This window comes from Bacillus sp. DC4300-2b2 (assembly GCF_049895685.1).
Lineage (GTDB): Bacteria > Bacillota > Bacilli > Bacillales > Bacillaceae > Bacillus > Bacillus safensis.
This window is the reverse complement of sequence record NZ_JAFCSW010000002.1, coordinates 807131-864801: the sequence shown is the minus strand read 5'-3', so window position 1 is coordinate 864801 and position 57671 is coordinate 807131. Positions and strand designations below refer to the sequence as shown.

The 57671-nt window shown below is 40.7% G+C and carries 58 protein-coding genes and 1 pseudogene (2 of these 59 running past the window's edge); 30 read left to right on the top strand and 29 right to left on the bottom strand.

Annotation, left to right across the window (positions count from 1 at the left end; genetic code table 11):
• Positions 1–1604 carry the 3' portion of an ABC transporter ATP-binding protein gene (locus tag ACP69X_RS09380; protein ID WP_073979241.1) on the top strand. The gene continues 412 nt to the left of window position 1, outside the view, so 1604 of the gene's 2016 nt are visible here — the last part of the coding sequence; the start codon falls outside the window, past its left edge; it ends in the stop codon at positions 1602–1604.
• A 117-nt stretch (positions 1605–1721) separates the two neighbouring features.
• Here the strand turns inward: ACP69X_RS09380 and ACP69X_RS09375 are convergent, their stop codons facing one another.
• The 7 genes from ACP69X_RS09375 to ACP69X_RS09345 all read right to left on the bottom strand — a co-directional run bounded on the left by ACP69X_RS09375 (position 1722) and on the right by ACP69X_RS09345 (position 7999).
• Positions 1722–2339, bottom strand: coding sequence for an NAD(P)-dependent oxidoreductase (locus ACP69X_RS09375; RefSeq protein ID WP_269104025.1), 618 nt, complete (start codon positions 2337–2339; stop codon positions 1722–1724).
• Positions 2340–2624: 285 nt separating this feature from the next.
• Positions 2625–2828 (bottom strand): alpha/beta-type small acid-soluble spore protein, encoded by a 204-nt coding sequence (locus ACP69X_RS09370; RefSeq protein WP_024425744.1) that lies wholly within the window; start codon positions 2826–2828, stop codon positions 2625–2627.
• Positions 2829–3063: 235 nt separating this feature from the next.
• Positions 3064–4170, bottom strand: a complete 1107-nt coding sequence (locus tag ACP69X_RS09365; protein WP_073979240.1) for an ABC transporter ATP-binding protein — start codon at positions 4168–4170, stop codon at positions 3064–3066.
• Positions 4171–4313: 143 nt separating this feature from the next.
• On the bottom strand, positions 4314–5189 hold the full coding sequence (locus ACP69X_RS09360) for a helix-turn-helix domain-containing protein (protein ID WP_426052627.1): 876 nt from the start codon (positions 5187–5189) through the stop codon (positions 4314–4316).
• A 20-nt stretch (positions 5190–5209) separates the two neighbouring features.
• On the bottom strand, positions 5210–5419 hold the full coding sequence (locus tag ACP69X_RS09355) for a YheE family protein (RefSeq protein WP_003211787.1): 210 nt from the start codon (positions 5417–5419) through the stop codon (positions 5210–5212).
• 152 nt (positions 5420–5571) lie between these two features.
• The gene (locus ACP69X_RS09350) at positions 5572–6930 is read right to left on the bottom strand and encodes a YheC/YheD family protein (protein ID WP_073979238.1); all 1359 of its coding nucleotides are present in this window, start codon (positions 6928–6930) and stop codon (positions 5572–5574) included.
• On the bottom strand, positions 6887–7999 hold the full coding sequence (locus ACP69X_RS09345) for a YheC/YheD family protein (protein ID WP_426052626.1): 1113 nt from the start codon (positions 7997–7999) through the stop codon (positions 6887–6889). Before ACP69X_RS09345 ends, ACP69X_RS09350 begins: the two co-directional genes overlap by 44 nt.
• Before the next feature lie 214 nt (positions 8000–8213).
• On the opposite strand from ACP69X_RS09345, the gene ACP69X_RS09340 reads away from it, so the two are divergent.
• The 5 genes from ACP69X_RS09340 (at position 8214) to ACP69X_RS09320 (ending at position 14106) form a co-directional block, all read left to right on the top strand.
• Entirely contained in the window at positions 8214–9347 is a 1134-nt protein-coding gene (locus ACP69X_RS09340) for a DUF445 domain-containing protein (RefSeq protein ID WP_426052625.1), read from the top strand.
• A gap of 121 nt (positions 9348–9468) precedes the next feature.
• Positions 9469–9825, top strand: a complete 357-nt coding sequence (locus ACP69X_RS09335; protein WP_024425750.1) for a YlbF family regulator — start codon at positions 9469–9471, stop codon at positions 9823–9825.
• Between the two features lie 451 nt (positions 9826–10276).
• Entirely contained in the window at positions 10277–11143 is an 867-nt protein-coding gene (locus ACP69X_RS09330) for a Cof-type HAD-IIB family hydrolase (RefSeq protein ID WP_426052624.1), read from the top strand.
• Between the two features lie 113 nt (positions 11144–11256).
• Positions 11257–12756, top strand: a complete 1500-nt coding sequence (locus ACP69X_RS09325; RefSeq protein ID WP_426052645.1) for a coproporphyrinogen III oxidase — start codon at positions 11257–11259, stop codon at positions 12754–12756.
• Between the two features lie 75 nt (positions 12757–12831).
• Entirely contained in the window at positions 12832–14106 is a 1275-nt protein-coding gene (locus ACP69X_RS09320) for a lysine N(6)-hydroxylase/L-ornithine N(5)-oxygenase family protein (RefSeq protein ID WP_073979234.1), read from the top strand.
• Between the two features lie 37 nt (positions 14107–14143).
• On the opposite strand, the gene ACP69X_RS09315 is transcribed toward ACP69X_RS09320, so the two are convergent.
• From ACP69X_RS09315 to ACP69X_RS09305, 3 genes are all read right to left on the bottom strand, one after another.
• Positions 14144–15367 carry a cation:proton antiporter gene (locus tag ACP69X_RS09315; RefSeq protein ID WP_073979233.1) on the bottom strand — a complete coding sequence of 408 codons (1224 nt, stop codon included), beginning with the start codon at positions 15365–15367 and terminating at the stop codon, positions 14144–14146.
• A 3-nt stretch (positions 15368–15370) separates the two neighbouring features.
• Positions 15371–15868 carry a cation:proton antiporter regulatory subunit gene (locus ACP69X_RS09310; RefSeq protein ID WP_024425442.1) on the bottom strand — a complete coding sequence of 166 codons (498 nt, stop codon included), beginning with the start codon at positions 15866–15868 and terminating at the stop codon, positions 15371–15373.
• Positions 15869–15931: 63 nt separating this feature from the next.
• The gene (locus ACP69X_RS09305) at positions 15932–16258 is read right to left on the bottom strand and encodes a potassium:proton antiporter (protein WP_231120144.1); all 327 of its coding nucleotides are present in this window, start codon (positions 16256–16258) and stop codon (positions 15932–15934) included.
• 181 nt (positions 16259–16439) lie between these two features.
• Between ACP69X_RS09305 and ACP69X_RS09300 the strand changes: the two genes are divergently transcribed.
• Positions 16440–17213 carry an enoyl-CoA hydratase gene (locus tag ACP69X_RS09300; protein WP_081378179.1) on the top strand — a complete coding sequence of 258 codons (774 nt, stop codon included), beginning with the start codon at positions 16440–16442 and terminating at the stop codon, positions 17211–17213.
• A gap of 31 nt (positions 17214–17244) precedes the next feature.
• On the opposite strand, the gene ACP69X_RS09295 is transcribed toward ACP69X_RS09300, so the two are convergent.
• Positions 17245–17433: a YhzD family protein gene (locus ACP69X_RS09295; RefSeq protein WP_047202901.1), complete on the bottom strand. Its 189-nt coding sequence runs from the start codon at positions 17431–17433 to the stop codon at positions 17245–17247.
• A 171-nt stretch (positions 17434–17604) separates the two neighbouring features.
• Here ACP69X_RS09295 and ACP69X_RS09290 point away from each other — a divergent pair, with 171 nt between their 5' ends.
• From ACP69X_RS09290 to ACP69X_RS09275, 4 genes are all read left to right on the top strand, one after another.
• Positions 17605–18819, top strand: a complete 1215-nt coding sequence (locus tag ACP69X_RS09290) for a metallophosphoesterase family protein (RefSeq protein WP_073979230.1) — start codon at positions 17605–17607, stop codon at positions 18817–18819.
• Positions 18820–18835: 16 nt separating this feature from the next.
• Entirely contained in the window at positions 18836–21622 is a 2787-nt protein-coding gene (locus ACP69X_RS09285) for an AAA family ATPase (protein WP_426052623.1), read from the top strand.
• A gap of 62 nt (positions 21623–21684) precedes the next feature.
• Entirely contained in the window at positions 21685–22632 is a 948-nt protein-coding gene (yhaM, locus tag ACP69X_RS09280) for a 3'-5' exoribonuclease YhaM (protein WP_024425447.1), read from the top strand.
• Positions 22633–22748: 116 nt separating this feature from the next.
• The gene (locus ACP69X_RS09275) at positions 22749–22979 is read left to right on the top strand and encodes a sporulation YhaL family protein (RefSeq protein ID WP_041089925.1); all 231 of its coding nucleotides are present in this window, start codon (positions 22749–22751) and stop codon (positions 22977–22979) included.
• 53 nt (positions 22980–23032) lie between these two features.
• Here ACP69X_RS09275 and ACP69X_RS09270 read toward each other — a convergent pair whose 3' ends face one another.
• Positions 23033–23911, bottom strand: coding sequence for a peptidylprolyl isomerase (locus tag ACP69X_RS09270; protein ID WP_041089657.1), 879 nt, complete (start codon positions 23909–23911; stop codon positions 23033–23035).
• Positions 23912–24072: 161 nt separating this feature from the next.
• Here ACP69X_RS09270 and ACP69X_RS09265 point away from each other — a divergent pair, with 161 nt between their 5' ends.
• Positions 24073–24159 carry a YjcZ family sporulation protein gene (locus ACP69X_RS09265; protein ID WP_008361129.1) on the top strand — a complete coding sequence of 29 codons (87 nt, stop codon included), beginning with the start codon at positions 24073–24075 and terminating at the stop codon, positions 24157–24159.
• A 145-nt stretch (positions 24160–24304) separates the two neighbouring features.
• Positions 24305–24394 carry a YjcZ family sporulation protein gene (locus ACP69X_RS09260; protein ID WP_017360317.1) on the top strand — a complete coding sequence of 30 codons (90 nt, stop codon included), beginning with the start codon at positions 24305–24307 and terminating at the stop codon, positions 24392–24394.
• Between the two features lie 51 nt (positions 24395–24445).
• Here ACP69X_RS09260 and ACP69X_RS09255 read toward each other — a convergent pair whose 3' ends face one another.
• On the bottom strand, positions 24446–24631 hold the full coding sequence (locus ACP69X_RS09255) for a hypothetical protein (RefSeq protein WP_072368131.1): 186 nt from the start codon (positions 24629–24631) through the stop codon (positions 24446–24448).
• 82 nt (positions 24632–24713) lie between these two features.
• Positions 24714–25235, bottom strand: a complete 522-nt coding sequence (locus ACP69X_RS09250) for a DUF3267 domain-containing protein (RefSeq protein WP_039177576.1) — start codon at positions 25233–25235, stop codon at positions 24714–24716.
• Positions 25236–25468: 233 nt separating this feature from the next.
• Between ACP69X_RS09250 and ACP69X_RS09245 the strand changes: the two genes are divergently transcribed.
• Positions 25469–25813 (top strand): YhaI family protein, encoded by a 345-nt coding sequence (locus tag ACP69X_RS09245; protein ID WP_041089661.1) that lies wholly within the window; start codon positions 25469–25471, stop codon positions 25811–25813.
• On the opposite strand, the gene ACP69X_RS09240 is transcribed toward ACP69X_RS09245, so the two are convergent.
• Together ACP69X_RS09240 and ACP69X_RS09235 are read right to left on the bottom strand one after the other, a co-directional pair.
• Positions 25791–26402 (bottom strand): HTH-type transcriptional regulator Hpr, encoded by a 612-nt coding sequence (locus ACP69X_RS09240; RefSeq protein ID WP_041089663.1) that lies wholly within the window; start codon positions 26400–26402, stop codon positions 25791–25793. The two genes, ACP69X_RS09245 and ACP69X_RS09240, sit on opposite strands and share 23 nt — an antisense overlap.
• Before the next feature lie 187 nt (positions 26403–26589).
• Entirely contained in the window at positions 26590–26946 is a 357-nt protein-coding gene (locus ACP69X_RS09235; RefSeq protein ID WP_024425453.1) for a YtxH domain-containing protein, read from the bottom strand.
• 128 nt (positions 26947–27074) lie between these two features.
• Here ACP69X_RS09235 and ACP69X_RS09230 point away from each other — a divergent pair, with 128 nt between their 5' ends.
• A complete protein-coding gene (locus ACP69X_RS09230; RefSeq protein ID WP_024425454.1) occupies positions 27075–27266 on the top strand; it encodes a hypothetical protein in 192 nt (63 codons plus the stop codon).
• Between the two features lie 48 nt (positions 27267–27314).
• Here the strand turns inward: ACP69X_RS09230 and ACP69X_RS09225 are convergent, their stop codons facing one another.
• The 3 genes from ACP69X_RS09225 to ACP69X_RS09215 form a co-directional block, all read right to left on the bottom strand.
• Positions 27315–27833, bottom strand: coding sequence for a tryptophan transporter (locus ACP69X_RS09225; RefSeq protein WP_366206561.1), 519 nt, complete (start codon positions 27831–27833; stop codon positions 27315–27317).
• Positions 27834–27960: 127 nt separating this feature from the next.
• Entirely contained in the window at positions 27961–29040 is a 1080-nt protein-coding gene (gene serC / locus ACP69X_RS09220; RefSeq protein WP_426052622.1) for a 3-phosphoserine/phosphohydroxythreonine transaminase, read from the bottom strand.
• Positions 29041–29378: 338 nt separating this feature from the next.
• Positions 29379–29807: an HIT family protein gene (locus tag ACP69X_RS09215; RefSeq protein WP_024425457.1), complete on the bottom strand. Its 429-nt coding sequence runs from the start codon at positions 29805–29807 to the stop codon at positions 29379–29381.
• Positions 29808–30294: 487 nt separating this feature from the next.
• On the opposite strand from ACP69X_RS09215, the gene ACP69X_RS09210 reads away from it, so the two are divergent.
• From ACP69X_RS09210 to ACP69X_RS09200, 3 genes are read left to right on the top strand one after another with little or no spacing between them, the layout of a single operon-like run.
• A complete protein-coding gene (locus tag ACP69X_RS09210; protein ID WP_426052621.1) occupies positions 30295–31035 on the top strand; it encodes an ABC transporter ATP-binding protein in 741 nt (246 codons plus the stop codon).
• On the top strand, positions 31028–32248 hold the full coding sequence (locus ACP69X_RS09205; RefSeq protein ID WP_075611113.1) for an ABC transporter permease: 1221 nt from the start codon (positions 31028–31030) through the stop codon (positions 32246–32248). The genes ACP69X_RS09210 and ACP69X_RS09205 overlap by 8 nt, the downstream gene beginning before the upstream one ends.
• Before the next feature lie 52 nt (positions 32249–32300).
• Complete coding sequence (locus ACP69X_RS09200) at positions 32301–33020, top strand: EcsC family protein (RefSeq protein WP_426052620.1); 720 nt, start codon at positions 32301–32303, stop codon at positions 33018–33020.
• 15 nt (positions 33021–33035) lie between these two features.
• On the opposite strand, the gene ACP69X_RS09195 is transcribed toward ACP69X_RS09200, so the two are convergent.
• Positions 33036–34223: a M20 family metallopeptidase gene (locus ACP69X_RS09195; RefSeq protein ID WP_041089677.1), complete on the bottom strand. Its 1188-nt coding sequence runs from the start codon at positions 34221–34223 to the stop codon at positions 33036–33038.
• A 283-nt stretch (positions 34224–34506) separates the two neighbouring features.
• Between ACP69X_RS09195 and ACP69X_RS09190 the strand changes: the two genes are divergently transcribed.
• The gene (locus tag ACP69X_RS09190; protein WP_241770537.1) at positions 34507–34659 is read left to right on the top strand and encodes a hypothetical protein; all 153 of its coding nucleotides are present in this window, start codon (positions 34507–34509) and stop codon (positions 34657–34659) included.
• Between the two features lie 64 nt (positions 34660–34723).
• Here ACP69X_RS09190 and ACP69X_RS09185 read toward each other — a convergent pair whose 3' ends face one another.
• Entirely contained in the window at positions 34724–35209 is a 486-nt protein-coding gene (locus tag ACP69X_RS09185) for an antibiotic biosynthesis monooxygenase family protein (RefSeq protein ID WP_041089679.1), read from the bottom strand.
• A 127-nt stretch (positions 35210–35336) separates the two neighbouring features.
• Here ACP69X_RS09185 and ACP69X_RS09180 point away from each other — a divergent pair, with 127 nt between their 5' ends.
• The 7 genes from ACP69X_RS09180 to ACP69X_RS09150 all read left to right on the top strand — a co-directional run bounded on the left by ACP69X_RS09180 (position 35337) and on the right by ACP69X_RS09150 (position 45382).
• Entirely contained in the window at positions 35337–37472 is a 2136-nt protein-coding gene (locus tag ACP69X_RS09180) for a transglycosylase domain-containing protein (RefSeq protein ID WP_411264444.1), read from the top strand.
• 125 nt (positions 37473–37597) lie between these two features.
• A complete protein-coding gene (gene hemE, locus ACP69X_RS09175; protein ID WP_075611115.1) occupies positions 37598–38656 on the top strand; it encodes a uroporphyrinogen decarboxylase in 1059 nt (352 codons plus the stop codon).
• A gap of 32 nt (positions 38657–38688) precedes the next feature.
• Positions 38689–39627 carry a ferrochelatase gene (gene hemH, locus ACP69X_RS09170; RefSeq protein ID WP_073979225.1) on the top strand — a complete coding sequence of 313 codons (939 nt, stop codon included), beginning with the start codon at positions 38689–38691 and terminating at the stop codon, positions 39625–39627.
• 22 nt (positions 39628–39649) lie between these two features.
• Positions 39650–41062, top strand: a complete 1413-nt coding sequence (gene hemY / locus ACP69X_RS09165) for a protoporphyrinogen oxidase (protein WP_041089685.1) — start codon at positions 39650–39652, stop codon at positions 41060–41062.
• 173 nt (positions 41063–41235) lie between these two features.
• Positions 41236–41814 carry a TetR/AcrR family transcriptional regulator gene (locus ACP69X_RS09160; protein WP_024425467.1) on the top strand — a complete coding sequence of 193 codons (579 nt, stop codon included), beginning with the start codon at positions 41236–41238 and terminating at the stop codon, positions 41812–41814.
• A gap of 64 nt (positions 41815–41878) precedes the next feature.
• On the top strand, positions 41879–44188 hold the full coding sequence (locus tag ACP69X_RS09155; protein ID WP_041089687.1) for a YhgE/Pip domain-containing protein: 2310 nt from the start codon (positions 41879–41881) through the stop codon (positions 44186–44188).
• Between the two features lie 144 nt (positions 44189–44332).
• Positions 44333–45382, top strand: a complete 1050-nt coding sequence (locus tag ACP69X_RS09150) for a M42 family metallopeptidase (protein ID WP_073979222.1) — start codon at positions 44333–44335, stop codon at positions 45380–45382.
• Between the two features lie 33 nt (positions 45383–45415).
• Here the strand turns inward: ACP69X_RS09150 and ACP69X_RS09145 are convergent, their stop codons facing one another.
• Together ACP69X_RS09145 and yhfH are read right to left on the bottom strand one after the other, a co-directional pair.
• Positions 45416–46705: a cation:dicarboxylate symporter family transporter gene (locus tag ACP69X_RS09145; protein WP_041089691.1), complete on the bottom strand. Its 1290-nt coding sequence runs from the start codon at positions 46703–46705 to the stop codon at positions 45416–45418.
• A gap of 339 nt (positions 46706–47044) precedes the next feature.
• Positions 47045–47182, bottom strand: a complete 138-nt coding sequence (gene yhfH / locus ACP69X_RS09140; protein WP_008359029.1) for a protein YhfH — start codon at positions 47180–47182, stop codon at positions 47045–47047.
• A gap of 156 nt (positions 47183–47338) precedes the next feature.
• Between yhfH and ACP69X_RS09135 the strand changes: the two genes are divergently transcribed.
• From ACP69X_RS09135 to ACP69X_RS09125, 3 genes are all read left to right on the top strand, one after another.
• Positions 47339–48082: an MBL fold metallo-hydrolase gene (locus ACP69X_RS09135; RefSeq protein ID WP_041089927.1), complete on the top strand. Its 744-nt coding sequence runs from the start codon at positions 47339–47341 to the stop codon at positions 48080–48082.
• Positions 48083–48084: 2 nt separating this feature from the next.
• A complete protein-coding gene (locus ACP69X_RS09130; protein WP_024425472.1) occupies positions 48085–49074 on the top strand; it encodes a lipoate--protein ligase in 990 nt (329 codons plus the stop codon).
• A gap of 172 nt (positions 49075–49246) precedes the next feature.
• A complete protein-coding gene (locus ACP69X_RS09125) occupies positions 49247–50800 on the top strand; it encodes a fatty acid--CoA ligase family protein (protein ID WP_041089693.1) in 1554 nt (517 codons plus the stop codon).
• Positions 50801–50880: 80 nt separating this feature from the next.
• Here the strand turns inward: ACP69X_RS09125 and ACP69X_RS09120 are convergent, their stop codons facing one another.
• Positions 50881–51288, bottom strand: a complete 408-nt coding sequence (locus ACP69X_RS09120) for a sporulation protein (protein WP_426052619.1) — start codon at positions 51286–51288, stop codon at positions 50881–50883.
• 177 nt (positions 51289–51465) lie between these two features.
• On the opposite strand from ACP69X_RS09120, the gene ACP69X_RS09115 reads away from it, so the two are divergent.
• Positions 51466–52749, top strand: a complete 1284-nt coding sequence (locus ACP69X_RS09115) for a M48 family metallopeptidase (RefSeq protein WP_073979220.1) — start codon at positions 51466–51468, stop codon at positions 52747–52749.
• A gap of 46 nt (positions 52750–52795) precedes the next feature.
• On the opposite strand, the gene ACP69X_RS09110 is transcribed toward ACP69X_RS09115, so the two are convergent.
• From ACP69X_RS09110 to ACP69X_RS09090, 5 genes and pseudogenes are all read right to left on the bottom strand, one after another.
• Entirely contained in the window at positions 52796–53941 is a 1146-nt protein-coding gene (locus ACP69X_RS09110) for a serine alkaline protease SapB (RefSeq protein ID WP_041089929.1), read from the bottom strand.
• A gap of 387 nt (positions 53942–54328) precedes the next feature.
• On the bottom strand, positions 54329–54913 hold the full coding sequence (locus ACP69X_RS09105) for a histidine phosphatase family protein (protein WP_041089698.1): 585 nt from the start codon (positions 54911–54913) through the stop codon (positions 54329–54331).
• 61 nt (positions 54914–54974) lie between these two features.
• A complete protein-coding gene (locus ACP69X_RS09100) occupies positions 54975–55490 on the bottom strand; it encodes a methyl-accepting chemotaxis protein (protein WP_394336034.1) in 516 nt (171 codons plus the stop codon).
• A gap of 240 nt (positions 55491–55730) precedes the next feature.
• A pseudogene (locus tag ACP69X_RS09095) lies at positions 55731–56270 on the bottom strand (protoglobin family protein); the annotation flags it as partial.
• A gap of 91 nt (positions 56271–56361) precedes the next feature.
• A protein-coding gene (locus tag ACP69X_RS09090) for an FAD-dependent oxidoreductase (protein WP_041089702.1) crosses the window boundary here: on the bottom strand, positions 56362–57671 show its 3' portion. 223 nt of this gene lie beyond the right edge of the window; the window shows 1310 of its 1533 coding nt (coding positions 224–1533); the start codon falls outside the window, past its right edge — the gene reads right to left on this strand; it ends in the stop codon at positions 56362–56364.

The following is a 57671-nucleotide window of genomic DNA, read 5'->3' as shown; positions in this document are numbered from 1 at the left end:
TTTTTGCTTTTTATCAGCCAGAAATCAGTGGTTTGGTGCAGCTTGTTCTATTTTATCTAGGGCTGCTCATCGTTGCGATTTTCTTTCAGTATGGGCAGCATTACTTGCTCCAGAGGATTGCAAATCGAATTATTCAAAAAATGAGGGTAGACGTCTTTGAGCACATCCAAACGCTGCCGATCCGATATTTTGATAATTTACCGGCTGGAAAGGTTGTCGCGAGAATCACCAATGACACGGAAACCATTCGTGACCTATATGTCACAGTCCTTGCTAATTTTGTGACGAGTGCCATTTACATGATTGGGATTTACATTGCCATGTTTTTATTAAATGTGAAGCTGGCACTCATTTGTTTGGTCGCAGTCCCGATTATTTTCCTATGGTCGATGACTTACAGAAAGTTTGCATCCGTGTACAATCACCGAATTCGTTCGATCATCAGTGAAATCAATGCCAAGCTAAATGAAGCTATTCAAGGGATGACCATTATTCAAGCGTTTCGTCATGAAAAAGCGACGAAAGAGGAATTTGATGAGCTGAACAACAATCACTTTCGTTATCAGCGAAAGATGCTACATTTAAATTCACTTCTTTCACATAACTTGGTTAACCTGCTGCGAAATTTAGCCTATGTGGCGCTCATTTGGTATTTTGGCGGTGCATCGTTAAGTGCGACAGGCATTGTGTCCATTGGTGTGCTCTATGCGTTTGTCGATTATTTAAATCGATTGTTTCAGCCGATTACAGGTATTGTGAATCAATTCTCCAGATTGGAATTAGCAAGGGTTTCATCGGAAAGGGTGTTCCGATTATTAGATGAACCAGGAACAGAAGTGGAAGAACCAGTTCAGAAGAAGCTGGAGGGACACGTTCAGTTCAAAGATGTCACCTTTGCTTATAATGAAGGAAAAAATGTCTTAAAGAACATTACGTTTGAAGCAAAGAAAGGTCAAACGGTTGCACTTGTGGGGCATACTGGTTCTGGGAAAAGCTCGATCATGAACTTGCTGCTGCGCTTTTATGACATTCAGCAAGGAGACATTCTCATAGATGGCGAAAGCATTTATGATCAGTCGCGTCAAACGCTGCGTAAACAAATGGGCATTGTGCTGCAAGACCCGTATTTATTTTCGGGAACGATTGCCTCCAATGTCAGCTTAGGAAATGAAGAGATCAAAAGAGAAACCATTGAATCCTCATTAAAGCAAGTAGGCGCAGCAGAGTTGTTGAAGCACCTGCCGCAAGGCTTTGATGAACCAGTCGTTGAAAAGGGAAGCACCCTTTCCTCAGGGGAACGTCAGTTGATTTCATTTGCACGCGCATTAGCGTACGATCCAGCGATTTTAATTTTAGATGAAGCCACCGCCAACATTGATACAGAAACAGAAGCGATCATTCAGCGGGCGCTTGATGTAGTTAAAGAAGGACGAACGACTTTTGTGATTGCTCACCGATTATCCACGATTAAGAAAGCCGATATGATCTTGGTGTTAGAAAAAGGTGAGATCGTCGAGCGTGGCAGTCATGAACAACTCATGCAGCAAGAAGGACTGTATGCGCAAATGTATGAACTGCAAAAGGGTGCTGTTGCAAACAGTTGATGAATAGTAGAAAAAAGAGCCTCTTCAAATTGAATGAGGCTCTTTTCATTTGCATGAAAAAGTCGAGGATTCTGTCCTCGACTTTTACTGATTATATTGTTTGGACAGGCTGCACCATTAATAAGCGATGCCGACGCGTTGATGTACAAACTCCTTCGAATTTAACTGCTGATATAAAAAGTGTGCGGTATCTTCAACTGAAATTTTCTTTCCATCTATAGGGAGAAAATCTTTCTCATAGCGATATGACCGTGTCACTTCTCCATCTGGTAAATAGGTTGGACAAATAATGGTCCAATCTAGATCAGTCGATTGAAGGATTTCAAACGCTTTCGCATGCTCTTTAGCCGCTCGGGAAGTGGTCCGCCTTGATTCATTTGTTTCAAAACGGAAAAGCTCCGGCTGCTGCCTTGCTTTTAAAATACCTGCTGTACCAATTGTAATAATTCTTGATGTATTTGTTTGCTTCATGGCTTGTACGATATGCTCCATTGAAACAGATAATGTATCATCACCATCTGTTGATAGACAGCTCACAACAATATCTGCTCCTTTGATTGTCTCAAGCACATCTTCTCGATTTCTTGAATTGCCGGTGACTTGAAACATACCCGCAAGCATTTCTTCTCGGTTTGTCCGAATCAATGAACGAACCATGTAACGATCATCTACTTGAACGAAACGAAGAAATGCTTGTCCTACACGTCCATGAGCACCGAAAAGAGCTATTTTCATCTGTTCGATCCCTCCACTACATACTATAAGTGAAAAGAACCCAAAATGGTACAACTTTTATGTGATGCTTTTTTTATAAAGATGAAAGGACCGAATACTATGAGCATATTCACATAATAGAGAGATCCCTACAAATTGTAAAAGTTCAAAGTTCATACCGGAAATAATGTCCATGAAGATCCGCTCCTTTCTATTACATGATATGAGCTGAAAGGAGTTTGGTGAGGGATAAAAACAAAAAAAGAAGACACCATAAGAGGTGCCTTCTATGATCCAAATATGAAATTAAGCTTTTGTTCCGCCAAGGTTTTGTTGAGCGAAAGACACAAGACGTTTTGTAATTTCTCCACCAACTGAACCGTTAGCACGAGATGTTGTTTCTGCTCCAAGGTTTACACCAAATTCAGAAGCGATTTCGTATTTCATTTGATCGATCGCTTGCTCTGCTCCAGGAACTAGTAATTGGTTTGAACTATTAGAATTTGCCATGATGTGATTCTCCTTTTTGTATATGATTTATTTTTTTGGTTGGGTTTGCTGGAATCGCACCAGCGAAATGATCAAGTCATTTGCCACTTGGCGAAACCCAATGCAGTAACTGCTTTGTACTAAGTATTATGGTTGTTTCCGAAAAAAACATACGAGAAAAGAACATGGTAAATGTTGTGTGAACATACAAAAACCATCACCCAATTATGAGTGATGGCGCTGCTTTTATATCTGTTTATTCTGCTGATCGAATGCGCAGCTCCGTATCCGAATCAAAGAAATGGGCTTTGTTCATATTAATCGCAAGAGGGATAGACTGTCCGGCCTGTACATCGGTACGAGAATCAACACGTGCAATAAACGATTGATCATCGATAGAAGAATAAAGCATCGTTTCTGCTCCCATCAATTCAGCTACTTCTACGTCAGCATTAATTTTTGTGCCTTCAGACGCCTCTATAAATACTGGTTCATCGTGAAAATCTTCTGGTCTGATGCCTAGTATGACATCCTTTCCAATATAGCCTTGACTGCGTAATACTTTCATTTTTCCTTCTGGTACACGAATATGTGTTTTTCCAACCGCGATGGCGCCGTCAGAGAGCTTTCCTGTAAAAAAGTTCATCGCTGGTGAGCCAATAAATCCACCTACAAACACATTCTCTGGGTTTTCATATACATCTTTCGGCGCTCCAACCTGCTGAATAAAACCATCTTTCATCACAACAAGGCGGGTTGCCATTGTCATGGCTTCAGTCTGATCATGTGTCACATAGATAAATGTCGTTTGCAGACGCTGATGAAGTTTAGAAATTTCAGCACGCATCTGAACACGGAGTTTTGCATCTAAATTAGAAAGCGGCTCATCCAAAAGAAAAACCTTTGCATCACGTACAATCGCTCTGCCAAGGGCGACACGCTGTCTTTGGCCGCCAGACAGTGCTTTTGGTTTTCTGTCTAAATATTGCTCAAGCCCCAATATTTTAGCGGCATTTCGAACCCGCTCATCAATCTCTGCTTTCGGAAACTTCCGAAGCTTTAATCCAAAAGCCATATTATCGTACACATTCATATGAGGGTATAATGCATAGTTTTGGAAAACCATTGCGATATCCCGGTCTTTCGGTGCTACATCATTCATCCGTTTTCCATCTAACAGAAAGTCTCCTTGTGAAATTTCTTCTAGACCTGCAATCATGCGAAGGGTTGTTGACTTTCCGCAGCCAGATGGACCAACAAACACAATAAATTCTTTATCTTCTATATGTAGATTAAAGTTGTCTACTGCTGTTACCTTGTTATCGTACACTTTATAAATTTGATTCAGCATCATTTCAGCCATTTGATGTCAGCCTCCCCAGCCCTCTTTTTTTGAAAGCGCTTTACTAGTAAATAAAGTGTATAAAATGAGGAAGAGTCTGTAAATGGACAACGTGCACAACATCCTATTTTCATTTTTGGGCAGGATGCTCATGCTTTCGTTCTTTATGAAAGATCAAGTAGAGTCATCATCAAATAAGCAGCTGATGCTTCTGGAAAATGTCGTATATCTAGCCCAGTGCGCTCAATAAATTTATCAATTCGATATTGAAGACTGTTTCTGTGAACATATAACGCCTTTGCTGCCTTGGATGCGTTTAAATTACATTGCATATAGGTCATGAGAGTGCGGTAAACATCCCGGTCAAAGACCGCTTCTTTAAAAGCATCTGATATAGCATGAGAGAGGGCGGATGTATCATAACAAATGAACGATGGCAGGCATTGATAAAATGTTGCTACCCCTGATCTAAGCTTTTCTCGCTGCATGTGGCATACAAAGAGCTGTTGTTCATTTAATAATCTTATCTGTAAATGGTCATTTGGCAAATGCAGCTGCCCTTGTATAAAGACTGAGTCTGTTAAAAAATCACTTGTAATAGCCAAAGACAAATCATTTAACTGATCTAATTGACTGTTTTCTGATGTGGCATTTGGTTGAATCAGCATAGCTGTTTTAGGGCCTGTCCATAAGAAATGAGTATGTTCGAGGCTGTTATTCACAGCCTCTTTTATTTGCTGTCTTTGTTCTTCTTGATGGATCATTTGAAAATAATAAACACGGACGGGATGTTGGATAGTTAGTGGTTTGTTTTCAAAAAGATAGCTGAACCATCTTTGTTCACCCTCGGTCTGCGCTTTTTGAAATAGATCAATTGGTGTAAGAAAAGAGTTGAGAAGAAGTGTTTCTCTTGCTGTAAGCTCCGATTTGTCTACTCCAAATATTTCGCCTTCGTCTGTTTGATACCAAAGAATTTGTTTGTCATGAGTAGGTGTGCTGATGATATGGTCTCCGTAAACAAGTTTTAATTTTTCTAACATGGCGGGGCTCCTTAAACAGTTTAATCATAGACATGGAATAGCATTAATTCGTGGATTTCTTCTTTTAAGGTTGGTTCAACTTCATGGGGCGGAAGCTGAGAGCCCCATTCAATGTCACCTGTTTTGTGGTAGATGCCTTCATAATGCGCACCATTGTGGAAAAAGGATATTTTCCAGCCTGGCAATTGTGCTTTCTTAAAAAGGGGTTTCCATTGGAAATGAGAAATCATATCATCATTGCCTCCTTGCTTTTATTGATGAAACAATAAACAAACACGACAACACGGAAACAACCTTGAACTTGATTTAATTGTATCTCATCTTATGAAAAGAGCATAGAAAAAGCATAAAATTAAGAGAACGACATGTGGCAAAAATGCAGTCAGTAGACGTTCGCGTGATCTGAAGTGGTGAGGGCCGTTTTTGAAAGGTAAGATGCGTATTCCATGATTCTTTTCCCAATCAGCCATTCTGATTTTTTCAAAGAGACATGCTGGAAAATCTCTCGGCCAGGGCGAGAATTCGCTTCGAACATCCAAATTGCACCTGTTTGATCAATGCCTAAGTCAAAACCAATTTCACCAATATGCCCGGACATTTTTTTATCTATCACCTGGCTAAGCATGATGGCAGTATGAGAAAGCTGCTGTAAAATCTGCAAACACTTCTTTTCTTCTGGAAAGACAGCATAAAGTGTTTTCACCGTTCCCCCGTGTAACTGGTGAGTCGTGATGGTATGATCTCCAGAAACCTTTGCTGCTGCTGCTGTGACTGTCCAATCACCTTCTTTATTTTTATTCGTATGAACTCTGAAATCCATCGGTTGATTGTCTATTTGAAGAAGCTCAATGCCTTGTTGTGCAATAAAATCATGAATTGCATGATCTTTTCGCAGCCTTTGAACAAACTGATCTATTGAATCATATGGAATAGCCCTGCCAAAATTTGAGCATACAGTGATTCCGTGATCTTCCTTTTTTAACCGATAAATACCGTCTCCATGACTTCCGTTCGTCGGTTTTAAGTATATAACTTGATGCAGGTGGAGAAATGTTTCAATTTTACTTAGAGCGTCCACGGGATCTAATTGTACAGAATGTGGGAGAAAGGACCATGTTTTTTCATCTGTTAATAGTTGTTCATGAATCTCCCATTTATTAAAAAAGTAAGGGTTGAACCAAGGGATATCATAGTCTTGAGTGAGTTTTCGCTTCGTTTCTTGAATGAGTGCCGACTGAGCAGCTTTTCTATTTGGAAGCCGGTCATAAATGACTGACGGAAGGGGAAGCTGTTTTTTAACCCATGAATCTTGCTGGTACAACAGTCCTTCTACAATTCCTTTTTCCCAATCAATAGAATGTGACCCAAAAAGATAGGCAAAACCAGCATGCTGTCTGAAAGAATGCAGCAGTTTGATAAAAAATTCTGATCTCGTTCCTAATGGCTGTGTGCTTTGCTCAAAACCTGCAGTGAAAATGCCCATCAACGGCCCTATAAAAAGTGTATGGTCAATGATGATCACATCAGCTTTTGATTGATAAGGAATCAGTAAATCTCTGTATAGATCTTTTGATAATAAAATTTTATTTGGATGTCGGTGATAGGAAATGTTGAAGCCATCTACTAAACGTGACCCTATAGCAAGAGAATAGATGGACTCTTTCTGTTTATAATGGTCGGGAAGATGAATTGTTTTTTCACTTGTGAGGTGTGGGGCGATGATGCAGCGATTTTTGTTCATAAGAAACCTCCTTCGGTTGAGACTTCATCGATTGCGCATGTTCAAGAATGGTATGAATCAATTGATGTTCCTTTTCAGGGTAAGCTTTTAAAAAAGCGTACCGTCCTGGCTTTGATCTGACATTTGATATGAATAGCCTGCCTTCACTTGTATGAAGTAAGTCTACTGCGAATTCAAAGAAAGGAGAGTAGGTTTTATCTATATATACTGGGATTGATGCCTGAATGGATGCAATATCATCTAAAAGGAGCTCCTTAATGTGTGGCTGTAATGTATTAAGATAGTGTTCAAAGCCTATCACAGGAGGTGATTTTTGTGTATGACTTAAAAGAATATTTTCTGCAGGTGATTTTGTGTGAATCCCCATGCGTTTCCATTGATTTTGTGAATCTTTCATAAGAGAAATCCTGATTTCATTGAATAAAAGTTCTTTTTGATCACTCGTGTTGAAAAATTGAAGGAAATACCTGCCTGCATATTTTTTGCACCAGCGCTCAATCTCTGACGCACGAGAAAATGTAATGATTTGATTGGAACTTAGCTGAACGGTGAATGTTGATTTGCCATCAAAGGAAATGAAGTAAGTATATGCTGCATGCTGCTGGGAGAGAGGCTGCATTCTGCAATAACCGCCAGCCCCGTTCTCCTTTACCATATTGATCAGGTCTGCGGACTCTTTTAATAATGAGCAGCCAGGTAAATATGGATGTAAAGAAGGGAGGAGACGGAGCTGCTCAAATAGCACCATTTTATTTGAAATGCCGGTATTCAAAAAATCTGTTTTTGGATACTTTTTTAGCCATTCCATGATGGGTTTTGCTTTTTTAGATTGTGCGTCATGTCGGTAAAGACATCGGTCGTAAATCAAGTCGGGGATTGGAAACTGTGCGTCAGCAAACCCTTGGTCATGCGTATATGTTTGGCCTTGTATCAAATTTGAAGCCGGTTTTAAATCAAGTGGAGTAAATCGAACAACCTTTAAACGATAAGAAGGGGCAGCTTTGGCGAGCTGACGTGTAAATGCCTCTTCATACTGCGCAGAAAGGGTTACAATACCTAATGTAGTCATTAAAAAACACCTTCTTTTCAACTTCTTTTTTTACCACCACAAAAACATTTTTTTATGATTTTACATAAAGCTTACGCTCCTTTATCATTACGACAGATCGCTTGATCATATGTCTCGCTGCATGCTTCATTTGCTTGGGAACTTGACAACAACTATAATACGTATAGATCAAAACAATAAACATCAGGTGTTGTTTGAAAGGTAGATGACGACTTTGAATATATTCACAACGTTTATCTTTATGATTGTTATCGGCGCAGTCATAGGAGCAGCGACAAACCATCTTGCAATTAAAATGCTTTTTCGGCCTTATAAGCCATATTACTTATTCGGAAAACAGCTTCCATTTACACCAGGGCTTATCCCTAAAAGAAGAGACGAAGTAGCCAAGCAGGTTGGTGTCATGGTTATGGAGCATTTGCTCACGCCAGAAGGTATTCAAAAACGATTTGAATCATCGGAGTCAAAGCAGGAGATCCTGCGTACAGTCCATCGATATATTGACAAAGGCGCAAATATGGAGATCACCGTATTCTCCTTGCTAGAAAAATTTGGCGTTACAGAGGCTGATATCAAAGCAGATGAATGGCTCCATCAGTGGTCTGACCAGAAGCTCGCTTCACTGCTTGAAACATATAACCAGCAAACTTTATCTGAATTGCTCCCGGTAGAAGTGGAAAACAAAATATCATCAAAAATTCCAGATGCAGCAGATTATATTTTAAAGAGAGGCATTCATTATTTTGAAAGTGATGAAGGCAAAGCCAGGCTTGGCAATATGATTGATGATTTCTTAAAAGAACGGGGAATGCTTGGCAGTATGGTCCAAATGTTTCTAGGGAATTCAAGCTTAATTGATCGTGTACATCCTGAAATCATCAAGTTTTTAAGAAACGCAGAAACAAAAAGATTTTTATCAGATTTGCTTGTTAAAGAATGGGACAAGGTGAAGCAATTTTCTCTTCATGAGCTTGATGAAAAATGGAATGTGAAGGAACTTATTTTTAGTGTGAAAAACCAATTGCTTTCTCATTTCTCTACAAAGCTGATATTAGACAAACCAGTTGGAACATATGTCAGTGCTGTCGCGGATGATCTTAAAACACACTTTGTGCCAGTGTTGATTGATAAGGGGATAGGAGCGGCTTCAAATGCTATAGAGGGTCTGCTTGCAAAGCTGCAATTTGAAGATATTATTCGTGAACAAATTGAACTTTTCCCGCTTGAAAAAATGGAAGAGCTTGTAGTCAGCATCTCCAATAAGGAGCTGAAGATGATTACATTTCTAGGCGGTCTTTTAGGCGGGATGATTGGTGCTATCCAGGCTGTTTTTGTGGCGCTATTCTAAGACGAGTTAGAGAAATTTTGATGAATTCATTGTATATATGTGAAACGAAAGCCATAGTTTGTTATAGTGGAGTGGTGTCCGCCGATCATATCGGTGATAACGGATAGAAAGGAGACATAACATGTCTGTAAATCTTTACGATGTTGCATATGACCTTGAAAAAGCATTACGTCATAGCGAAGAATATTCAACTTTAAGAAATCTTTATGATGAGGTAAACGCGGATGAGTCCTCTAAAAGAATGTTTGAGAACTTCCGTGACATTCAAGTAAACCTTCAACAAAAACAAATGACTGGTCAAGAGATCACACAAGAAGAAGTGGAGCAAGCTCAAAAAACAGTTGCGCTTGTTCAGCAGCATGATAAAATCTCTCAGTTGATGGAAGCAGAACAACGTGTGAGTGTTCTTATCGGTGAATTAAATAAAATTATCATGAAGCCACTTGAAGAGCTTTATGGGAATCCAGAAGAAAACTAATGGAAAGGGCGATGTCATTCGCCCTTTTTTGTTTTATCTTTTCTCTTCAATATCTTTTAAAAAAAGGTTGTCGAAGCACATAAATTCTGCGATAATACTTATATTGAAAGTGCTTTCAAAAAGGCGCTATCAAGGGACAATTGGGTGCGTTTCACTTGGGATTTATGGCAGTGAGCCAAACGAGAGAGAAGCGCTTCTGGGAGAAACGCAAAGCATCATAAGGGGATCTGATATAAGCAATGCTTTGGTGTGTGAAAGATAAGGGGATCATGGGGAGCTTCATCACTCCATTGTAACGCATCCAAACCATACATAAAAAAAAGCCTAGGGGTAGGCTTTTTTTATTTATGAATCATTCATAACCTGTGGCTCTTTCAACTGCATGTTCTAAAGCACCAAGCTAGGGCATATCCTCATCGTAAGTACAGTCATCAAGAAGGGGGATGCCTCAGTGTCAAAAAAACTACTTGCACTCAATATAGATGGGACGTTACTCCGTTCCAATGGTAAAATCCATTCCGCTACAAAAGAAGCTGTGGAATATGTAAAGAAAAAAGGGGTTTACGTGACGATTGTCACCAACCGGCATTTTCGTTCTGCTCAAAAAATTGCCAAGGCGTTGAAGATTCCAACATCAACCCTTGTGACGCATAGTGGTGCATTTATCGCCGATAAACTCGATGAGCCGCTTCATGTGAAGAAATTAACGGAAGAAAAGACATTTAATCTTGTGCAAATCCTTGAAAGCTTCGATTGTAATGTCCGCTTGCTGCATGAAAAATTCTCGATCGGCAACCGGAAAAAAACGCAGTCTCAGCTGATGAGCAAGACGCTCATTCATCCGTCTGATCCAATTTTCTATCCCGTTCAATTTGTTGAATCGTTAAGTGATATGCTGATGGATGAACCGGTCAGTACACCAGTGATTGAAGTATATTCGACAGCGGAGCTTCAGCCTGAGATTCACAGGACCATTCAACAAGCATTCCCATCTATTGATCTTATTAGGATCAGTGATGAGAAAATGAATATTGTCTGCAAAGGGGTTTCGAAAGAAGCGGGACTTTCTCTCTTAACCTCTGCACTCGGTTTTACTTTAGAAGATACGGTCGTTATTGGACATGGAACAGATGACATTCCAATGCTTGAATTGGCTGGTTTAGGCGTTGCTATGGGAAATGCCCCCAATGATGTCAAGCGCAAAGCCGATTGGGTGACGCGCTCGCACGATGAACAGGGTGTGGCTTATATGATCAAGGAATACTTTAGAATGCAGCAAAGAGAAGGATTTTTACATCAATTCGATACTAAACGATAATACAGTGAAGGCTCTGTCAATCAACAAATGACAGGGCCTTCGTCTGTTCACTTCATTGCTTTTCCTACATGAATTTTGTAAAATGAAACAAGTTTGAAGATAAAGGTGATATGATGCGAATTTTAATTAAAGGGCTGTCAGATGAACGATTTCATCGCCCGCTTGTCAATATAGCCAATTTATTTGAAGAAGATAGTGAAGTGATATTTGAAACAAGTGAATTTGATGATGGTTTGGTCATTGAATTTAGTTGTAAGGAAGAAAATGGCATGGTGGAAGCGTCTGGCCATATCGATGGGTCAGATATCACCAGTCGTTTTTCACGGGATCTCCCAAAGAACTTGAACGATAAGGAGCGCTGGAAGCAAATCAAAAACACAGTGCTGTCTGTTTATTTACACTTGCTTCAGGAGCACACGGGAATGACACAAAAGTGGGGGATTCTCACAGGAATACGTCCTACGAAATTGCTTCATAAGATGCTGAGAGAGGGCATGTCAAAGGAAGATGCACATGCGGCATTAAAGCGTGATTACTTGATTCATGATGAAAAAATCAATTTGATGCAGGAGATTGTCGACCGTCAGCTTAAAGCCATTCCAGATCTGTATGACCTTCAGCAGGAAGTGAGTATTTATATTGGCATTCCTTTCTGTCCCACAAAATGTGCTTATTGTACGTTCCCTGCTTACGCCATTAAAGGACAAGCTGGTAGAGTGGGAACGTTTTTGTTTGGTCTGCATTATGAAATGCAAAAATTGGGCGAATGGCTAAAAGAACATGGGATCAAAGTGACGACCGTTTACTTTGGCGGAGGCACGCCAACGAGCATCACAGCGGAAGAAATGGATTTGCTGTATGAAGAAATGTATCGCTCGTTCCCTGATGTGAAGCATATACGGGAAGTAACTGTCGAAGCAGGGCGTCCGGATACGATTTCCCCTGATAAGCTAGAGGTGCTAAACCGCTACAATATTGACCGGATTAGTATCAACCCGCAATCGTATGAGAAGGAAACATTAAAGGCTATTGGCCGGCATCATAGTGTGGAAGAAACGATTGAAAAGTATCATTTATCAAGACAGTACGGCATGAATAATATCAATATGGACTTAATCATTGGATTGCCGGGAGAAGGGCTCAAAGAATTCCAGCACTCCTTGCAGCAGACTGAGGAACTCAAGCCTGAATCTTTAACTGTGCATACACTTTCCTTTAAAAGAGCATCTGAAATGACGCGCAATAAGGAGAAATACCAAGTAGCAGACCGAGAAGAAATCACACGTATGATGGATGAAGCAGTCACTTGGACGAAAGCACATCATTATCACCCATATTATTTATATAGACAAAAAAATATTTTGGGGAATCTCGAAAATGTCGGGTATTCATTAGATGGACAGGAAAGCTTGTATAATATCATTATCATGGAAGAAGTACAGACGATCATTGGCATTGGATGCGGTGCAGCAAGTAAATTCATTGATCCACGATCAGGAAAAATTACGCAGTATGCCAATCCAAAAGATCCAAAATCGTATAATGACCGCTATGAACACTATACAGAAGAGAAAATTCAATTCCTTGAATCATTATTTGTTTCTCACGTTTAAACACTGCGATGACGCAGTGTTTTTTTCATTTGTAAAAGGGTATATAAGTGATAAAAAGTTAAAGCAGGTGTACATATGATAGATGTGATCGGAATTGGGATTGGGCCCGCCAATTTAGGATTGGCCGCTTTGTTAGAGGAGTATGAGGATGTCTCATGCTGTTTTTTTGAACAGGAGTCTAAGTTTGCTTGGCATCCTGGTATGCTGATCAAAGGAACGGATTTGCAAGTTTCCTTTTTAGCAGACCTTGTCACAATGGCGAATCCAAGGGGCAGGTATACATTTTTAAACTATTTACATGAATCAAATAGACTTCACCGGTTCTATACATTTGAACAGTTTGATATCCCGCGGAGAGAATTCAATGAGTATTTATCATGGGTGGCAGGAGAATTAGACAGCTGTCAGTTTGGGATGAAGGTAGAAGAAGTGACGGACTGCCAAGAAGGCTACCTTGTGAGAGTCAGACGATTAAAAGATGGTTCGCTTTCTGAATATCGTGCAAAGCATGTCGTGTTAGGCACAGGAAGCAAACCGATGATTCCAGTCGATGTGCCTGAAGCAGCATACCCATATGTGACCCATAGCAGCCGTTATTTAGATCAGCAGAAATCACTTCACGAAGCTGAGTCGGTGGCGGTGATCGGTTCAGGGCAGAGTGCAGCCGAAATTTTCTTAGACCTGCTTCAGCATCAAAAGAAAGGCCAGCAGCTTTCGTGGTTTACGCGTTCTAGTGAATTTAGAGAGCTGGAGACGGCAGAGCTTGGCCAAGAGCTTTTTACACCAAAGTATGTCGAGTATTTTCATTCGCTTCCTTATGAAGAACGTATGAACACATTGCCTAGGCTGACAGGATTAAGAAATGGCATCGATGCATCGACGCTTTCGCGCATTTATCAGGAATTGTATCATCGCTCTGTTTCAGGTGAAGAGCCATCTGTGATCATTCAGCCAATGACCGAGCTTGAAGCGATTCAAATAGGAGAGCAGCAGCCTTTGGAGCTGCACCTCAAACAGTGGCAGCTGAAGAAAGAAAAAAGCATAACTGTAGATCATGCTGTAATGGCTACAGGGTACACACCGAATATTCCTGAATGGTTTGACGCATATGAACCTTTGATTGAATGGGAAAGTGATGAGCATTTTAAAGTGACAGACGACTTCAGGCTTGTGTTTAAAGACAAACGTTCAAATCATTTCTTTACATTCACAAATCTAGATCATTCTCATGGAACGGCGGCGACCAATTTGAAACTATCGGTCTACCGCAACCAGAAAGTCATTCGAACCATGCGCGGGGTCGAGGAAGCGCCAGTCAAGCAAGAAACTGCATTTCAGCAATTTGAATAACACATAAAAAAGGGCCCAAGCATAGGGCCCTTTTTCATTAGATCGTCGTTTCTTTTTTTACTTTTTGTTTTTCAGGTTTCCATTTGAAGATTTTGTTGAGGATTTGATAGATTTTCTTAGATTCTTTCGTTACGAGCGGTCCTAAGATCGCAAGGATTAAGACATACAATGCAGCAAAGGGCTTCAAAGTAGCAGCAAGTCCGCCGGCAATGCCAAGCTCGGCAACAATGATTGAAAACTCTCCTCTCGATACGATGGTTAATCCAATATTAGAAGAGGCTTTATGAGAAAATCCAGCTCTACGTCCAGCGAACATTCCGGCAGTGAAGTTCCCAATTAAGGTAAGAATCACAGCGCCGATCGCAAGCCAGAGGGCATCACCCAATGTAAACGGATCGATACTGAGACCAAAGCTGAAAAAGAACATCGCTCCAAAGAAATCTCTAAACGGAACCACGAGATGCTCGATGCGGTCAGAGTGCTCTGTTTCTGAGAAAACAAGACCAAGTAAGAGAGCCCCAATAGCCTCTGCTACATGAATCGTTTCTGAGAAACCAGCGACAAAGAACAAAGCGGCAAATATCACAATGATGAACACTTCGTTCGAACGGATATCAAACAACTTGTTTAATAGTTTTGGCAGCTTCCGCGCAATGATAAAGAAAAGCATCATATAACCAAAAGCGATTAAAATCGATAATAAGGCACCGCCAACAGTAGTGGCATCTCCTAGGACAAGACCTGATACGACGGATAAATAAACGGCAAGAAAAATATCCTCAAACATAATAATCCCTAGAATTAACTCTGTTTCAGGATTTGCCGTCCGTTTCAAATCGACAAGGACTTTGGCCACAATGGCGCTGGATGAAATGGTGATCACCCCTGCCATAATGAGAATCTCAAGGAATCCAAACCCTGTGATAAAACCGTAGAGCAGTCCTAAGCTGAAGTTGATCAAAATATAAATAGATCCGCCGACTGCAATGGATTTACCCGATTTAATGAGCTTTCCGACAGAGAACTCAAGTCCAAGATAGAAAAGCAGGAACAGGACGCCCATTCTTCCAAAAAACGAAATAATCTCGGTGCTTTCGATAAATTTTAAATCAATGATCCCGATAGTTGGAGCATGCGGCCCAACAATCATTCCGAGGACGATGAGAAATGGGATGATAGAAAATTTAATTTTATTGGCGATTAAGCTGGCGATGGCGATAAGAATAAGCGCCGTCCCAACTTCAAAGACTAAATGATCCATTCATCACTCTCCCCCTCTAGAAAGAAAATCACGTACCAATCGCTTCAAGTGTTTTCTTTCTCCCGAAATGACCATCGTATCATTTGCTTGAATAATCGAATCGGCACCAGGGTTGAGTAATTTTTCATTTGTATGTTTAATGATCGCAATCACGGTGACTTCATAATTTTGTCTCACATCTAAATCACCGAGTGTATGTCCAACCGCTTTTGCACCTTTTTCCACCTTAAACCATTCAATGATCAAGTCGTTGAAGGCCATTTCAATGGTTTCTAGTGCCTGCGGTTTATACACCATACCGCCGATAATAGCAGCGATTTGCCGGGATTCAGCATCATCGAGTGAAATGGTAGATAGCACTTCATCTGGATCATCATCGTCAAAACGATAAATTTCCCGTCTGCCATCATCATGAATCACAATCGTCATCTTTTCTCTATTTCTCGTTTCAATTTCAAATTTCTTTCCGATCCCAGGAAGATCATTTTCTTTAATGTTCATTTTATCCCTCCGAATTTGATAGGCTGTGTTTTCGTATAGTAAATACGGATGAAATAAAATGAATCAGTAGAGGTAATTAGATTGATACATAACGGGGATCGCACACTTCATTTCCAAAAAACATAGATCAATGGATAATGCAGCTGATGGGGAAGGCTTTGACAGAAAAGCTTTGGCATCTACCATTGATAATCTGTCCTTCAACAGAATGGATGAAGCATGTTTTTTTGAAAATGATGGTGTCTTCACAGCATTGATTTCTTCATCATAGATGGATGGAGAAATAAGGCTAGGTGTGCTCGCTTCTGCTTGTGACGCAAAAACGACATTTGAAAAAGGAGAAAACATGACGATGAAGCTAACCAATATCATGATGGAACATCTGATCAATCATCCTCCTCCTTTCAAATTTATTTTCTTTCTTATTTTACTATATAAAAATATATTTCTTGTTTCAATGATTATGCTTATTTTAGTATCAATTGATCTCGAAATTTTTTGTTTATAGAAAAAGGTTTTACTTGATGGAAATGGAAGTAAGTTATGAGCTTTTAAACAAAAAGGGGGATGGATGATGACATATATCAATTGTCAGTTAGACGGGGATGTTTTTGAAATCGTTTTCAATAGGCCTGAAGCTTATAATTCGTTTCATGTGGACATGTTTGCTGAATTCAAAGAAGCATGTGATGCAGCGGAGGAAAGCAGTGCTAAAGTCGTTATCATCAAGGGAGCGGGAAAAGGGTTTTCAGCAGGCGGAGATATTGGGATGATGCTTAAGCAGGAAAGTGAAGAAGATTTCCATCGTGTGATGGATTTGATCGAGGGAATTACACTTTCACTAGCTAGTATGAAAAAAGTGACGATTGCGCTTGTCCACGGGTCAGCGGCAGGCCTTGCTTTTAGCTTTGCCCTAAGCTGCGACTACTTGTTTATGCATCAGGATGCAAAACTCGCCATGAATTTTAATGGAGTAGGATTAATTCCAGATGGCGGGGGGCATTTTTTCCTCACAAAAAGACTCAGTGAGCAAACCGCTAAACAATTGATTTGGAGCGGACAAAAGCTGCCGGCTGAAGAAGCGTTAAATCTGGGCCTTGCAGACGGGGTGTTTCAGGATGAGGTCGATACGTACCAAAAAGTGTGTGTGAAGCCGTTTATGAACATGCCGCTTCAAGCCTTTATTGAAACAAAGATGATCTATTTCCAGCAGTCAGAATCAAAGCTCTTAGCAGTTCTTCAAAAAGAGAGAGCAGCACAGGCAAGACTGAGAAAAAGTCATGATCATAAGGAAGGTATACAGGCCTTTTTAGAAAAAAGACGACCTGTCTTTCAAAAAGCATAGATGAACATAAGGCCGGCGAAAGCCGGCTTTTTTAACGTTCAAATAAAAGCAGCTTGCCTGCTTGATTAACGAGTCGATGGGAATGCTTTGTGTATTGCTGTTCCATTAAGCGATGACGCCCTAATTCCTTTGCCTTCTCGTCACTATCCGCTGTGATTTTTTCATTTAATAAAGTCTCACCCGACCGGTCAAATACGGTTAAAAAGTATGTCTTCTCCAATCCTCATCTTCCTTTCCTCTGTTTTTAAAGTAATTATACATGGAATAAGACAAAACCTCTTTTTTAGCCCTTAAAAATGTGTTTTGTAGAATGAGAGTGATAGAACGTGCATTCGTAAAAATGGCATGATAAAATATGGACAATGACAGTATCGGACAAGGAGATAGACGTTTGACTAAGCTCACCTTTATTCATGCCGCAGATTTACATTTAGACAGTCCATTTGCAGGAATGTCGACTATACCTAATTCTATATTTAAGCGGCTCAAAGAAAGTACATTTCAAAGTGCTAAGAACATGTTTGATCTTGCCGTTGCGCGAGAAGTAGACTTTGTGCTGCTGAGCGGAGATTTATTTGATGAATCCAATCGCAGCCTGAAAGCACAGCTTTTTTTAAGAAACCAGTTTTTAAGACTGCAAACACACGGGATTAAAGTCTTTATTATTTATGGGAATCATGATCATTTAGGCGGTGAATGGACACCGATTGAGTGGCCTGAGAATGTACATGTCTTTTCGAGCAGTAAACCAAGTGAGCACTCCTATTATCGAGGGAATCAGCTTATCGCGAGTATTTATGGGTTTAGCTACAAAGAGCGGGCTGTCTATGAAAATATGACATCTCATTATGTCAAAACAACAGATGCTGCCTATCACATTGCGATGCTTCACGGCACATTAGCCGGGCAAGAAGGCCATGATGCCTACGCCCCATTTCAGCTTCAGCAGCTCCTTTCGCAAGATTTTGATTATTGGGCGCTCGGACATATACATAAAAGAGCCCTTCTGCATGAAGATCCATATATTATTTATCCTGGTAATGTGCAGGGCAGACATATGAAAGAAACGGGAGAAAAAGGCTGTTACTTGATTCACCTCTCAGAAGATTCTCACACAGCGGATTTTATCAGCTGTGCAGATATCATATTTGAGACACTTGTAATAGACATCACAGAAACGGCTCATATGACCGATCTTGTCACACTTGTGGAAGGAAAAATCAATGAGCTGAAAGAGGAAGGCATTCCTCATTTTGTCAGAATTGAATTGATAGGTGATGCGCCTTCTTACTTTGAGCATACACAGCTTGAGGTCCTCGAGGAGCTGATGACTGTTTTTCATGCGCAGGAGGAAGATGAAGACGTGTTCGTTTGGGTGATGTCAATTGACTGCCGAACAAATGAGGAAGTGATCTATCCAGAGGATTCTTTTTTGAAGGAACTCACTACAGAAATTGCACAGTTTGAGTCATATGAAGAGCTGCTTTCACCGATCAAGCGTCACCCAACCTACAGAAAGTCAGGAAAAGCGCTCACAAAAGAGGATGAAGTGGATATAAAAGAAGAAGCACAAAGGCTGCTGACGGAACAGCTGAAGCAATTATGAGAAAAGGAGAGGTATGATGAAAATACGTTCACTCCATATAGCGAATTTCGGGAAATTTTCAAATCGAACCTTTCACTTTTCTGATGACGGTTTTCAGCTAGTTTACGGCCTGAATGAATCGGGGAAAACGACATTGAAGGCGTTTATTGAGTCGATGTTATTTGGTTTTTCAAAAAACAAGATGTACAAGTCGAAACAAGGTTCTTTCTATGGCGGCTCCCTCACTTGCTTAGATGAGGAGTTAGGTGTCATTCACATTGAGAGATCGTCCGATCGAGGCGGTCAAGCACAGGTGTTTTTACCGAATGGTGAAGTGAAAGACGAAGCATTTCTACGGGAACTTTTAAAGGGAACGGATCGCAGATTATTCCAATCAATCTACTCATTTGATGTGTTTGGACTGCAAAATGTCCAAGCCTTAAACGAAGATCAAATCGGTGAATTTCTGCTTTTCTCAAGTTTATTTGGCTCAGATGCGGCCTCCAAGATGGAGAGCAGGTTGCTTAAGCAGCAGGAGCAGCTGTTTAAACCAAATGGACGCAAGCCAGAATTAAACCAGCAACTTGATCGTTTAAAAGAGCTGACTGGCCAGCTGAAACAAGCTAGATTGGCAGAAGGCCGCTATACAGAAAAAAAACGGGAGCATTCTGAATTCATAGAGACGATCGCAGCGCTTCAAAATGAAATGAAGCAGACAGAAGAACAGATTCAGCAGTTAACTGAATACATTCGACTTTATCCCATGATAGAGAAGAAGATGGAGTTAAAAAAAGAATTAGCCCGTTATCCAGAACGAGTCAAACGCTTTAAAGCAGAAACAGAGCATGAATTGGATAAGTTAGAATCACACCTTCACCCGAAAAAGGCTCAAATGACTGCACTAAAGCAAAAATTAGATCATTTGCAAACCACGATGGCACAAGTTCAACCGGTTCATGACAAGGATACGTTACTGGAGATGAAGCGTGTCGTTGATGAAACTTCTCATGCTGAACGTGTCAAAAATCGCTTAGCTGAATGTAAAGCAGAACGTGATTCATTGAAACAAAAAATGGACGAAGCCGCAGCGAAGCTGAAGTGGCAGCGTTCAGTCAAGCTCGATCAGATCGACGACTCCCTTGAATTTGAGTGGGAATTAAAGGAGGCTGTCAGCCAATATGTTCGTTTAATGGACAGAAAGGCACAGCTGGATGACCGGTTTGATCATGCAAGACATGAGCTGGAAGAAGCGGAAACCGCTTTAAAAGGATTAAAGGAACAGCAGGCCAAATCGCCGAGTACAGTGGAAACTGGGGAAAAAAGAACAAAAGAGAAACAGGTTCATTCCCGGGCGTGGTTATTCCCTGTGATGGTGATGTTCGATGCTGCATTTCTGCTTGTCCTTTTCTTTTTAACAGAATGGTGGATTACTTTCTTATTTGCGGGATTTTCTGTTTTTGTCTTCTTTGCTATTTACCCATTTTTGAAATCGACACAGGTGAAACAGGGAAGCGGCGGGGGAACATTCGATTCCTTCCAAGTGCAGGCAGCTTCAGCTGAAACGCTTGTGAGGCAGAAGGAGCTTTTGTACGAAAGGATCATCCGGCAATATGAAGACTGGGAGAAGGAGCTGGAACCTGTCCAGCAGCAAGTAGAGGAAAAGAAAAGACAGCTGGGCTTGTCCTCAGAGCTTTCTTTCCTTGTAGAAGCCTTCCTTATTCTGAAGCAATTAAAAACGGATACAGCGGAATATGAGGGGCTTAGCCGGGAAATAGACGAGCTTGCCGGCCAGCAATCCAATTATGAGCACAGGGTGGAAGCGTTAAGCAGTCTTCTTCAACGAAAGGAAAGCACCATTCAAGAGAATATCTTGGCCTTTCAAGAGATATTGAAAGATGAGGCGAAAAGAGAAAAAGAACGTCAAACATTGGATGTATCGATTCAACATGTGAAACAACAGATCACGACGCTAGAAGGCGAAATTGACTATTACGAAAAACAAATGGACGCGCTTTTTCGTCAAGTAGAAACAGAGTCCAAAAAAGATTACCAAATCCTTTCTCATTTATCGAAAGAATATCGGGAACGGCTTTCCCATTTGCAGCAGCTGAATCAAGAGCTGCATAGAAGCGGCTGCTTTGATGAGGAAGAATCGATTGTTCGCAAAGGATTGCGTCTTCTTGAAGAAGAGTGTGCGGAAGCAAAGCAGCACCTGAATAATATACAATTGAATGCGTCGAATATGGAAAAACGTCTGGCAGAACGAGCAGTGGAAATCCGCCAAATAGAAGCTTCAGGTACGGTGTCTGATTTGACTCATCAGCTTGCAGCAGAGCAGGAGCATGCAAAGCACCTTGCGAAAAAATGGGCGGCGATTCAGCTTGTCCGCTCTGTCATTCGAGGAAAATTGAATGAGCATAAAGAAACAAGGCTGCCAGCACTGCTGCAAACAGCTTCCCGCTTTATTCAGCCGTTAACAAATGATCGATATGAAGCCATTTTATTTTCACCCGAGGATGACCGGCTGATCGTGAAAAGGGTGGATGGACGAATATTCCGCCCAGAGGAGCTTTCACAGGCAACATGTGAACAAATCTATCTGGCGATTCGTTTTGCACTCGCCTTGTCTCATCAGCAGGAATGTCAGCTTCCGTTTATGATGGATGACAGCTTCGTTCATTTTGATCATGTTCGTCTAGGAAGAGTGCTGGAGTTGATGAATGAACTCACGCGTTTTGAAACACAGCTGTTTTATTTTACCTGTCATCAGCATATGGCGCAGGCAGCAGAAGATGGACAGATTACGAGTTTAGCAGTTGAATGATTGACAAATAATGACTTATGTTATACTTATATGAGCAGAAACATGGAAGGAGCTTTTATTGAATGGCTAAAGGGATCATGACCTATGATGTCGGCGAACAAGTTGACCTGCATTTATTAATTAAATCATCTACTAAAGGGATTGCAAGTAATGGCAAACCATTTTTAACGCTCATTCTTCAAGATCAAAGTGGAGATATCGAGGCGAAACTATGGGATGCAAAGCAGAATGATGAAATCACCTATGGCCCGCAAACCATCGTGAAGGTAGTAGGCGACATTCATCATTATCGCGGGAGGAATCAGCTGAAGCTTAGGAATATACGCCCTGTTGCTGAAAACGAGCAAATTCGAATTGATGATTTTCTCGAAACAGCTCCTATTCCAAAACACGATATGATGGATACGATTATGCAATATATCTTTGATATGAAAAACCCTAATATTCAGCGTGTTACAAGGCATTTGCTGAAGAAATATGGACAGGAATTTGCTGATTATCCAGCAGCGACAAAAAATCATCACGAATTTGTCTCTGGACTCGCTTACCACGTTGTGTCCATGCTGCATTTAGCAAAATCAATTGTTGACCTATATCCATCACTAGATCGTGATCTTTTATATTCAGGCATTATCCTTCATGATTTAGGGAAAGTAAAAGAGCTTTCAGGTCCAGTCTCTACCACATATACAGTGGAAGGGAATTTAATTGGCCACATTTCCATTATGGTGACAGAAATTGCGAAAGCGGCAGAAGAGCTTAGCATTGATTCAGAAGAAATTCTCATTTTACAGCACTTAGTCCTAAGTCATCATGGAAAAGGAGAGTGGGGCAGCCCGAAACCACCAATGGTGAAAGAGGCTGAAATTCTCCACTATATTGATAATTTAGATGCGAAAATGAACATGATGGATCGTGCGCTTGAGCATGTGAAACCAGGAGAATATACAGAACGTATTTTTGCACTTGAGAATCGTTCGTTTTATAAACCAACCTTCCATCACGAATAATCATGTCAAAACGTCCGTTTATGCGGGCGTTTTTTTCATAACTTGTCTTCTTTTCGCATAAGCATGTAACACAAAGGAAGAGAGGAATGTCCTTAAGAAAAGGAGGCGATGAAAAAATGTTGTTTTTTCCGTGGTGGGTGTATGCCTGTATCATCGGCATTATTTTCTGTGCGTATAAATTAATGACAACAGCCAAAGAGGAGCAAGAAATTGATCAATCCTTTATTGAAAAGGAAGGAGAAATTTTTATCGAGCGAATGGAACAGGAAAGAGAGCGTAGACGTCAGGATCAGCAGGTGAAAAGATCACAGGATACTGCGGCACATGAAGATCATTCGATTGCTTAATCTGGTCATACAAAAACCCCTCTGCACGATGATGGCAGAGGGGTTTTTTGTGATTACTGTTGAGGCTGTTGATTTTGTGCAGGTTGTTCAGATTTTTCTTTGAACGTTTTTTCAAGCTCTTTATCTTTTACTTTCACATCAGCATCTTTTACTAATTTGTTTAAGGTGTTTTGGATTTCATTTGTGTCTGCTTGTTTTTGGTCAAGCAGTTCTTTTTTCAAGTCGGCTTTCATGTCATCATATTTACCGCGTTCTTCGGTCTTTTTAATGATATGGTAGCCGAATTGGGATTTTACTGGCTTACTGATTTCATTTACTTTTAGTTTGAAAGCAGCCTTACTGAAGTTCTCGTCCATTTGGCCTTCTTTTGCGAACCAGCCTACATCGCCGCCTTGTGCAGCTGAAGCAGTATCAGTTGAATATTCAGAGACAAGGGCATCCCATTTTTCACCTTTATCTAATTTCTTTTCCACTTCGTCAGCTGTTTTCTTATCAGCTACTAAAATGTGGCTTGCGCGGATTTTCCCTTTAAGGTCATCGTAATACGCTTTTACTTCTTTATCAGTGATTTTGATGTTAGCTTTGGCAGCCTTTTGAGTCAGCAGCTCATATTTCACTTGATCTTTGATGTAATCTTTACCGAATTCATCTTGAAGCTGTTTTAAACGATCTTCACCAAGTGTCTTTTTATATTCTTCCAATTTCTTATCGATTTCTTTATCGGATACTTTGTATTTGTCAGCAAGAACCTTTTGTTGAACAAGTAGGTTTAGAGCATCGCCACCTGCTTGTTTCTTAAGAGTTGTATAGAGTTCTCCTTTTGTGACATCTCCTGATTTTGTTGTGGCGATTACATCTTTATCGCCGCTACTGCATGCGCCAAGAGTTAAAACACTTACTGCTGTTACAGCTGCTAAAGCCATTTTTTTCATTCAAAAAACACTCCTAATCTTTCCAATTTATTTATCATTGCTTGTATCATAACATATTGTGACATGCTGTAAAAAGAAATGCAAATGGAAGGGCATTCGTCTAGTCAAAAAATTGCACGCGACATACACATATAGTGATCACAAAAAGGAGGCTGAATTATATGGGAGCAGGATATTCTAATGGGTTTGCTTTATTGGTCGTGCTATTCATTTTGCTGATCATCGTTGGTGCAGCATATCTTTACTAATTAAATCGCTGTGACAGATGGGAGCCGTCCTGCCGTGCGTGAGGGCGGTTCTTTTTTCAAACGATGACAGGTGCCTAAACGTTTTTTATTTTTCTGCATACACTGAGCTTAGAACAGAGGAAGAACTGGCAGGAGGTGTTTTCACATGGGAGGAGAAGTCTTTGCTGGCGGTTTTGCACTAGTCGTCGTATTATTCATCTTATTGATCATCATCGGTGCATCTTGGATTTGCTAATTAAAATATACACAAAAAGCTGCCCTCAAACTGGCAGCTTTTGCTTTGATCTTAAATGGAAATGGTAATTTCAACAAATGATGAGATAAGTAAGATCAGTATCGATACATTGATAAAGCGAAACACCTTATCTTGCCGTTCTTCAGGAATCTCTCTGACAAGGCATAATGTATTAGTAAGCCTGTTTATTGAATACACAATAAACGCGGCAAAGACGATGAAGTAAAATAAAACTATCGGAGATCCCCCCTCTCTATGCTATTCCCATACTACATTACCAAATTTTTTATGAAAAAGATAGAAGTTGGCTTTAAAAACCTCATGATGAGGAAGTTTGGTCAACTAATATATCAAACTCGTCTTGAGCTTGATCGATGATGCAGGATTTAGGTGCTTTGAGCAGCTTCCATGCAAATAAAAAGTCAGGCAAACAATAGCCTGCATGTATACTTGCGATGATGATAAAATAGTGTGCGTACATAGGAAACGCCACGCCTAACACAAAGTAAACCGGTGAGATGACACAAAACGGGCTGAGAAGTGAAAAAAGCATCACTTTCTTAGGCACGCGCTGCCAGCAATTTCGTTTCATAAATAGCGTCATTTTTTTCTTATTTTTCATCACTGGGATCAAGTGAACCACACGGTGGACAAGCAATGTCACAAGTAAGAGCACAGCAAAAAGCGGTGCGTTATGGCTGCTTAGCCTCGTTTCAGGATGAGTCAGTTGAAAACATAAAAATGCCATAATGAAAAAAAGGATAGCAAGACTTATGGCTGAAATCATCATTCTCGTATAACCATAATCCTTTTCAAGATTAATGGTCTTCCAACAATTCATTTTTCATCCTTCCAATCTAAAAATCGAATTGAATATCTCCAGATAATTTACTCTTCCTGAGGATAAAAATCAATGGTTTTGATGAAAAAAAATAAAATGCTGCCTTCATATGGAATAAAGAGAGGAAACTTTGGATTTTTCAAGAAAAAAAGAACAGAAGGAGGAGGTTCGTCTCTTTCGTCAATGAGTAATTTCGGCTAAAATAGAAGGACTAAGAGAAAGAGGGAACGTACATGAGTATTGAGGAACGAATGAGCCAGCTTGAATATTATATGGAACTTTTATTGACGGCAACCGATATGAGCCGTTATCCATATTATTCGTTATTGATCAGGCAGCGTGTATCGAAAGAAGAGGCAGAGGAAATTGAGCGTATTTGTGCTGAGCTTTCAGAGGAAATGGATAAGCAAAAAGCACAAGGCTACGTCATGTTTGACGATCTCCTTGCGCTCTTTGCGGGACAGTTAATTGAAAAGCTGGATGTTCATGAGACGATATTTGCTTTGCATGATCAAGGGCTCTTTCAGCCGCTAATGAATGAATTTATAAAGATCATTAAACAATTTGATTTGTTTTAGCCGCTTTTTCTGCTGCCCCTTCAAGTTCCTCAGTCTTTTTCGTGACTTTTCCTCGCTCATTTAAAAAGTCCTTCTCAATGTTTGAAAACGATTTCTCAAAAATCTCCATGAAATCCTCACCATAAATGTTTCGGATAATACACATCATTTCTAAAATCTCAGGGAACTTTCCGTAAATGTCATGTAGCGGCTGTGCGCCTTTGACAATACCAGTTCGGGCCGGGTCATAATCTTCGAGTAGTTTATGGAATGTCTCTTCGCCTTTTGGCGTTAGCTCAATATACGTATTGCGTTTATCGTTTAACTTTTTAGAAAATTTTAAAAATCCTCGTTCCTCCAGTTTCTTGGAGAAGTTAAACGCCGTTGATACATGCATGACGCCAAACTTTGCAATTTCTGATATTGAAGCTCCTTTTAATTGATACGCAATCCACAAAATATGATGTTCATTGATATTTAGGTTATACGGTTTGATCCACTGCTGCCAGTCCTTTTCAATGGATTTCCAAAGAGCTTTGCTCAATTGGGCCATTCTTTGACTGAATAAAAGTGCTTCTTTTACATCGAAAGGCTGTTCCGAATGATTCATCCATTTCACCTACTTCTCTTTTTCTTGTAATTCTATTATGCCAATAAAATAAAGATTAATAAAGCTGAAAATTCAAGAATTTTTAAAAGTCATGAAAAACATTGACAAAATAACCTTTTTTCAACAAAAAAAGTGCGGGATACGCACCCCGCACACTTTTGTAAACGAATATTTTTTTGTGAGTATATTAGTTTTGTAAGGTTTTCTCCAGTTGTTTGAGCTTTTCCTCAATTTCCTGAATTTCCTTTTGTAAGTCCTGCTGATGAGGTTTGATTTCTTCGCGCCATTGCTGAATCGATGTTTGCAATTCAGACCCGACTTCTTTAATCACCTCTGCACTTTCTTTTGCTGTTTCCACAATTTGCTCTTTTAAAGCTTGTCCATCTCTTTTTAATTTTGTCAGCGTATCTTCGAATTTGTCATAGCCATCTTTCACTTTTCCGCGCACATCTCTGCCAGAAGAGGGAGTCGTCAGGAGCACTGCCGCACCTCCGAGGAGACCGCCTACAAATAATCCTGTTAATAAAGAACGTCCACTAGCCATTCAAATCACCTCTAGTCAAATTTTACACATTCGCATGTTCTCTCTGAGCTGACGATCAGCTTCATTGAACTTCCATACATAGCTTGCTTTATTTTAGCATACTTTTGAAGAAAAGGGAGGGGAGAAGGTTGTCTGTCTTTCTGTTCGTTTTTATGTGTATCGTCATCGTTTTTACAGGTGGTTCTATTCATTATGCAAGACAGCTTGGGTATGCAGGGTCTTATCCGCCAAAACATGTCTTAAAACAAAAAGCACTTGTGTGTGCGGCAGGTGCAGGGATTTCGCTCCTCATTTTGCTGCTGACCCTTTTTCTTTTATAAAAGCATGAAAAAACCTCTTCATCTATGATGAAGAGGTTCGGTTATTCGTTAAGCAACTTCTATCATTCTTGCACGTCTCAAAATGGACTGAGCAATTGGGAAGACAAATACCATAGCGATGGTATTAATCACAGCTGCTGGCAGGACGACGCCCACAAGAAGTGCCGGTAATGCAGCTGGCAGTCCAGTGATCAGTAAAGCGGCAGATAAGAAAATCACGCCGGATACGATGGTTCCAATCGCCGTTAACACAGCGGTCAGCATCACTTTGTTCTTTATCTTCGAGCAAGATAAGAAAAGGGCTAGGAAGATAAAGGCTGTCACTGGCTTATCAATCATATTCGGAATTTGTCCGCCTGGGAATCCCGTTGTTAATGCAGAAATGACACCAGTCACTAGCGCAATCACGACGACATGCTGAACCTTTGGGAAAAGGATGATGCTTAAAAACATCATGACCAGCATCATATCAGGTTTCATTCCGAAAAAGATGGGCGGGAAAATCGTATGCAAAACAGCTCCCATTGCTGCAAGCAATGACATAATCACTAATTCTTTTGTTTTCATTTCTATGCTCTCCTCTGCTAAGCTCTTATAGGACTCTCCAATAATATGGCTCATCATTTATTGCAAGAGTCATGACCTTATATTTCTCGTTATTATAACAAATTTATTTCCCTATAGAAAAGCCTTTTTACTCATTTTCTTGCTGGAACTTTTTCATAAAGTCCGCAAGCTTTTGGCAGTCTTCAATTGAGACCGCATTGTAAATAGATGCTCTGCATCCACCGACAGAACGGTGGCCGGCAAGTCCAACCATTTGCTCTTGCTTTGCTTTTTCCACAAAGGAAGAAGTAAGTGTATCATCACGAAGAGTAAAGGTGACATTCATATGCGAACGGCTGTCAGCACGCGCATGTCCTTGATAAAAACCGCCGCTTTGATCAATTGTATCATAGAGAATGCCTGCTTTTTGTTCATTGCGTTTTTCCGCTGCTTCTACACCGCCAGCTTGTTTAACATGCTCAAGGACAAGCGACAGCATATAAATCGCAAAAGTCGGTGGTGTGTGATAAAGAGAGTTAGCTTTTGCGTGTGTCGAATATTTTAATATTTTTGGTGTGCTGCTTTTCTCTTTTTCTAATAAACGTTTGCGCGCAATCACAATCGTGATACCTGAAGGCCCTAGGTTTTTTTGTGCCCCGGCATAGATGAAATCAAATGAAGAAACGTCTATTTTTTTACTGAGAATATCACTGGACATATCCGCAATGAGCGGGAGTGACGTGTTCGGGAACGTTTTCCACTGAGTGCCGAAGATTGTATTGTTCGATGTGATGTGTAAGTAAGCACCATCTGTTAAACCGGAAGCATCTACTTCTGGAATATACGAGTAGTTGTCATCTTCACTTGAAGCAAGCACAGATGTCTGACCAACCCCTTTTGCTTCTGACAATGCTTTTTCTGACCAAGCGCCTGTTTGAATGAAATGAGCTGTTTCGCCTTCATGTAAGAAGTTCATAGGAATCATCGCAAATTGAAGACTAGCTCCGCCTTGTAAAAAGAGGACTTCATAATCTTCTGGAATGTCCATCAGTTCCACCAAAAGCGCTTTTGCTTTATTGTGGACTTCTTCATATTCACCGCTGCGATGAGAAAGCTCCATCACAGACATACCAGTTTGTTTAAAATCAACAAGTTCTTCCTGTGCTTTTTGAAGCACTTCTAGCGGCAGTGCCGCCGGACCAGCATTAAAATTCGTCGTTCGCTTCATCACAATCTCTCCCTATTTCTCGCGTTAATGGATCAAAAGATAAAACCATCCTATCACAAATTTGAAGCATTTGGTCAAAAAATTTGAATCGTTCAAAATATCTTACTATTAAGAGGTGAAAGCGATGAAAAGGGGCGAAAATAAGAAAAACCTCATCTGTTAAGATGAGGTACAGATTGTTGACAAAGGGCTAAAATGATGTTGATTTTAGCCCTTTGCCTTCTTTTGCAGTCTAGGAAGGACGAGTACCGGAGCGGAGCGAATTTGACATTCGTGAGCACCGGCACGCAGACCTGACACCGAATGCGAGGGTTTGTCTACATGGTGAAGCTCATCTGTTAAGATGAGGTAAGCCGCGTGTGGATGGCAGAAGAAATGTCTTTTAAATCCTCTGATGTGTATTGATCTTGATGTGATTTCCATACGGCACCAAAGCCATCGCCTTTGCCGTAGCGCGGAATGATATGCATATGGTAATGGAACACCGATTGTCCGGCTTTTTCACCGTTATTGTTCAGGAGATTTAACCCGATTGGTTCAAATTCCTGTTTGATCGCCCTTGCAATTTTCGGAATCGCTTGGAAGTAGTGATTAGACACTTCTGGTGTCATCTCATAGATATTTTCTTTATGTATTTTCGGGATTACAAGGGTATGTCCTTTTGTTACTTGGCTGATATCAAGAAAAGCCAATACATGCTCGTCTTCATATACTTTTGCACATGGAATGTCTCCATCAATGATCTTGCAAAAAATGCAGTCGCTCACGCCATGTCACTCCTCATTATTTTTCCTTTATCGTATCACAAAAAGAAGCAAAAAAGAAAACAGGACAAGCGAACTCCTTTGGTCGCTCATCCTGCTCCTGCAGAAGAAATGCTGATGCTTTCATTCGATATGCCTTTTGAATTCTCTATTTACTGAAATAAAGAATTCATATGCCTGCTATTTCTGCCGTAAACACCTCATTTGACGTTTTGGTTTGTCGTATACATATTGTATAGGACACAAAAATCAAGAATCAGTGAAGCAAAACAGAAGCTAAGGTTTTTAGATGAAAAACCAACTTGTCATGCGGTTCTTTGCCTTTAACAAACACCTCATTTACTTATTGGTCATCAAGTTCATTTCTTCTACATACATTATGATGACCATAGCGCCTATTTTTTATTCATGACTCGTCTATAGGTAAACATTTCAAAATATCATTCGTTTTTGGTACTATAAAGGAAAAAAGAAAGAAAGGAACGAATTCATGTCCCTTCTCACTGTAAAAGATGTAACGGGTGGATATACAAAGAATCCCGTTCTAAAAAATATTTCATTTGAATTAGAAAGAAATCAAATCGTTGGTCTCATTGGCTTAAACGGGGCGGGAAAAAGTACAACCATCCGCCATATTATTGGGCTCATGAAACCGCATAAAGGTATCATTGAATTGAATGGACGAACCCTTCAAGACGACCAAGAGGCGTATCGTTCACAATTTACATTTATTCCTGAGACACCTGTTTTATATGAAGAATTAACGTTAAAAGAACATTTACAGCTGACAGCGATGGCTTACGGTCTATCGAAAGAACAATTAGACGAACGGCTGCCGTCGTTGCTGAAAGAATTTCGGATGGAGAAACGGCTGAAATGGTTCCCTGCTCATTTTTCAAAAGGAATGAAGCAGAAGGTCATGATTATGTGTGCATTCCTTGTGGAACCAGAGCTGTATATCATCGATGAACCGTTTTTAGGGCTTGATCCTCTTGCGATCAATGCACTGCTTGAACGGATGAATGCTGCGAAGAAAAGCGGGGCTAGTGTCCTGATGTCAACGCATATTTTAGCGACAGCTGAGCGCTATTGTGATTCCTTCATTATTTTGCACGAAGGGGAAATCAGAGCGAAAGGAACACTGGCAGAGCTGAGAGAACAGTTCAATATGAGAGATGCGACACTCGATGATCTTTATCTGGAATTAACAAAGGAAGAAAGCTATGAGTAAAACAACGCTTACTATTTGGAAATCAAGATTAGAGGAACACATACAAGAAACAAGAAAATACTTAAAATACATGTTCAACGATCATCTTGTCATTGTGCTCATTTTTTTCCTTGCAGGCGGAGCAAGCTGGTACAGCAGCTGGCTCAAACAGATTCCGGCTCACTTCCCATCCTACTGGGTGATGGCAGTTGTTTTCTCATTAGTACTTACAAGCTCATACGTACGTACGTTGATTAAAGAAGCTGATCTCGTGTTTTTGCTTCCTTTAGAAGGGAAGATGGAGCCTTATTTAAAACAAGCTTTTAACTTTAGCTTTATTTCTCAGCTGTTTCCTCTCATTGCTGTATCCATTGTCGCCCTTCCGCTTTATTCGGCAGTGTCTTCAGGAGACATCACGGTATATGTGCTGATATTGGCGCAAATGATTTTGATAAAGGGCTTGAATACAGCCATTCAATGGAGAATGACTTATTTTCAAGGAAAACACGTGAGATGGCTCGATGCAGCCCTTCGTTTTCTATTAAATATGATGTTGATCTACACCGTCTTACAGGCAGCCTATGCGATTGCAATCGTTTTTTATCTTATCTATGGTGTCTATCTCGTCTACTTAACAAATGCGGTGAAAAAACAGCCTTTTCAATGGGAAATGCATATTTCTGATGAATTAAAACGGAAGCAGCGCTTTTATCGTTTGGCAAACTTATTTACCGATGTGCCTCACTTAAAGAAACAGGTGAAAAGAAGAGCATATATGGACTGGATGTTGAAGTTTGTTCCTTACGATCAGCGTAAAACTTTTTCTTATATGTATGTGAGGGCGTTTGTACGCTCAAATGACTATTTTGGTCTGGTGTTTAGATTAACGGCCGTGTTTGTCCTGATTATTTTGTATACAGGTGCAGCAGGCTGGGTGGGTGCGTTACTTGTCTTGTTCACAGTATTTATCACAGGTGTACAGCTTGTGCCATTAACGAAGCACTTTGCTCATCTTTCATTACAGGCACTTTATCCAGTTTCTCAAAAAGAAAAGGATCGAAGCTTTTTTGTTCTCGTCCGTAATGTGCTCATCATCCAATCGATATTGCTGAGCTGTGCGGTACTTCCAGCAGGAGGCTGGCAGGGAAGCGGACTTGCCTTTCTCATTTCTTTAGCATTTGTGCTTGTCCTCTTTAAGCCTTACGTACAAAGCAGGTTAAAAAAGATGAGATAAGAAGAAATATGTTTTTACAGCGAGCGTAAGATGACATCAAGGAGGGGACAGGATGAATGCAGCTGAACGGGAATTGTATGAAGAAGCCATTCTTTTTCAAACACGTTTTTTAAGAAAACCTTCAAAGATCGAACGGTTTTCAAAAGGAGTTCAGCAGCAGGTGAACCGACGTATTCCTGCCAGGTTTCATCAAGTCATCACAAGTGCGGTCAAAACAATGGTTGAGTCGACCGTATCAGGATCACACTTCACTTCATTTTCAGTGATTGATGAACAATTATCTATTCTAGAACGAAATGAACTGGCAAAGGATAAAGTGAAGTATTACCAAAAGGCGGCGGCCGTAGAAGGGGTTGGAACAGGTGCAGGCGGTTTATTCCTCGGGATGGCAGACTTTCCGCTGCTGCTGAGCATAAAGATGAAATGCCTTTATGAGCTGGCGTGTATTTACGGCTTTGATTTATCTCAAAAAGAGGAAAGACTCTTTTTGCTCTGTATATTTCAACTCGCTTTTTCCAGCAGTGCACATCGTCAAAAAATGATGAAGATCATAAATGATTGGGAAACGAGCCGAGAGGAAATGGATTGGTACAGCTTTCAGCAGGAGTATCGAGATTATATTGATCTTGTGAAGCTGTTTCAATTAATGCCGGTCGTCGGAGCCGCTGTTGGCGGCGTGGCAAATCATCAGCTGACAGGACAGCTCGGAGAGGTCGCACGCCATGTGTTTCACTTGCGAATATTGAAAGATATGAATAAGAAAAGCCGCTGAGGACAGCGGCTTTTCTTATTCATTGTAGGAAAGAACGGCGTTAGCGAGTACCTTTGCTGCGACAGGCATTGCTTTTTCGTTGATATCAAACTTTGGATGATGATGTGGATACACGTCCTGGCTGTTTTCCGGCATGGCGCCTGTGTAGAAGAAGGTGCCAGGGACATGCTGAAGGTAGTAAGCAAAGTCTTCTCCGCCCATTTGGGTTTCCGCTTCTTTTACTTCTGTTACACCTTCTGTCTGGTTTGCGATGCCAGCTATATATTCAGTCTGCTTTGGATGGTTTTTGACAGCAGGGTATCCTCTTACGTATTCATATGTGTAGGCAGCATCATGCATCTGACATACCCCTTTTACCACCTGTTCAATTTCTCGTTCGATGATATGCCGTGCACTTTCTTCAAAGGATCGTGCAGTACCAGTTAAAACAGCTGAATCTGCAATAACGTTAAAGGCATTCTCCGCTACAAAACCTCCAACAGAAACAACAGCAGAATCAATCGGATTGACTTTTCGGGCAACGACTTGCTGCAGGCTTGCGACGATTTGTGAACCGATGAGTACGGCATCTTTTGTTAAATGAGGCTGGGCGCCGTGTCCGCCTTTCCCTTGGACTTGAATGGAGAAACGATCGGCCGCTGCCATAAAGTTTCCGCTTTTATAAAGAATCGTGCCACAAGGCTCTGAAGACCAAAGGTGCGTACCGAATATCACATCGACACCGTCTAAACAGCCGTCTTCAATCATTGGTTTTGCACCGCCGGGAGCATATTCCTCCGCATGCTGATGAATGAGGACGATCTTTCCTTTTAATTGATCACGATGCGTATGCAAGATTTTTGCTAATACAAGAAGTGTCGCAGTGTGCCCATCGTGACCGCACGCATGCATCACACCAGGCTTTGTTGATTTGTAAGGTACATCTTTTTCATCGTGGATGGGAAGTGCATCAAAATCAGCTCTGAGGGCAATGGTTGGTCCCGGAGAAGCTCCTTCAATAAAAGCGAGTACGCCATGACCGCCCACCTTAGTGCGCGTAGGGATTTGTAATGTATCATAGTAGCTGGCGATGAAAGCGGCTGTTTCTTCTTCCTGAAAAGAAAGTTCAGGATTCATATGGAGATGGCGTCTAATTTCAACCATTTCCTCATAATGTTCATCAAGACGTTCATTGATGCTTTTTTGTAAAGTGGATATTGTCATTGAATCGAAAACCTCCTTCATGCTCTTTTACTGATTGTATGGTAATTGTTAGAATCTTTCAACAGAAGAGGATTTCGTGGTCAGTATCAAAAGGTCATTTTACATAAAAGTCGAAGTTGATATGAAGCAGGGAAAGGGAGGAGTAGCGTTGGGAAGCTGTCCAAATTGTTCAAAAACATTTTCTTTCGTCGAAAAATTCCATTTATCACATACGAAAATGGTGATGTGTCCAAGCTGTCGGCATCAAATCAAAGAAACATTTGTCTCAAAAATGAGTTTTTTCATGATCTGCTTGATTCCACTATTGGTGCTGCTGATTCAATTGAAAGGTGCTTCACCTATGTTGAAATGGCCGATCTTATTAGGTTGGATATTGCTGAATTTCTATGTGCTTCAGCCGATCATCCATAGGTACGAGCTGAAATCAAGCTCATAAAATGAAGAGCCCAGCGATTGGGCTTTTTTTCATGAAAAAAAGAAGTGCTGAGAGCAGCACTTCCTTAATTGTCTGTGACGGCATGGTAGGATGTGATGTAAGCCGGACGAGAGAAAATGGAGCCTGTATCCTCGTGTGGCTGAAAGAATGCTTCTGATTCTTGAAAGTCTTGAAATAATTCCTCTGATTCCCAAAGTGTCAAAATCAAATAAACTTCTTCATCTTTTTGAGGTCTTAAAACGCGAATAGCCTGGAAGCCGCGCTGATGTTCTGAGATGTTCGTCTTTTTCTGAAAGGTGGATTCAAACAGTGCTCTGCTTTCAAGCTTAACAGGGATATGATTCAAGGTGACGAAACCGGATTGGACAAGCTCGCCTTTCGCATAAATCACATTATAGGCATGAGGGGCTTTAAATACAGTCTCACCCTCCGTTTCATGAAAAAGAGCTGCTTGTTCTTTCCCAACCATATAAAGCAGATTTTCCAGATGGTGTTTTTTTGCGATTTTATGCAAAAAATCTGCTGTTCCATATGTAATATAGAAATTCATCTAAACCGCCTCCTGCTTGATAGTATAACAAAAGAATGATATATAATTCTTTGGCAGTCAATCCATAAAACATATTATGAAGCAATACATCCCATACTATCCGTATAAAGGAATGAGGTGACCTAATTTGAAGAAAAAGAAGATAATCATTCCATTAGTCATTGCAGGAAGTACAATCGTACTCTCATTTATTGGCTATCTGACGATTTTATTTTTAGGACATTATGTCATAGATGAAAAGAAGCTTGTTTTTCACGCTTCCTCCAAAATCATTGATCAGAATGGAAAAGAACTCACAAGCATGTATTCAGAAAATCGGGATCCTGTGTCATTAAAAGAGGTGCCTGATAAAGTAGCAAAAGCTTTTGTGGCTGTCGAAGACAAGCGTTTTTATGAGCATCACGGAATTGATGCACAGTCTATTTCAAGGGCGGTTTATCGAGATATATTAGCAGGAGGGAAGGTAGAGGGCGGCAGTACAATTACTCAGCAGCTCGCAAAAAATATTTTTCTCACTAATGACAAAACCTTTCTTCGAAAAACGAAAGAAGTCATTATTGCCATTAATTTAGAAAGAGATTATTCAAAGGATAAGCTGCTAGAGATGTATTTGAATCAGCTTTACTTTGGCCATGGTGTTTATGGGATTCAGGCAGCAGCCAATTATTATTTTAGTAAGGATGTCAAAGATTTAACGGTCAGCGAAGGTGCTACGCTCGCTGCGATGCCAAAGGCACCATCTTCTTACTCGCCTGTTCTACACCCTGTTAAAAATAAACAGAGGCGGGACACCATCCTGAATTTAATGAACGAACAAGGATATTTGTCTTCAACAGAAACAGTAGAAGCAAAAGGGAGAACACTAGGCATTCATTTAAAAAAGAAATCAGAAACGCCTTGGGTGGACAGCTATGTTGATCTCATCATTAAAGAAGCAGAATCAGAGTATGCCATTTCACATGAACAATTGCTTCAAGGCGGCTATACCATTACAGTTCCGATCGATATGAATCTGCAAAAAACCGCTTATGATGCGATGAAGAACAACCGTTATTTCCCGGGAAAAAGCGGTTCTCCGGAAGGCAGCGCCGTATTTATTGATAACGAGTCTGGTGGAGTAAAAGCAGCCATCGGGGGACGAGAATATCAGGCGAGAGGCTACAACAGGGTGACAGCTGTTAGGCAGCCGGGATCTGTTTTTAAGCCGATTGCAGTCTACGGTCCGGCAATGCAGGAGAAAAAATTCAGACCTTATTCACTGCTTGAAGACAAAGAAAAAAGCTATGACGGCTATTCACCTAAGAATTACGATGGGCAGTATGAAGGCAGGATCACAATGGTGGAAGCCCTCATGAAAAGTAAAAATACCGCTGCTGTTTGGACGTTAAGCCAGCTGGGCATTGATACGTCGAAATCATATCTCGAGAAAATGGGAATAGATATTTCGGATAAAGGCTTAGCTATTGCGCTTGGCGGTTTAGAAAAAGGAGTTTCTCCATTACAGATTGCTGGAGCCTTCCATACATTTGCCAATGAAGGCGTATATAAAAAGCCTTTCTTTATTCAGAAGATCACCAATGATGAAGGAGAAACTGTAGAAAAGAATCGTGGTAAGCAAGAACGAGTGTTTAGCGTGCAGAATGCATGGAACATGACAAGAATGCTTCAGCAAGTTGTCAAAGGCGGGACAGCCCAGAGCGGTTCATACGCTGGAGATTTAGCTGGTAAAACAGGGACAACCACATATTCGGGTGTGAAAGGTGCAACAAAGGATGCTTGGTTTGCCGGGTATACGCCTAGTACAACGGGTGCAATTTGGATGGGGTATGACAAAACCGATAACAGCCACTATTTAACTGGGGGCAGTCAATACCCAGTGCAGCTGTTTAAAGATATTTTAACAGCTGCTCAAATCACCAATGAAACGTTTGAAAAACCAGAGGGAATAAAAGAGCTTCAATCTCCTATCCATTTAGAGGGAGTATCAGGATTTGAAGCCCGCTATGCGTTTAAAATCAAAGGCTTGTTTACATTAGAGCTGTCTTGGGACAATCAGGAGGATAAACGCGTTGAATACCGCATCTATGAAAAGAGAAATGGAAGCGAGACGCTGATTGACACAGTGACAGGCGTGGGCAGCTATACAATGCCGTATGCCAATGTGTTTTCAAATGCAGAGTATAAGGTTGTTCCATACAATACTCAAACGCAAGAAGAAGGCGAAGGCAGTCCGTATGTCAAACCAGAGGCTTTTGGACGTTAATATTCGGCGATTTTTTGAACATTGAGCCGCTTTAGTATACCGTGCCTTGAAAAAGCGGTATAGTAAAAGCAGGTTTGAGCCTTGTACAAAAAGAGAGTATAAGGCGAAAGGTGGAATGAAAGGTAATGGGAAAAACGAAGGTTTTTAATGACACGTTCTTAAAGGCGTGTAAAGGGGAAAAAACAGACCATGTACCAGTTTGGTATATGAGACAGGCAGGACGCTCACAGCCTGAATATCGTGCCCTTAAAGAAAAATACGGGCTATTTGAAATTACGCATCAGCCAGAGTTATGTGCTTATGTAACAAGACTTCCTGTAGAACAATATGGTGTAGATGCCGCTATTTTATATAAAGATATTATGACCCCGCTTCCGGCTATTGGAGTGGACGTAGAAATTAAAAATGGAATTGGACCTGTGATTGATGCACCGATTCGATCTAAAGCAGATATTGAACGTCTTGGGGAACTTCATCCTGAAGAAGACCTGCCATATGTGCTTGATACCATTCAGCTTTTAACGAAGGAGCAGCTGAATGTTCCACTTATCGGTTTTGCTGGCGCACCATTTACGATGGCAAGCTATATGATTGAAGGCGGTCCATCTAAAAATTATCATAAAACAAAGGCGCTGATGTACAGTGATCCCGAAGCATGGATGCTGCTCATGAACAAGTTAGCTGATATGACGATCACGTACATACGTGCGCAGGTAAAAGCCGGGGTCAGTGCTTTTCAAATTTTCGACTCATGGGTTGGCGCTTTAAATGCAGCAGATTACCGGACATTCATTAAGCCTGTCATGCAGCGAATTTTCACAGAGCTGAAGTCTGAAAACGTCCCAATGATCATGTATGGAGTTGGTGCAAGCCATCTAGCGAAAGACTGGCACGACCTGCCGCTTGATGTGGTTGGACTGGATTGGCGCACGAGTGTAGACGAAGCGAGAAAAGAAGGGCTCACAAAAACGTTACAGGGAAACCTTGATCCAACCATCTTGCTTGCTCCTTGGGAAGTCATTGAAGAAAGAGCAAAAGATATTCTAGATCAAGGAATGAAATCAGATCACTTTATCTTTAACTTAGGTCATGGGGTATTTCCTGATGTTTCACCAGATACGTTAAAGAAGCTGACAGATTTTATTCACGATTATTCAGCGAAACATAAAAAATCATCCATCTAAACTATTTCAAATGATCTGAAGGAGTGTTGGTTGTGGAGAAAAAGAAAATGGGACTTCTTGTCATGGCATATGGCACCCCATATAAAGAAGAAGATATTGAACGTTATTATACACATATCCGCAGAGGCAGAAAGCCGGAGCCAGAGATGCTGCAAGATTTGAAGGATCGCTACAAGGCAATCGGCGGTATATCTCCTTTATCAAAAATTACAGAACAGCAGGCAAATGGTTTGTGTGATCATTTGAACGACATCCAAGACGACATTGAATTTCATGTCTACATTGGCTTAAAGCATATTGAGCCGTTCATTGAGGATGCAGTTGCAGAGATGCACAAAGACGGCATCACAGAAGCAGTGAGTATTGTTCTTGCGCCGCATTTTTCAACCTTTAGCGTGAAATCGTATAACAAGCGTGCACAAGATGAGGCAGACAAGCTTGGTAATCTGAAGATTACATCTGTGGAAAGCTGGTACGATGAGCCGAAGTTTGTGGACTATTGGGTGAAACAAGTGAAGGATACGTATGCATCGATGAGTGAAGAGGAAAGAGAATCAGCCGTACTCATTGTGTCTGCACACAGCCTCCCTGAAAAAATTATTGCAGCAGGAGATCCATATCCTGATCAGCTTGCACAATCTGCCAAAATGATTGCAGAAGGTGCAGGAGTTGAACATTATGAAATTGGCTGGCAAAGTGAAGGCAACACGCCTGATCCATGGCTTGGACCAGACGTTCAAGACTTAACACGGGACCTATTCGAACAAAAAGGCTATAAAACGTTCGTATATGTGCCTGTTGGGTTTGTCGCTGACCATCTTGAAGTGTTATACGACAACGATTATGAATGTAAAGTCGTGACAGATGAAATCGGTGCAGCCTACTATCGTCCAGAAATGCCAAATGCGAAACCAGCATTTATTGATGCTCTCGCAACTGTCGTATTAAAGAAGCTTGACGAAAGCAAGTAATTATATAAAAGAAGGCGATCCTATGCATGACAATCAAAAACACCTTGTCATCATTGGCGGTGGCATCACTGGTTTAGCCGCCGCCTTCTATTTGGAAAAGGAAGTCGAAGAAAAAGGTCTTCCCATTCAAATATCTCTTATTGAAGCGAGCCCTAGGCTAGGTGGAAAAATACAAACATTATATAAAGACGGCTACATCATTGAACGTGGACCTGATTCATTTTTAGAAAGAAAGGTCAGTGGACCGCAGCTGGCGAAGGATGTTGGTCTCGCAGATCAGCTCGTCAATAATGAAACAGGGCAAGCATATGTACTAGTCAATGAAACCCTTCACCCGATGCCAAAAGGCGCTGTCATGGGTATTCCAACTCAAATCAGCCCATTCATCACAACCGGTCTTTTTTCAGTTGCAGGAAAAGCGAGAGCCGCAATGGATTTCGTCTTGCCAAAAAGCAAGCAGACAGAAGATCAGTCGCTCGGTGAATTTTTTAGAAGACGTGTCGGTGATGAAGTAGTTGAGAATTTAATAGAACCTCTTCTATCAGGCATTTATGCAGGTGACATTGACCGTCTCAGCTTAATGTCCACCTTCCCGCAGTTTTATCAAACAGAACAAAAGCATCGCAGTTTGATTCTTGGGATGAAAAAATCACAGCAGCATGCAAAAGCGCACCAAGTGACAGCGAAAAAACAAGGGCAGTTCCAAACGATTAATCAAGGACTGCAAGCGCTTGTTGAAGCAGTAGAAAGCAAGCTCAAGCTGACAACGGTTTATAAAGGGACAAAAGTGAAGCAGATTGAAAAAACAGATGGGGGCTACGGTGTGCAGTTAGACAGCGGTCAAACGCTTTTGGCTGATTCAGCCATTGTGACAACTCCGCATCAATCGATCTATTCCATGTTTCCAAAAGAAGCAGGACTTGAGTACTTGCATGATATGACATCTACTTCTGTTGCAACGGTTGCACTCGGTTTTAAAGAAGAGGATGTTCATAATGAATATGACGGCACTGGTTTTGTCATCTCAAGAAACAGTGATTTCTCTATTACAGCCTGTACGTGGACGAACAAAAAATGGCCGCATACAGCTCCTAAAGGAAAAACGCTATTGCGTGCTTATGTAGGGAAGGCTGGCGACGAATCAATTGTCGAACAGTCAGACCATCAAATCGTCAGCATTGTGCTGGAGGATTTGAAGAAAATCATGGATATTAAAGCAGATCCAGAACTGACGACAGTGACTCGCTGGAAGACCAGCATGCCGCAATATCACGTCGGTCATCAGAAAGCCATTTCGAACATGCGAGAAACGTTTAAGCAATCATATCCTGGTGTTTATATCACAGGTGCTGCTTTTGAAGGTGTCGGAATCCCTGATTGTATTGATCAAGGAAAAGCTGCCATTTCAGAGGCTGTATCTTACCTATTCTCATAAAACAAACTCCCTTTTCTATCAAGGAAAGGGAGTTTTTCGTGTTCGAATAATTCAAAAAGAGTTGTGAATCATAAAAGTGAACAAAGTTGTTGCATCCTGAGAAAAGGATGTGGTATATTACTTTCTGTACTTAATGACCGAAACGTTCAAATAGTCACTTTGGGAGTGAGATCATGAGTGTTGATAGGAGACAAATGATTTTAGACGGGGCTACGAAGGCATTTACTCAATTCGGGTATAAAGCAACCACAATGGACCTTGTGGCGAAGCTTGCCAATGTCGGAAAAGGAACCATCTATACCTTTTTCAAAAACAAAGAAGAGCTGTTCGATGAAATTTTCACATCCCTTTTAATGGAGATGAGAAAAATTGCGGATGAAGCAATGGATGAGGAGAAAAGTTTCTCTGAAAACCTTCATTTAGCACTCTTTGCAATATTGGAATTTCGAAAAAACCACCAGCTCACAATCAAAATCTTTCAGGAAAATGCGGAGCTTGGTACGTCAGCGGTCAAGGAAATGATTGAAAAGATGGAGCAAATGATCATTCGCTATATTAAAACGAAAGTAAAAGAAGCGATTGATAAAGGCGATATTAAGCCATGTGATCCTGAATTGACTGCATTTGTGATGGTGAAACTATATATTGCACTTATTTTTGATTGGGAAAAGCGATACGAGCCTTTAACAAAAGAAGAGGTGGCCGAGTCGCTGGAGCTTTATGTACTCAAAGGACTTTTAGCCGCAACATAATTTTTTTTAAGTTCAAATGACCAAATTCTAAATTTAGTCATTCATCTATGGGAGGAAAACAGCAATGAATTTAATTCGGAATCAATGGAAAGACATTGTAACGAGCAAAAAACTACTGATCCCGATTTTCGCTGTGTTATTTATTCCGCTGATTTACAGCGGCGTATTTTTAAAAGCGTACTGGGATCCATATGGTACAGTCGATCAATTGCCTGTAGCAGTGGTCAACTTGGATGAAGGCAGTCATTATGACGGGAAAAAACTGCATGTCGGCGATGATTTAGTGAAGGAATTAAAGAAAAACGATAATTTCAAATGGAACTTTGTCGATAGTGAAGAAAAGGCAGTGAAGGGATTAAATAACGAGGATTATTATCTCGTCGTGGAAATACCAAAGGATTTCTCGAAAAATGCAAGTACAGTCCTTGATAAACATCCAAAAAAATCGAATCTGAAATATTATACGAATCCAGGCGCCAACTATGCGGCGTCACAAATTGCGAATAATGCCATTATCAAATTAAAAGATTCGGTTTCAAAGGAAGTCACAAAAAATTACGCAGAGGTCATTTTTGATAACTTCAAAACGATTGCAAAAGGCTTAGATCAAGCAAGCGATGGTGCGAAGAAAATTGATGACGGAACAAAAAATGCAAAAGATGGAAGTAACAAATTAAAAGAAAATCTAGCAAAATTGGCTGAAGGAACGTTAACCTATAGCGAAGGTGTTCATCAGTTTGCTGGTAAAATGGGTGAACTGAACACAGGGATACAATCTCTTGACAGCGGTATTGGCCAGCTCTTAACAGGCTATCAAACCATCGATCAGAAATTTGGAGAGCTTGGTACAGGGATTGATACATTGACTGAAGGGTTAAACACAAGCCGTGAAGGCCATCAGCAGCTCGCTTCTAAAATGCCGCAATTTACAGCGGGTATTGAGCAGCTAAACAACAAAGCACAATCTTTTTCAGAAAAAATTGAAGCAGTAGAAAAAGTCTTGTCATCACCAGAATTAGCGAATCTTGAAAAGATGGCGCCTAAACTTGATCAGGTGAAAAAAGACGCAAAAACGCTTAGTACAAAACTTGCTTCATTAAAAGAAGCGTTATCAAATCGAGATGCTAAAGTAAAAAGCATCATCCAAAACAGCTCAATGACGGATGAAGAGAAAAAGGCGGCAATGGATCAGCTTGATAGTCTGCCTAAAATCGAATTGCCTGATCTGTCTGGACTTGAACAAAGCTTAGCGGCCTTGCAGGAACTGCCTGATGCTAGTGAGGTTCAATCTGCGGTTGCTTCTGCAAAAGCTCAGCTGCAGCAAGTCAAACAGCTGCCAAAGAAAACGGAACAGCTGTACACATCTACAGTCGCGATACAAAATGCGATTGATCAAATGACATCTGGTACGAATAAATTGTATCAAGGTGCACTGAAGCTTCAAACAGGTCAAGGCCAATTACAAGATGGTCTGCAAACAGCAAATGGAAAGCTTGAAACAGCGAAAAACGGTGCAGATAAGCTTGCAAATGGTTCAAGCCAGCTGAGCGCAGCGTTAAATAAGCTGGAAAGTGGTTCAACAAATATCCAAAGCAACACATCTAAGCTTGCTGAAGGTTCAAAATCACTCGATAAAGGTTTGGGAGATTTAAAGAGTGGTACAGGTAAGCTGTCTGATAAATTAAAAAGTGCTGCTGATGAAACCGGAGAAATTGATGCGGGTCAAGACAATTACAATATGATTGCGAGTCCCGTGAAAACAGAAAATGATACAGCGAAAAAGATTGATAATTATGGTACAGGGCTCACACCTTATATTTTATCGATGGGACTCTTTGTAGGGGCTCTCATGCTCACTGTTGTATTCCCAATGAAAGACCCTGCTGGACGCCCTAGAAATGCGTTTGAATGGTTTTTCAGCAAATATAGTGTGCTCCTCTTTGTCGGTATCCTGCAAGCAGTCATTGCAAGCTCCATGCTCATCTTTGGGCTTGGTCTTGAGGTGGAAAGCCTCTGGCGCTTCTATCTCTTTGCGATTATCGTCAGTCTGACATTCTTAGCGATCATTCAGCTGCTGGCGACAACTATGGGGAACCCAGGACGCTTCATTGCCGTTATTATCTTGGTTCTTCAGCTCGCAGCAAGTGCTGGTACATTCCCGCTTGAGCTTGTGCCGAAATTCTTCCAAATCATTCATAGTCTGCTTCCAATGACGTATACAATCAACGGATTTAGAACGATCATTGCAAGCGGTGATGACAGCTATTTATGGCACCAAGCAGCGATCCTTGGAACAGTTGCGATCATCATGATGGCGGCAACAACAGCATACTTTGCTTGGAACGTAAGAAAAATGAAACAGGACGAAGCTTAATCCATGAATCCTTTCTCTTTAATAGAGGAAGGATTTTTCATTTGAAATTAGACATCTCGAACCTGAAGCGATATATTTTAAGAAGAGATGCTGAAAAAGGCATACATGGAAGGAATTGCTTTCAGACAAAGGAGGAAATGCCGAATGACTACTGAAGTAAATGAAACCGTTCAGCTGATTCAAAAGCTTGTAACAATCCCAAGTCCATCAGGAAATACAGAAAAAGTGATCGGCTTTGTTGAACGTTTTTTACAAGATTTAAACATTGAGACAAAACGAAATCGAAAAGGCGGTTTAATTGCCACCATTAAAGGAACAGATGACAAAGAACACCGCATGCTGACAGCGCATGTCGATACGCTCGGTGCGATGGTTAAGGAAATTAAATCAAATGGACGGCTTCGTCTTGCACTTATTGGAGGTTTTCAGTATAACTCAATTGAAGGCGAATATTGTGAAATTGAAACAGCATCAGGTCATACATACACAGGTACTATTCTTATGCATCAAACATCCGTGCACGTCTATGCGGATGCTGGAAAAGCGAAACGAAACCAAGAAAATATGGAGATTCGTCTCGATGAAAAGGTGAAAAATGCAGACGATGTCAAAGCACTTGGCATTCAAGTAGGGGACTTTATCTCATTTGATCCGAGAGTGGAAGTGACGTCTTCAGGTTTTATTAAATCAAGACATCTTGATGATAAGGCAAGTGTAGCGCTACTTTTGCGGCTTATCCACCGGATTCAAAAGGAAAAGATCATATTGCCTCATACCACGCACTTCTTAATTTCCAATAATGAAGAGATTGGCTACGGCGGCAACTCGAATATTCCAGAAGAAACAGTGGAATATCTAGCTGTAGATATGGGTGCGATTGGTGACGGTCAATCAACAGATGAATACAGTGTATCGATTTGTGTAAAGGATTCGAGCGGCCCTTATCACTATGGATTACGTAAGCATTTAGCTGCATTAGCAGAAGAGCACAACATTGATTACCGCCTTGATATTTACCCTTATTACGGGTCTGATGCATCAGCAGCCATTAGAGCAGGGTATGATATCATTCATGGACTGATTGGTCCTGGTATAGATTCCTCGCATGCCTTTGAAAGAACACATGAAGATTCACTTGTCCATACAGCAGATCTTCTTTATCACTATGTTCAATCACCATTAATCACAGCATAAAAAAAGAACCCCAAAAGTTGGGGTTCTTTTTCATTAGCTTGAAAGCTGTGTTGGCTCAGGTACATCTTGTCCTGTCATTACGCGATGTCCTTTTTCAGGGTCATACTGCCCTTCCCATTTAGACATCACAACAGCTGCAAGTGCATTTCCTGTTAAGTTCACAACAGTCCGCGCCATATCCATGATACGGTCCACACCTGCAATAAAGGCAAGACCTTCAGCAGGTACACCGATCGTTCCTAATGTCGCGAGTAATACAACAAATGAAGTACCAGGAACGGCAGCCATTCCTTTAGATGTTACCATCAGTACAAGAACAAGTGTTAGCTGCTGGACGATCGTGAGGTCAATGCCATATACCTGTGCGAGGAAAAGCGCAGCAATGGCTTGATACAAGACGGAGCCGTCCAGGTTAAATGTATAACCGATTGGGATAACAAACGAAACAATTCCTTTTGGACATCCGATGCGCTCCATTTTATCCATGACTCTTGGTAAAACTGTTTCAGAGCTGGATGTACTAAAGGCAAGAAGCATTTCGTCTTTCATGTAAGCAAGAAATCTGAAAATATTGACGCCAATCATCTTTCCGATAATTCCGAATACAACGATAAGGAAGAGAGCAAGCGCAAAATAAACAAGACCTACAAGCTTACCTAATGAAATAAGAGATTCAAGACCAAATTTTGATACGGTCACACCAATGAGTGCGAATACACCAAATGGTGCAGCTTTCATCACAACATTGACGACATGGAACATGGCATGTGATACACCTTCGAAGAAGGCGAGCACTGGTTTACCGCGTTCACCAATGGCTGAAACGCCAAGTGCAAATAGCACAGTGAAGAAAATAATCGCAAGCAAATCACCTTCCGCCAATGATTGGAAGAAGTTCGTTGGAACGATATGAAGGAACGTATCAGCAACTGATTTGCTGCTTTGCTCTTTTTCCGTTTCAACATACTGGCTAATATCTTGTTTTTCCGCATGTCCAAAGTCAACGCCTGCACCAGGCTGTACAAAGTTTGCTAGGACAAGGCCAAGGATAATCGCAAATGTTGTGATAATTTCAAAATAAAGAATGGTTCTAAAACCTAGTTTCCCTACTTTTTTACCATCACCCGCACCTGCAACACCTAAAATTAAGCTGGATACGACAATTGGTATGACAATCATCTTGATGAGCCTTAAGAAGAAGTCTCCAATTGGTTTTAAGTATGTCTCGACACCCGGGTTACCGAAAAAGATTGCCCCAACAACGACACCGAGAATAAGACCGATTAGGATTTGAGTAGCCAATCCAAATTTTAATTTTTTCATAGATTTCCTCCCTAACATATTCATTAAAGGAATATTCCCATCATATTAAGTTTTAATATATGAATTAAAGTATAACTAAAATTAAAGAGGTTCGTCCACGATAAAATTATATTAAGAAAATACAAAATTGTTAGAAAAAATAGACATTTAGAACCTCCTTCATTGTTTTTAGTCAATAAAAAGTGTCTTCAGAACTAAAACTCATCATATAAAAATACTAAAAAACCCTTTTGTGACAAGGGTTTTACCTTTTTACCTATTTTTCAGAAAAAATAAAAAGCACTTTTGACTCCAACTGACTGAGGAGGGAAAAAGTGCTTTTTTATTCAATTTATTTCCTTATTTAAGATAACTTACTTGTGAGCATTCCTCACATTCATTACCGTAACACTCGTGCTGTTCCATTAAATCATTTCCACATTTTGTGCATTTCTTTGAGGGCAAATTTCTAAAAAACTCTGTGATTTTTCCTAGCATTTGTCATCCTCCAATACGTTTTGTTGCTATCATTGTATTATAACAGATTAATAATTGTCAATCTGTTTTGTAACAATAGGCAAGAAGAATGCTTTTTCCATGAAAAATGGGTATATTGTAAGAAGGGGATTTTTAGAAAAGGAGGGAAAAATGACGATGAAATTAACCGTAATTGGATGCTATGGAGGGTTTCCGGCAGCAGGTGAAGCGACATCAGGCTACCTTTTTGAATCAAACGATTTTCGTCTTCTTGTAGATTGCGGAAGCGGTGTTCTTTCAAAGCTTCAGCAATACATTGATATAGAAGAATTAGATGCTGTTCTCCTTTCTCATTATCACCACGATCATATTGCAGATATCGGACCACTCCAATATGCGAAGCTAGTGGGATATCATTTAGGAAAAAGCAGCGGCCCGCTTCCGATCTATGGACATACTGGTGATCAAGAAGTGTTTGGACGGATTTCTGATGATGTACATACAAAGGCAAAGCCTTATCAGCCAGAAGAAGGGATTCAACTTGGACCATTTCAAATTAATTTTTTGAAAACGGTTCATCCGGCAGAATGCTATGCTATGAGAATTCAGGCAGAGGATGCTGTTGTCGTATATACAGCAGACTCAAGCTATCAGGACGCATTTATTCCATTTAGCAAGGGGGCAGATCTGCTCATTGCCGAAAGTAATTTTTACGCTGGACAGGATGGATCAGGTGCTGGACATATGAACAGTACAGAAGTAGGGAAGATTGCAAAGGAAGCAAATGTTGGGGAACTCATCATCACCCATCTGCCCCATTTTGGTCGTCATAAAGACCTAGTCAATGAAGCACAGGCGTTATATACTGGCAATATACAGCTTGCCCATTCAGGGCTTAGATGGAACAAGGAAGGAAGATAGAGATGCTGTTTATCGATAACGAACAACATTATGATCCAATGATTAATTTGGCAATTGAAGAATATTGCTTAAAATATTTAGATCCAGAAGAAACGTATTTGCTGTTTTACATCAATCAGCCGTCAATCATTATTGGAAAGAACCAAAATACAATAGAAGAAATCAACACGAAATACGTGGAAGACAACGGAATCAAAGTCGTGCGCCGCTTATCCGGCGGTGGTGCAGTTTACCATGACAAAGGAAACTTAAACTTCAGCTTTATCACAAAAGATGATGGGGACAGCTTCCATAACTTTAAAAAGTTCACAGAGCCGGTCATCAAAGCGCTTGAAAAACTGGGCGTTAAAGCTGAATTGAGCGGAAGAAATGACATCATGGCAGATGGTCGTAAAATTTCTGGAAATGCCCAGTTCGCAACAAGAGGACGTATTTTCAGCCATGGCACGCTGCTATTTGATTCAGAAATTGAACATGTCGTTTCGGCTTTAAATGTGAAAAAAGAAAAGATTGAATCAAAAGGCATCAAATCGATTAGAAGCAGGGTTGCCAATATCAGTGAACTGATGGATCAAAAAATGACAACAGAAGAGTTTAGAAAAATTCTTTTAAGCTACATTTTTGATACAAATGGGGACGTGCCTCAATATCGCCTGACCGAGAAGGATTGGGAAAAGATTCACGAGATTTCCCGAGATCGCTATCAAAAATGGGAATGGAACTATGGCCGTTCACCGAAATTTAATTTACAGCATTCTAAGAGATTCCCTGCAGGCTCCATTGATTTGCGATTAGAAGTAAAAAAAGGGATGATCCAGGATTGCAAGATCTTTGGTGATTTCTTTGGCGTAGGGGATATTGCCGATATTGAGAAGCGGCTCATTGGACAGCAATATGATCGTAAAACGATCAGCGACGTCTTAGAAGATATGGATATGCGTCACTATTTCGGCAACGTATCAAAAGAGGATTTTCTTGATTTGATTTATTAATGGCGGGAAAGCACGGCTAGAGATAGCGGTGCTTTTTTGATTGAAGAAAATGAAAGCGATTTACATTTGATCTTGTGGATTTTTTCAATTGTCTATTATAATAGAAAGGAGGAATGTTCGGCCATAAAATGAATGGTCATTCATTCATTGATGACATGTAAGGAGTGGGAGAATGGATTTGATCAAAAATCTTCAGCAGACGGCGATGACAAAGGGAGAAAATATCGCACTGATCTTTGAAGGCAAGAAGTGGACCTATCGAGAGCTGATGACAAGTATCGAGCGTTTTGCAGATGGATTAGTCAACGAAGGGTTTCAAGCTGGGGATCATATCGCGCTTATTTTAGGAAATTCACCGCATTTTGTCATTTCTTTTTTTGGTGCATTAAAGGCAGGGCTTGTCGTTGTACCTATTAATCCAACATACACACCTAGTGAAATTGGATATATGCTCATCACAGGCGATGTAAAAGGTATTGTTGCGCCTGAACAGCTTCTGCCAGTTTATGAGCAGGTGTATGAGCAGCTTCCGTCCATTGAGAGAGTCATTATTTGTGCAGAAAATGAATCGGCGTGCAGATCAAGCTTCAAGGAAGTAGCTGATCGACTTGTTTTCTTTGGAAAGCTTGTGTCTCGTGCTGCGAATAAGAATGTACATCCTTCCGTTCAGCCAGATGATACCGCTGTTATTTTATTTACATCTGGCACGACAGGAAAACCAAAAGGTGCAATGCTGACTCATTTTAACCTTTATTCAAATGCCAGAGATGTCGCTGAGTATTTATCGATTGATAAAAAGGACAAGGTCATTGCCGCTTTGCCAATGTTTCATGTATTTTGTTTAACAGTCTGTATGAATGCGCCGTTGATTCATGGTGCGACAATTTATGTCTTGCCGCATTTCAGCCCGTCAGAACTTTTGCGCATGATGGAAAAAGAGAAGCCAACGCTATTTGTTGGTGTTCCTACTATGTATAACTATTTGTACCATCAGGAGGGGCATGATGAAGCGATGGCATCAGTGAGAATATGTATATCAGGCGGTGCCGCAATGCCTGTTTCCTTACTCCATGGCTTTGAGAAAAAATTTGGTGTTACGGTCCTTGAGGGCTATGGGTTATCAGAGGCATCTCCAGTGACTGCATTCAATCCTCTTGACGGAAAAAGAAAACCGGGCTCTGTCGGGACTGACATTATGAATGTGAAGAATAAAATTGTGAATGAACTAGGAGAAGAAGTCGGTCCAAATGAAGTCGGAGAGCTGATAGCAAAAGGGCCAAACATCATGAAAGGCTATTATCAAATGCCAGAAGATACGGAAGCTGCACTAAGAGACGGCTGGCTGTATACTGGCGATTTGGCGAGAAGAGATGAGGAAGGATATATTTATATTGTCGACCGGAAAAAGGATATGATTCTTGTTGGCGGTTATAATGTTTATCCAAGAGAAGTAGAAGAAGTGCTTTATCAACATGAAGCTGTAGCAGAAGCCGTTGTCATCGGTGTGCCAGACCCAAACACAGGAGAGGCAGTCGTCTGTTACATTTCCCCTAAGAAACATGCTCACATCAATCAAGAAGACATCATCACACATTGTTCGCGCTATTTAGCGAAATATAAGCAGCCCCAAACGATCCATTTCATAGATGATATTCCTAAAAACACAACAGGTAAAATTTTAAGAAGAGCGCTAAAGGAAAAGTATCAAGCAGAAGAAAGTAAATAAAAAAGGGAGTCTCTGATGAGGAGACTCCCTTAGCATGTAGACAAATTCTCGCAATTCAAGGTTTTCTCTCAAAGATCATTTTAGCTTTTTTGAATGGCTTCTTTTAACTGTCTCTGAAAAGAATTCGACTGTTTTTGATTCAGTTCATAAAATGTTCCATCAACTAAAAAAACGACCTGTGATCGTTTGGTCCAAAGCTGGAAGGTGGTGCCGTTTGTTCGTCCGAACATCACCTTGGCGATATAATCGGGCTTTTTTAAATTTTTCTTGAGATGATTGCTTGTTTGTTTGCCTTTATTTAATTCTTCAATTAAATCTTCTACTGTGTCCTTATCATCTATTTCATAAGAGATGGATTCATTCGCAGGTGAGAGCAGCAATTTTTCTGCTCGATTCTCGTCAAAGATTTCGCTCGTCCGGCTGAACACATAAAAGAAGGTGATTAATAAAAGTCCAAAAATCACAACTCCTGCAAGGATTTTCTTCATTTTGATCCTCCAACTTACTGTTTTACATGTAGCTTCTCCGATTTTTGAGTCGCATAATCATTTTTTTCGCGAAAGCTTTTTCAGATGGGGCATGCTATGATGGAGCCACACGAGACAGGTTCTAAACGAAAAAAAGAGTGATTAGAATAGAGAGAGGGATGGAAAGGAGGCTGACCTGTGCGAGTACGTAAATGGGTAGCTCTTGCAACGGTAGCATACATATTGTACGGTCTTTTTATTTATTCGTATTTGTTTCTAATGGGAGATTCATCGGTACCTGAAAGTGTAAAAGGGACAAGTGCAGATCCGCATACTTTTATGACAAGTCATGAGCTTGTGATCAGCGAGAATTTCTCGAACATACGGAACCTGCTTTATTTCATAACCATCCCATTAGATTGGTATGTCTTTTTCCTTTTGCTCATTTCAGGATTTTCACGGAAAATAGCAGACTGGAGCTTGGCAGCAGCTCGTTCCAAGTTTTTAAGCAAACTTGTGTATGTGTTTGTGCTGTCACTTCTAACAATGATCATTTCATTGCCAATTAAGTGGATTGGCTATCAGCTGTCTTTGCACTACGGAGTATCTGCACAAAGTACGGCAAGCTGGTTGAAAGATCAAACACTGGATTTTTGGATTCAATATCCGCTCCTTGCTCTTTGTGCTATTGTGTTCTTTTGGCTGATTCAAAAAAGAAGAAAGCGCTGGTGGCTTTATGCGTGGTGTTTGACAGTCCCAGTCACGCTTTTTCTCTTCTTTATACAGCCGGTCGTCATTGATCCGTTATATAACAATTTTTATCCACTAAAGGATCAAGCTCTTGAGAAGAAGATATTAACGCTGGCAGACAAAGCGCATATTCCAGCAGATCATGTATATGAGGTCAATATGTCTGAGAAAACGAACACGATGAACGCTTATGTTACAGGAATTGGTGAAAATAAGCGTATTGTTTTATGGGACACAACACTGCAAAAGCTGAAAGACCGCGAAATTTTATTTATCATGGCGCATGAAATGGGACATTACGTCATGAAACATGTCTATATTGGATTAGCAGGATATCTAGTGCTGTCACTGGCCGGATTTTTTGCGATTGACCGTCTTTATTTTTATCTTTATCAAAAAGGAGCAGCCACATTTCGGCTCAAGGTGTCACACGACATTGCTGCTCTTCCGCTTCTTTTAATCATCGTATCCATGCTGTCATTTGCAGCTTCACCTTTTACAAATGCAGTGTCAAGGCATCAAGAACGGGCAGCCGACGAATATGCGGTGAATATGACAAAAGACGGGGAGGCAGGCGTAACGTCTTTTCAAAAGCTTGCAAAATCAGGGCTGTCTCAGGTGAATCCGCCGTTTCTAGTGAAGATTTTTCGTTATGGACACCCGACCATGATGGAGCGAATCATGGATATGGAAAATGCAGCGGAAAAAGAGAAAACGCCTAAAAAGCAGTAATAAATAAAATCCGGCTTATTCAGCCGGATTTTTTTATCACACTTGGTTAGTTAGAAGCCGCTTGAACGTTGATTAACCCTTTTCCGTAATAGAATGAGTCACCAAGCGGTGTTGCTGTATTTTCTAAGCGCTGGCGAACCTGTGAATTTGTTAGATTCGGGTTTTTAGAAAGAATAAGCGCTGCTGCTCCTGCTACATGAGGAGACGCCATAGATGTTCCAGTATAAGATGTGTATCCGCTGCTTGGGACTGTACTTAAAATAGAAGTACCAGGTGCAGAAACATCTAATTCAGGACCTGCGCTAGAAGATGAGTTTCTGACATTGTTACTGTTTACATTGGCAACGGCAATTGTAGAATCGTATTTTGCTGGATAGCCAACTGTACTTCTAGAGCCACTAGAGCCAGAATTACCTGCGGCCGCCACAACAACGACTCCACGGTTATTCGCTGTATCCACGGCATTTTTAAGCGCTGTTGAACCGCTTGGTCCGCCTAAGCTCATATTGATGACATCCATATTATTAGCTACAGCCCATTCAATACCGCTAATAATCCAGCTGTATTGTCCGTCACCATTACGGTCTAATACTTTCACAGCATATAGGGAAGCGTTTGGAGCAACCCCAAGAACACCAATTGTGTTATCAAGGGCAGCAATGGTTCCAGCTACGTGAGTTCCATGTGATTGAAAGTCTTGGGTGGCATTTGGCTCTGAAGGGACGAAGCTCGCACCGCCTGCAACATTTAAGTCAGGGTGTGCAGCGTGGATTCCAGTATCAAGGACGGCTACTTTGACATTAGCACCTTTATAACCTTGAGCGTGTACAGCTGGAGCTTTGATTTGAGGGATTCCATAAGGAACGGTTTGTGCATATGCTTCTGCTTTATGGTCTTCTTCTACGTAAGCAATGCTAGGGTCATGTTCAAGTTTTTTGGCGGCTTGTTCAGACATTTTCACTTGTGCAGCATTAATGAGGCGGTATTGTTTTTCTAGTTTTCCACCATTTTGAATGACAGCTTGTTTCTTAGAGCTGTTTGTGGTGGCAGAGGCTTTAAAACCAACAATATAGCTTTTTTCACTATCTGTTTTGGAGACCGTCTCGGCATTTGCCATGGTTCCTCCAAACCCAGCTGAAAACAGAAGGGGGACAGCCAATAAAACACTTGTCATCACATTTTTCTTTTTCACGCACATTCCACATCCCTTTTTTCTTATTTCAGAATAATCATCCGTAGTCTATAAGAATGATCCGTTTGATTATTCTGTATATTCAGTTTAAGGGAAGTAGGCAAATAAGAGTAGACCTGAATTTTTGTGAAAGTCCTAGCGAAAATTGGGGAATTAAGTCACTTGGAATTGATGGTAAATTATGTTTATTCTATCATTTCAGCGATCATCTATTAAAAAGGAAGTGTGCTTTTTTTCTCATGATTCATTTCCGGTTAAATATTCGATACCCGAAAAGCCATAAAATAGGTAGAATCGTCTAGCATCTATTTCGAATTTCGATATAAAAAAATATTATTTTATCATTGTTTTTGTCATAAAAAAGAACCTGCTAAGATAACAGGCTCTTTAGGAAGGGGTGGATTGAGTTAAATGACTGACCACGTTGTAATCACGAACCTTCCATTTACCATCTGTCCATTCCACATAATTTAAGCAAGCATTGACAAGTCTCGTGTTCTGTAGACCCATATGTTCATCAGCCAAAGTGGTGAGTAAAGCATGGATAGCAGCGCCGTGAGCCACGATCAGGACATGTTGATCTGGATAGGCGGCTCTGACTTTCTCAATACCTTCTAACATTCGGTTTTGAATCGTCTCAAGTGGTTCCATATTTGGATATTGTTTATCTGGAAACAGCTTTTGACGCTCCTCAAATGACAAGCCTTCAGCGTCACCGTAATCTCGTTCAATGAAATCATCCATGATGACAAGTGGGGCATGGACATGATTTAAAATCAAGTGTGCCGTTTCTTTTGCTCTTGTTAGTGGACTGGAAATGACAACATCCCAATGGACATCCTTTAAGTAAAGTCCAGTTTGTTCAGCCTGCCATTTACCTGTGTCGTTTAAAGGGATGTCTGTCCGTCCTTGAATTCGTTTCGCTGCATTCCAATCGGTTTCCCCGTGTCTGACTAGGCAAATTGTTGTCAATCAAATCCCGCCTTTTCTATCTTTTCTTCTATTATACTAAAGCAGAAGAAAAAAGGCTGTATTAGCGATTTGTCAGGCTAGTTAAGGATTCGACGGAGCTTGCGACTTGAGACACCGTTTGTTTGACCTCCTTCAATTCGTTAAGGAAGGTCTGAAGATCAATTTCAATTTTTCCGTTTTGGTTTTTGCTTAAGTTCATGCTGCTGACGATATCATCAAAGAGTGAATTGATTTGTGTCATTTTTTCTTTACTGTCTGTCACAAGTAAATTCACGTCCGCAATATGCTGAGACACAATGGCGATTTGTGAATTGGTATTGTTAACGAGTTCAGATACAGTTGAAACCGTTTTCTTGGTGTCCTCTGATAATTTGCGGACCTCGTTTGCAACGACAGCAAAGCCTTTTCCGTGTTCACCTGCTCGTGCAGATTCGATTGAGGCATTTAAAGATAACAAGTTCGTCTGCTCTGCAATGCCTGTGACAATCCCAAAGATTTGTTCAATTTGTTTAGCGATTTCTTCAAGGCGTTTAATTTCTGTTTCAATCTTTGTCATACTGCCATCAATTTGATTCATTTGTGTTTGCTGAATTTCTAATTCTTTTTTACCGCCGATTGATTTTTCTTCGACCTGTGCTGAAATTTGTGTTCCAGCTTGTGACATGTCCGCCATCTCATCCGATTTTGAGACAAGCTTGTCAACTGCACTTGTTGTGTTTGAGAAGAGTGAAGCAAGCGAATTTGACGTTTCCGTGATTTTTGTATGAAGCTCCTGCTGCTGCTCTTCTGCTTCATCACGAATTTTAGAATATTCATTTTGGAATGTATCTAGGACAAGCTGCTGCTCTAAATTTAAAATTTTCGTCGTCGCTTTCACTGCTGTCTGATATTCTTTGAAATCTTGGATATGGTTAGCGAATAAATCCATAATTGATAGCAGAAGGTCTTGGAATGCGGCCATGTACCATTTGGGCTGGAGTCCAATCCGTAAATGAACTTGGGCAATTTTAATGCGTTTTGCTACATAGTTTTCGTCAATCACACCTGCAAACATTTCGCTAATATGAATGCGGAGTGTTTTTTTCAAACGATCGACAGAACTATTGTCTTGAATGATATGCATCAAGGAAGACTCGACTTCTAAATTTTTATAAAACTTATCAACAATATGTGCAATATCATCCTGAACAATTGGATTGAGCTGCTTTAATATCAATAGGTCATGCTGCGTCAGGTCGATCATTTTGATTTGTTTAGCGATGTCCGTACTGTTCGAGAAATTGATGCGTTTTATCCCATCATCCTGCTGTGTGAAAAAAGCAGTGTTTTTTCTTTTCGACTCTTTTTTAAATAACAATGTGTTTGTCCCCCCATAATCATCACAAATATCAGACTTTATGTTTTTTATCGGATAATATTGGATTTTTTAAAGGGGAACGAGTGAAATTTTACTGTTCTGCATATGACCTTTTTAGTGGTTTTTTAGCAGGGCCTTCTACTACTTCTCCAGTAATAGAAAAACGTGAACCGTGACACGGGCAATCCCAAGTACGGTCACTATTATTCCAAGCGACTTCGCAGCCTAGGTGAGTACACGTTGTATCGACAAGAAAGACATTCCCATCCTCTGATTTATAGGCACCGCACTTTTTATGTTCATACGAGATAATGCCGCCCTCGCCTGGTTTTAAATCATCAATTGTTTGATCAGTTCGTTTGAATTTACCACTGATCAGCTTGGCAGCGACATTGGTATTTTCCTTTACGAAATCTTTGACGAAAGAGTCAGTAACAGGTCTTGATGGTGTAAAAATTGATTCGTATGGATTCGATTTTCCTTCAATTAAATCACCGATAAGAGTAGCTGCCGCGTGGCTTGTGGTCATGCCCCATTTTCTAAAGCCGGTCGCTACAAAGATATTTTGGTGGTGTTTGGTCAGGCGGCCAATGTAAGGGATTTGATCCATTGTGACCATATCGTGTGTCGACCAGCGATACAGCACTTCTTCTATTCCAAGGGTGGCGTCTCCAAACGTTTCTAGTCCTTCATAGTGAGCGGATTCATCTCCGCCTTGTCCTGTTTTATGGCCTTCTCCTCCAATGAGGACAACTTCTTCACCGTGCCATTCTGCCGTTCTTAAAGAGTGAGCAGGCTGGTCAATTCCTAAGTACATTCCATCAGGGAGCGGTTTGGTTGTTTTAGCTGCTACGACATAGGATTGCTCTGGATGAATTCGGGTGAAGTAAAGTCCTTTCCCATCATAAAAAGGAAAGTGTGAGCATGAAATGACATAGCGCCCTGTCAGATGATGTCCACTTTTTGTAACGACAGCAGGCCGGTTCCCTTCTTTTACATCAACAGCGGTTGTTTGTTCAAAGATACGTACACCTCGCTCTAGGAGCTTGTCGATTAGCGCATTGAGATAATGAAGGGGATGAAACTGAGCCTGATTCGTCATCGCAAGGGCTGCTTTGATGTCAGCGTCAAAAGGAAGCTTTGTTTTCCATTCCCGGTCAATACCAAGCTGTTTGTAGGCATCTAATTCCTTCTTTAACTTTTTTACACCGCTTTCTTCCTTTGTATAAAGGTACGCATCTTTTATCTCTAGCTGACAATTGATGTCGTACTCTTTGATACGAGCTTGGATGAGGTCTTTTGCTTTTTCGTTTGCTTCTACATACAAACGTGCTTTTGGCATGCCAATTTGTTGAATCAGCTCATGGTAGTATACATCATGCTGTGAGGTGATTTTAGCCG

Excerpts from the sequence above, each read along its gene's own strand:
- ACP69X_RS09375 (WP_269104025.1), bottom strand. The coding sequence starts at position 2,339 with ATGAAAATAGCTCTTTTCGGTGCTCATGGACGTGTAGGACAAGCATTT.
- ACP69X_RS09260 (WP_017360317.1), top strand. The coding sequence starts at position 24,305 with ATGGGAGGAGAAGTCTTTGCTGGCGGTTTTGCACTAGTCGTCGTATTA.
- ACP69X_RS09250 (WP_039177576.1), bottom strand. The coding sequence starts at position 25,235 with ATGAATTGTTGGAAGACCATTAATCTTGAAAAGGATTATGGTTATACG.
- ACP69X_RS09160 (WP_024425467.1), top strand. The coding sequence starts at position 41,236 with ATGAGTGTTGATAGGAGACAAATGATTTTAGACGGGGCTACGAAGGCA.
- ACP69X_RS09155 (WP_041089687.1), top strand. The coding sequence starts at position 41,879 with ATGAATTTAATTCGGAATCAATGGAAAGACATTGTAACGAGCAAAAAA.
- ACP69X_RS09365 (WP_073979240.1), bottom strand. The coding sequence starts at position 4,170 with ATGGCTGAAATGATGCTGAATCAAATTTATAAAGTGTACGATAACAAG.
- ACP69X_RS09240 (WP_041089663.1), bottom strand. The coding sequence starts at position 26,402 with ATGAATCATTCGGAACAGCCTTTCGATGTAAAAGAAGCACTTTTATTC.
- ACP69X_RS09275 (WP_041089925.1), top strand. The coding sequence starts at position 22,749 with ATGTTGTTTTTTCCGTGGTGGGTGTATGCCTGTATCATCGGCATTATT.
- ACP69X_RS09130 (WP_024425472.1), top strand. The coding sequence starts at position 48,085 with ATGCTGTTTATCGATAACGAACAACATTATGATCCAATGATTAATTTG.
- ACP69X_RS09100 (WP_394336034.1), bottom strand. The coding sequence starts at position 55,490 with ATGAATCAAATTGATGGCAGTATGACAAAGATTGAAACAGAAATTAAA.
- ACP69X_RS09135 (WP_041089927.1), top strand. The coding sequence starts at position 47,339 with ATGAAATTAACCGTAATTGGATGCTATGGAGGGTTTCCGGCAGCAGGT.
- ACP69X_RS09235 (WP_024425453.1), bottom strand. The coding sequence starts at position 26,946 with ATGGCTAGTGGACGTTCTTTATTAACAGGATTATTTGTAGGCGGTCTC.
- ACP69X_RS09225 (WP_366206561.1), bottom strand. The coding sequence starts at position 27,833 with ATGAAAACAAAAGAATTAGTGATTATGTCATTGCTTGCAGCAATGGGA.
- ACP69X_RS09145 (WP_041089691.1), bottom strand. The coding sequence starts at position 46,705 with ATGAAAAAATTAAAATTTGGATTGGCTACTCAAATCCTAATCGGTCTT.
- ACP69X_RS09150 (WP_073979222.1), top strand. The coding sequence starts at position 44,333 with ATGACTACTGAAGTAAATGAAACCGTTCAGCTGATTCAAAAGCTTGTA.
- ACP69X_RS09315 (WP_073979233.1), bottom strand. The coding sequence starts at position 15,367 with ATGGATCATTTAGTCTTTGAAGTTGGGACGGCGCTTATTCTTATCGCC.
- ACP69X_RS09185 (WP_041089679.1), bottom strand. The coding sequence starts at position 35,209 with ATGAATTTCTATATTACATATGGAACAGCAGATTTTTTGCATAAAATC.
- hemE (WP_075611115.1), top strand. The coding sequence starts at position 37,598 with ATGGGAAAAACGAAGGTTTTTAATGACACGTTCTTAAAGGCGTGTAAA.
- ACP69X_RS09120 (WP_426052619.1), bottom strand. The coding sequence starts at position 51,288 with ATGAAGAAAATCCTTGCAGGAGTTGTGATTTTTGGACTTTTATTAATC.
- ACP69X_RS09190 (WP_241770537.1), top strand. The coding sequence starts at position 34,507 with ATGATCTGCTTGATTCCACTATTGGTGCTGCTGATTCAATTGAAAGGT.
- ACP69X_RS09335 (WP_024425750.1), top strand. The coding sequence starts at position 9,469 with ATGTCTGTAAATCTTTACGATGTTGCATATGACCTTGAAAAAGCATTA.
- ACP69X_RS09370 (WP_024425744.1), bottom strand. The coding sequence starts at position 2,828 with ATGGCAAATTCTAATAGTTCAAACCAATTACTAGTTCCTGGAGCAGAG.
- ACP69X_RS09360 (WP_426052627.1), bottom strand. The coding sequence starts at position 5,189 with ATGTTAGAAAAATTAAAACTTGTTTACGGAGACCATATCATCAGCACA.
- yhfH (WP_008359029.1), bottom strand. The coding sequence starts at position 47,182 with ATGCTAGGAAAAATCACAGAGTTTTTTAGAAATTTGCCCTCAAAGAAA.
- ACP69X_RS09195 (WP_041089677.1), bottom strand. The coding sequence starts at position 34,223 with ATGACAATATCCACTTTACAAAAAAGCATCAATGAACGTCTTGATGAA.
- ACP69X_RS09125 (WP_041089693.1), top strand. The coding sequence starts at position 49,247 with ATGGATTTGATCAAAAATCTTCAGCAGACGGCGATGACAAAGGGAGAA.
- ACP69X_RS09210 (WP_426052621.1), top strand. The coding sequence starts at position 30,295 with ATGTCCCTTCTCACTGTAAAAGATGTAACGGGTGGATATACAAAGAAT.
- ACP69X_RS09355 (WP_003211787.1), bottom strand. The coding sequence starts at position 5,419 with ATGATTTCTCATTTCCAATGGAAACCCCTTTTTAAGAAAGCACAATTG.
- ACP69X_RS09345 (WP_426052626.1), bottom strand. The coding sequence starts at position 7,999 with ATGACTACATTAGGTATTGTAACCCTTTCTGCGCAGTATGAAGAGGCA.
- ACP69X_RS09245 (WP_041089661.1), top strand. The coding sequence starts at position 25,469 with ATGAGTATTGAGGAACGAATGAGCCAGCTTGAATATTATATGGAACTT.
- ACP69X_RS09285 (WP_426052623.1), top strand. The coding sequence starts at position 18,836 with ATGAAAATACGTTCACTCCATATAGCGAATTTCGGGAAATTTTCAAAT.
- ACP69X_RS09205 (WP_075611113.1), top strand. The coding sequence starts at position 31,028 with ATGAGTAAAACAACGCTTACTATTTGGAAATCAAGATTAGAGGAACAC.
- hemY (WP_041089685.1), top strand. The coding sequence starts at position 39,650 with ATGCATGACAATCAAAAACACCTTGTCATCATTGGCGGTGGCATCACT.
- ACP69X_RS09320 (WP_073979234.1), top strand. The coding sequence starts at position 12,832 with ATGATAGATGTGATCGGAATTGGGATTGGGCCCGCCAATTTAGGATTG.
- ACP69X_RS09200 (WP_426052620.1), top strand. The coding sequence starts at position 32,301 with ATGAATGCAGCTGAACGGGAATTGTATGAAGAAGCCATTCTTTTTCAA.
- ACP69X_RS09325 (WP_426052645.1), top strand. The coding sequence starts at position 11,257 with ATGCGAATTTTAATTAAAGGGCTGTCAGATGAACGATTTCATCGCCCG.
- ACP69X_RS09310 (WP_024425442.1), bottom strand. The coding sequence starts at position 15,868 with ATGAACATTAAAGAAAATGATCTTCCTGGGATCGGAAAGAAATTTGAA.
- ACP69X_RS09300 (WP_081378179.1), top strand. The coding sequence starts at position 16,440 with ATGATGACATATATCAATTGTCAGTTAGACGGGGATGTTTTTGAAATC.
- serC (WP_426052622.1), bottom strand. The coding sequence starts at position 29,040 with ATGAAGCGAACGACGAATTTTAATGCTGGTCCGGCGGCACTGCCGCTA.
- ACP69X_RS09265 (WP_008361129.1), top strand. The coding sequence starts at position 24,073 with ATGGGAGCAGGATATTCTAATGGGTTTGCTTTATTGGTCGTGCTATTC.
- ACP69X_RS09270 (WP_041089657.1), bottom strand. The coding sequence starts at position 23,911 with ATGAAAAAAATGGCTTTAGCAGCTGTAACAGCAGTAAGTGTTTTAACT.
- yhaM (WP_024425447.1), top strand. The coding sequence starts at position 21,685 with ATGGCTAAAGGGATCATGACCTATGATGTCGGCGAACAAGTTGACCTG.
- ACP69X_RS09350 (WP_073979238.1), bottom strand. The coding sequence starts at position 6,930 with ATGAACAAAAATCGCTGCATCATCGCCCCACACCTCACAAGTGAAAAA.